The 44,066-nt window shown below is 41.2% G+C and carries 39 protein-coding genes and 3 pseudogenes (1 of these 42 only partly in view); 36 read left to right on the forward strand and 6 right to left on the reverse strand.

Annotated features, from left to right (window positions below):
* The 18 genes and pseudogenes from V7137_RS09020 to corA form a co-directional block, all read left to right on the forward strand.
* On the forward strand, positions 1–92 hold the final stretch of the coding sequence (locus tag V7137_RS09020) for a sugar phosphate isomerase/epimerase family protein (RefSeq protein WP_438825616.1). It extends 679 nt beyond the left edge of the window; the window shows 92 of its 771 coding nt (coding positions 680–771); its start codon lies beyond the left edge, outside the window; it ends in the stop codon at positions 90–92.
* The gene (locus tag V7137_RS09025; protein ID WP_335697774.1) at positions 16–1,104 is read left to right on the forward strand and encodes a Gfo/Idh/MocA family protein; all 1,089 of its coding nucleotides are present in this window, start codon (positions 16–18) and stop codon (positions 1,102–1,104) included. The genes V7137_RS09020 and V7137_RS09025 overlap by 77 nt, the downstream gene beginning before the upstream one ends.
* Positions 1,105–1,131: 27 nt before the next feature.
* Positions 1,132–2,172 (forward strand): Gfo/Idh/MocA family protein, encoded by a 1,041-nt coding sequence (locus tag V7137_RS09030; protein ID WP_335697775.1) that lies wholly within the window; start codon positions 1,132–1,134, stop codon positions 2,170–2,172.
* Positions 2,172–3,140 carry a sugar phosphate isomerase/epimerase family protein gene (locus tag V7137_RS09035; protein ID WP_335697776.1) on the forward strand — a complete coding sequence of 323 codons (969 nt, stop codon included), beginning with the start codon at positions 2,172–2,174 and terminating at the stop codon, positions 3,138–3,140. The genes V7137_RS09030 and V7137_RS09035 overlap by 1 nt, the downstream gene beginning before the upstream one ends.
* 235 nt (positions 3,141–3,375) lie before the next feature.
* Positions 3,376–3,717, forward strand: a complete 342-nt coding sequence (locus V7137_RS09040) for a cupin domain-containing protein (RefSeq protein ID WP_335697777.1) — start codon at positions 3,376–3,378, stop codon at positions 3,715–3,717.
* Between the two features lie 11 nt (positions 3,718–3,728).
* On the forward strand, positions 3,729–4,742 hold the full coding sequence (locus V7137_RS09045; RefSeq protein WP_335697778.1) for a Gfo/Idh/MocA family protein: 1,014 nt from the start codon (positions 3,729–3,731) through the stop codon (positions 4,740–4,742).
* A gap of 74 nt (positions 4,743–4,816) precedes the next feature.
* Positions 4,817–4,951: pseudogene (locus tag V7137_RS09050) on the forward strand (UTRA domain-containing protein); the annotation flags it as partial.
* A gap of 417 nt (positions 4,952–5,368) precedes the next feature.
* A complete protein-coding gene (locus V7137_RS09055) occupies positions 5,369–6,088 on the forward strand; it encodes a FadR/GntR family transcriptional regulator (protein WP_335697779.1) in 720 nt (239 codons plus the stop codon).
* A gap of 109 nt (positions 6,089–6,197) precedes the next feature.
* Complete coding sequence (locus tag V7137_RS09060; RefSeq protein ID WP_335697780.1) at positions 6,198–7,760, forward strand: ABC transporter substrate-binding protein; 1,563 nt, start codon at positions 6,198–6,200, stop codon at positions 7,758–7,760.
* A 35-nt stretch (positions 7,761–7,795) separates the two neighbouring features.
* The gene (locus tag V7137_RS09065) at positions 7,796–8,749 is read left to right on the forward strand and encodes an ABC transporter permease (protein ID WP_335697781.1); all 954 of its coding nucleotides are present in this window, start codon (positions 7,796–7,798) and stop codon (positions 8,747–8,749) included.
* Positions 8,749–9,579 (forward strand): ABC transporter permease, encoded by an 831-nt coding sequence (locus V7137_RS09070; RefSeq protein ID WP_026564194.1) that lies wholly within the window; start codon positions 8,749–8,751, stop codon positions 9,577–9,579. Before V7137_RS09065 ends, V7137_RS09070 begins: the two co-directional genes overlap by 1 nt.
* 18 nt (positions 9,580–9,597) lie before the next feature.
* A complete protein-coding gene (locus tag V7137_RS09075) occupies positions 9,598–10,572 on the forward strand; it encodes an ABC transporter ATP-binding protein (RefSeq protein WP_335697782.1) in 975 nt (324 codons plus the stop codon).
* The gene (locus V7137_RS09080) at positions 10,566–11,576 is read left to right on the forward strand and encodes an ABC transporter ATP-binding protein (protein ID WP_335697807.1); all 1,011 of its coding nucleotides are present in this window, start codon (positions 10,566–10,568) and stop codon (positions 11,574–11,576) included. The genes V7137_RS09075 and V7137_RS09080 overlap by 7 nt, the downstream gene beginning before the upstream one ends.
* Before the next feature lie 37 nt (positions 11,577–11,613).
* A complete protein-coding gene (locus V7137_RS09085; protein ID WP_335697783.1) occupies positions 11,614–13,224 on the forward strand; it encodes a gamma-glutamyltransferase family protein in 1,611 nt (536 codons plus the stop codon).
* Positions 13,225–13,246: 22 nt separating this feature from the next.
* Positions 13,247–13,819 carry a chromate transporter gene (locus V7137_RS09090; RefSeq protein WP_335697808.1) on the forward strand — a complete coding sequence of 191 codons (573 nt, stop codon included), beginning with the start codon at positions 13,247–13,249 and terminating at the stop codon, positions 13,817–13,819.
* The gene (locus V7137_RS09095; protein ID WP_335697809.1) at positions 13,819–14,346 is read left to right on the forward strand and encodes a chromate transporter; all 528 of its coding nucleotides are present in this window, start codon (positions 13,819–13,821) and stop codon (positions 14,344–14,346) included. The genes V7137_RS09090 and V7137_RS09095 overlap by 1 nt, the downstream gene beginning before the upstream one ends.
* Before the next feature lie 466 nt (positions 14,347–14,812).
* A pseudogene (locus V7137_RS30655) lies at positions 14,813–14,938 on the forward strand (hypothetical protein); the annotation flags it as partial.
* 155 nt (positions 14,939–15,093) lie between these two features.
* Positions 15,094–16,037 (forward strand): annotated as a pseudogene (gene corA / locus V7137_RS09100) (magnesium/cobalt transporter CorA).
* Positions 16,038–16,174: 137 nt separating this feature from the next.
* Here corA and V7137_RS09105 read toward each other — a convergent pair.
* Positions 16,175–17,956, reverse strand: coding sequence for a hypothetical protein (locus V7137_RS09105; RefSeq protein ID WP_335697785.1), 1,782 nt, complete (start codon positions 17,954–17,956; stop codon positions 16,175–16,177).
* 241 nt (positions 17,957–18,197) lie between these two features.
* Between V7137_RS09105 and V7137_RS09110 the strand changes: the two genes are divergently transcribed.
* Positions 18,198–19,199 (forward strand): LacI family DNA-binding transcriptional regulator, encoded by a 1,002-nt coding sequence (locus V7137_RS09110; protein WP_335697786.1) that lies wholly within the window; start codon positions 18,198–18,200, stop codon positions 19,197–19,199.
* A gap of 110 nt (positions 19,200–19,309) precedes the next feature.
* Here V7137_RS09110 and V7137_RS09115 read toward each other — a convergent pair whose 3' ends face one another.
* From V7137_RS09115 to V7137_RS09125, 3 genes are all read right to left on the reverse strand, one after another.
* On the reverse strand, positions 19,310–20,215 hold the full coding sequence (locus V7137_RS09115) for an aminoglycoside phosphotransferase family protein (protein ID WP_335697787.1): 906 nt from the start codon (positions 20,213–20,215) through the stop codon (positions 19,310–19,312).
* A gap of 78 nt (positions 20,216–20,293) precedes the next feature.
* Complete coding sequence (locus V7137_RS09120) at positions 20,294–20,815, reverse strand: AAA family ATPase (RefSeq protein WP_335697788.1); 522 nt, start codon at positions 20,813–20,815, stop codon at positions 20,294–20,296.
* A complete protein-coding gene (locus V7137_RS09125; protein ID WP_335697789.1) occupies positions 20,812–21,843 on the reverse strand; it encodes a LacI family DNA-binding transcriptional regulator in 1,032 nt (343 codons plus the stop codon). The genes V7137_RS09120 and V7137_RS09125 overlap by 4 nt, the downstream gene beginning before the upstream one ends.
* 467 nt (positions 21,844–22,310) lie before the next feature.
* Here V7137_RS09125 and V7137_RS09130 point away from each other — a divergent pair, with 467 nt between their 5' ends.
* The 12 genes from V7137_RS09130 (at position 22,311) to V7137_RS09185 (ending at position 36,720) form a co-directional block, all read left to right on the forward strand.
* On the forward strand, positions 22,311–23,630 hold the full coding sequence (locus V7137_RS09130) for an ABC transporter substrate-binding protein (RefSeq protein WP_335697810.1): 1,320 nt from the start codon (positions 22,311–22,313) through the stop codon (positions 23,628–23,630).
* Complete coding sequence (locus tag V7137_RS09135) at positions 23,630–24,508, forward strand: carbohydrate ABC transporter permease (RefSeq protein ID WP_335697790.1); 879 nt, start codon at positions 23,630–23,632, stop codon at positions 24,506–24,508. Before V7137_RS09130 ends, V7137_RS09135 begins: the two co-directional genes overlap by 1 nt.
* Entirely contained in the window at positions 24,495–25,325 is an 831-nt protein-coding gene (locus tag V7137_RS09140) for a carbohydrate ABC transporter permease (protein WP_335697791.1), read from the forward strand. The genes V7137_RS09135 and V7137_RS09140 overlap by 14 nt, the downstream gene beginning before the upstream one ends.
* Positions 25,326–25,345: 20 nt before the next feature.
* Positions 25,346–26,962, forward strand: coding sequence for a glycoside hydrolase family 13 protein (locus V7137_RS09145; protein WP_335697792.1), 1,617 nt, complete (start codon positions 25,346–25,348; stop codon positions 26,960–26,962).
* Positions 26,940–27,890: an MTP-1 family protein gene (locus V7137_RS09150; RefSeq protein ID WP_335697794.1), complete on the forward strand. Its 951-nt coding sequence runs from the start codon at positions 26,940–26,942 to the stop codon at positions 27,888–27,890. Before V7137_RS09145 ends, V7137_RS09150 begins: the two co-directional genes overlap by 23 nt.
* A gap of 21 nt (positions 27,891–27,911) precedes the next feature.
* Complete coding sequence (locus tag V7137_RS09155; RefSeq protein WP_335697795.1) at positions 27,912–28,976, forward strand: BtaManbiosPhlase; 1,065 nt, start codon at positions 27,912–27,914, stop codon at positions 28,974–28,976.
* Between the two features lie 125 nt (positions 28,977–29,101).
* Positions 29,102–31,624 (forward strand): beta-mannosidase, encoded by a 2,523-nt coding sequence (locus tag V7137_RS09160; RefSeq protein ID WP_335697796.1) that lies wholly within the window; start codon positions 29,102–29,104, stop codon positions 31,622–31,624.
* Positions 31,621–32,613, forward strand: a complete 993-nt coding sequence (locus V7137_RS09165; RefSeq protein WP_335697797.1) for a zinc-dependent alcohol dehydrogenase family protein — start codon at positions 31,621–31,623, stop codon at positions 32,611–32,613. Before V7137_RS09160 ends, V7137_RS09165 begins: the two co-directional genes overlap by 4 nt.
* 60 nt (positions 32,614–32,673) lie before the next feature.
* Positions 32,674–33,903, forward strand: coding sequence for an MFS transporter (locus tag V7137_RS09170; RefSeq protein ID WP_335697798.1), 1,230 nt, complete (start codon positions 32,674–32,676; stop codon positions 33,901–33,903).
* A gap of 26 nt (positions 33,904–33,929) precedes the next feature.
* The gene (locus V7137_RS09175) at positions 33,930–34,802 is read left to right on the forward strand and encodes an ROK family protein (protein WP_335697799.1); all 873 of its coding nucleotides are present in this window, start codon (positions 33,930–33,932) and stop codon (positions 34,800–34,802) included.
* Positions 34,803–34,822: 20 nt separating this feature from the next.
* Entirely contained in the window at positions 34,823–35,770 is a 948-nt protein-coding gene (gene manA, locus V7137_RS09180; protein WP_335697811.1) for a mannose-6-phosphate isomerase, class I, read from the forward strand.
* Positions 35,771–35,964: 194 nt separating this feature from the next.
* Positions 35,965–36,720: an IclR family transcriptional regulator gene (locus V7137_RS09185; RefSeq protein WP_335697800.1), complete on the forward strand. Its 756-nt coding sequence runs from the start codon at positions 35,965–35,967 to the stop codon at positions 36,718–36,720.
* 172 nt (positions 36,721–36,892) lie between these two features.
* Here the strand turns inward: V7137_RS09185 and V7137_RS09190 are convergent, their stop codons facing one another.
* Both V7137_RS09190 and pxpB read right to left on the reverse strand, forming a co-directional pair.
* On the reverse strand, positions 36,893–37,888 hold the full coding sequence (locus tag V7137_RS09190; protein WP_335697801.1) for a biotin-dependent carboxyltransferase family protein: 996 nt from the start codon (positions 37,886–37,888) through the stop codon (positions 36,893–36,895).
* Entirely contained in the window at positions 37,885–38,619 is a 735-nt protein-coding gene (gene pxpB, locus V7137_RS09195; RefSeq protein WP_335697802.1) for a 5-oxoprolinase subunit PxpB, read from the reverse strand. Before pxpB ends, V7137_RS09190 begins: the two co-directional genes overlap by 4 nt.
* A gap of 267 nt (positions 38,620–38,886) precedes the next feature.
* Here pxpB and V7137_RS09200 point away from each other — a divergent pair, with 267 nt between their 5' ends.
* From V7137_RS09200 to V7137_RS09220, 5 genes are all read left to right on the forward strand, one after another.
* Positions 38,887–39,672, forward strand: a complete 786-nt coding sequence (locus tag V7137_RS09200; protein ID WP_335697803.1) for a LamB/YcsF family protein — start codon at positions 38,887–38,889, stop codon at positions 39,670–39,672.
* Positions 39,659–40,897 carry an NRAMP family divalent metal transporter gene (locus V7137_RS09205; protein ID WP_335697804.1) on the forward strand — a complete coding sequence of 413 codons (1,239 nt, stop codon included), beginning with the start codon at positions 39,659–39,661 and terminating at the stop codon, positions 40,895–40,897. Before V7137_RS09200 ends, V7137_RS09205 begins: the two co-directional genes overlap by 14 nt.
* A gap of 33 nt (positions 40,898–40,930) precedes the next feature.
* Entirely contained in the window at positions 40,931–41,722 is a 792-nt protein-coding gene (locus V7137_RS09210) for a putative hydro-lyase (RefSeq protein ID WP_335697805.1), read from the forward strand.
* Positions 41,723–41,890: 168 nt separating this feature from the next.
* A complete protein-coding gene (locus V7137_RS09215) occupies positions 41,891–42,787 on the forward strand; it encodes a DMT family transporter (protein ID WP_335697812.1) in 897 nt (298 codons plus the stop codon).
* Positions 42,788–42,946: 159 nt separating this feature from the next.
* Positions 42,947–43,750: a prohibitin family protein gene (locus V7137_RS09220; RefSeq protein ID WP_335697806.1), complete on the forward strand. Its 804-nt coding sequence runs from the start codon at positions 42,947–42,949 to the stop codon at positions 43,748–43,750.
* Positions 43,751–44,066 lie beyond the last annotated feature (316 nt).

Genomic DNA, 44,066 nt, shown 5'->3' on the forward strand with positions numbered 1-44,066 from the left:
AAGGGGGATTTGAACATGGCATTGAATGTTGGCCTTATTGGCTGCGGAAACATAAGCGGTATTTATTTAGAAAACAGCCGTCGCTTTCCTGAGTTCAATATCATTGCTTGCGCAGATTTGGACACGACAAAAGCAGAAGAAGCTACTGCAAAATACAATATTGAACATGTGTTTACCGTGGATGAAATGCTGACTTCGCCGGACATCGATATTATTTTAAATTTAACGGTTCCTCACGCTCATGCAACGGTAGCACTGCAGGCTATTGAACAAAAGAAGCATGTGTATTCAGAAAAGCCGCTTGCCATTTCATTTGAAGATGGAAAACGGATTGTGGATGCAGCGCGTCTAAACAAAGTTACAGTCGGTTCGGCGCCTGACACTTTTTTAGGTGGAAGCATTCAGCTTGCAGCACAATTAATTGAAGATGGTGCCATAGGCAAACCAATTGGTGCGTCAGCGTTTATGTTGGCACTTGGCCCTGAATCATGGCATCCCAATCCTGAATTTTTTTATCATGAGGGCGGCGGTCCTATGTACGATATGGGTCCGTATTATCTTACTGCTCTCATAAGCTTAATGGGTCCTGTTAGACGAATTGCTGGTTCAGCCCGAATTACATTCCCTGAGCGCACGATTACGAGTCCGACAAAATACGGAGAAAAAATTACCGTTCAAGTACCAACGCATGTGTCCGGAATTCTTGATTTTGAAAGCGGTGCCACCGCTACCATTACGACAAGCTTTGATGTAACGGCTGCACGAACGCCATTCATTGAAATATATGGAGAAAACGGAACCATCAGCCTGCCGGATCCGAATCAATTTAATCTTCCACTTTTAGTCAAAAGACACAATGAAGAAGAGTGGAAAGAAATGAAGCCTGCAGGAGACGATTTCGATAATTTACGTGGTATCGGACTTGCAGATATGGCAAAAGCAATCGAATTAGGAAGCCTGCCACGGGCAAATGGTGATGTAGCATTGCATGTACTCGAAATTATGCACGGCATTCACCGATCTTCTGAACAGGGAAGCCATTATATGATGGAAAGCACATGCAACAGGCCGCCTATATTAAATAAGGAACACATTTCACAATAATGAGAAAAGATGGGGAGGAACATGAAAATGAGTAAAGTAAAAGTAGGAATTATCGGGTGTGGAAGTATTGCACAATATCGTCATTTGCCGGAATATAAGGCAAATAAAAAAGTAGAGATTGTTGCAGTGTGTGATATTGTCGCAGAACGTGCGGAGAAAATGGCTGAAGAGTACGGTGCCAAAGCATTTACCAATTATAAGGAAGTATTGAAGCTGGCTGACATTGATGCGATCAGCGTCTGTCTGCCAAACTACCTGCACGCACCTGTATCCATTGATGCATTGAATGCAGGAAAACATGTTCTTTGCGAAAAGCCAATGGCTACTTCAAAAGAAGAAGCGGAAGCGATGATTGAAGCAGCAAAAGAAAATGATAAAAAGCTTATGATTGCACATAACCAACGTTTCGTTACTTCTCATCAAAAAGCGAAAGAAATTATTGACAATGGCAAGCTAGGTAAAATCTACAGCTTTAAAACCACGTTCGGCCATCCTGGTCCTGAAGGGTGGAGTATAGATGGAGCAGGAAGCTGGTTCTTTAATAAAGAGAAGGCCTTTATCGGGGCAATGGGTGACCTTGGAGTTCATAAAGCAGATTTAATGCGCTATTTACTTGGTGAGTTTTCCGAAGTAGGAGCATTCATTGAAACCAATGCGAAGCAAAACACTGATGTGGATGACAACGCTGTTTGTATTTTACGTACGGAGAGCGGCATCATTGGAACGCTTGCTGCAAGCTGGGCTTATGTGTCAGGTGGAGATAATTCGACGATTATTTACGGTGAAAAAGGTACCCTTCGTTTAGAAGCAGATCCGGAATACTCACTGATTGAAGAATATCGCGATGGAAGCGTCGTTTATCATAAGCTCGATAAAATCCAGACTAATGAGGAAGGCGGGCAGACTAGCTCGCATGTCATCAACCATTTTGTTGAATGCATTATAGAAAATAATGAACCACTTATTAGTGGTGAAGAGGGAATGAAATCACTTCAGATTATTTTAGCAGCACTTGAGTCACAAGAAACGAGACGAATTGTTTCCTTAAAGAAGGAAGTGTTTGCGTAATGAAATTAGGCGTCTTTACCGTTTTATTTGCCAATAAATCTTTTGAAGAAATGCTTGATCATGTGAAAGCTTCTGGACTGGACGCAGTGGAAATCGGTACCGGCTGCTATCCGGGCAACGCCCATTGCCCTCTCGATGAGCTATTAGAAGATGAACAAAAACAACAGGCCTATTTAAAAGCAGTCACTAATCGTGGTTTGACGATCAGTGCCTTTAGCTGTCATGGAAACCCGCTTACGCCAGACAAAGCGTTTGCGGAAGAATCGGATTCTGTTCTGCGAAAAACGATTAAACTGGCGTCTCTACTCGGTGTACCCGTTGTCAATGCATTTTCCGGTACAGCAGGCGACAGCGATGAAGCAAAGCAACCGAACTGGCCTGTTGTTCCATGGCCGCTAGAGTACGGTGATATATTGACATGGCAATGGGAAAATAAATTAATTCCATACTGGAAAGAAATTGGGGAGTTAGCCGAGCAGCACAATGTGAAAATCGGTCTTGAGTTGCACGGAGGATTCCTCGTTCATACACCTTATACGATGTTAAAACTACGCGAAGCGACTTGTGATGCGATCGGTGCTAACTTAGACCCAAGTCATATGTGGTGGCAAGGAATTGATCCGGTTGCGGCGATTAAAATTCTAGGTAAAGCCGGAGCGATTCATCACTTTCATGCAAAAGATACGTATATCGATCAAGATAACGTCAATATGTACGGATTAACAGACATGCAGCCTTACGGAAATGTACAGACACGTGCATGGACATTCCGAAGTGTCGGCTGTGGGCATAGCCTGCAAGAGTGGTCCGATATGATGAGTGCGCTCCGTACGTATAACTATGACTATGTTGTCAGCATCGAGCATGAGGATGCATTGATGTCAATTGACGAAGGTTTTTCACGTGCTGTGAAAAACTTAAACGAAGTCTTGATCCGCGATACAGCGGGAAATATGTGGTGGGCATAAGAAGTAATAAAAGATGGTACAAAGGATTATTGAGTATGTCCCCCAATAAAGAAATCTAGAAATAACTTCGTCAGAAGAAGTTTTGGTTTGGAATTATTAGCTATGAATCTATTAGCAACTTTCATTTTAAGGAAGTTGCTAATAGAAGAGATACAATTGAAGTCAGATGTTGCAGCATATTCTTTAAGTAAATTGTTATCTGTAGACCGATGTGAAAATGAAGGAGGCAGCCGATATGCCAGTAATTCATGATGGGGATCAGGCTATTTATCCAGAATGGAGCGAAATAAACCATTACGGAGTGAATCATTTAAACGTTGGAGATGAAGTCGAATTACATTATCACGATTGCAATGAATATTGGATTATTATTAGCGGTAAAGGAATTTGCACGACTGAAGGTAATACATATGAAATAGGCCCCGGCGATCTAGTCCTTACGAAAGAAGGAGATGAGCATTCTTTAATTGTGACGGAGGAAATGCAGGCAGTATATATTTACGGAGTGTTGCCACCTGGAGGAAGAATGGAGCATTTATATCGTTCTGCTGAAGAAAGGTCAATGAACCAACTCTAGGAGGGAAATAGATGAAACTTATTCAAGTGGGGCTTGGAGCTCATGGAAGATATGTTGGCAGCCAATTTGTCGTTCCATCTGCTGATTTCGAATATGCTGGATTGGTTGATATCGACCCAAAATGCTTGAGGGAAGCAGCTGAGTTATTTGAAGTTCAAAAAAATCTATTGTACACCGATTACAAGCAGGCGTTTCAGGAACTTCAAGCTGATGCAGTACTTATCGAAGCAATGTCGCCTGCTCATTACGATGTTTGTAAAGCAGCGCTAAATCACAATCTTCATGTCCTTATAGAAAAACCATTTGTATTAAATATGGATGAAGCAACAGAACTAGTAGAATTGGCTTCACAAAAAAACTTAAAATTAATGATCAACCAAAATTACCGCTATAATTCCAATGTACTTACCTTAAAAAAGGTGATACAGGACAGAAGTTTGGGAAAGCCAGTGTTCGTTAACTCCCAATTCTATTATAACCATACCGGTAAACCCTATCAACGTGAGATGGAAGACTACATGCTACTAGAAATGGCAGTACATCACATTGATATGATGCGTTATTTATTTGATTGTAATGTCATGAGTGTACAAGGGAAAACATGGAACATGCCAGAAAGTGGTTATAAGGGAGATCCGAACGTCCATGCAGTATATGAAATGGAATCGGGAATGCCTGTTTTCTATCTAGGTAGCTTGCTTTCTAAAGGTAATCAAACCCCATGGGAGGGTATATGGAGAATTCAATGTGAAGAAGGGTCAATTCATCTTGACAATCTAGGAAAAGGATATGGGGTCTATTTGGTAGATTCCAGTGAATCAATAACGAAAATACCGAATCTTGTTCCGGACTTAGAAGACATTCATGGTGTCCTGAGAGAATTTGCTGACTCTATTCGTGAGAACAGGGAGCCACAAAATTCAGGAAGGGATAACCTTCACACGTTGGCAACACTTTTTGCAACAGGCAAATCCTCTAGGGAAGGAAAAACCACTTTCCTTCAAAGTTATTCAATCAAAAACTGACAGTAAGCCCCCTGCAAGGTAATGGTTTTAAAGAATTAACTTACTGATAGCAAAGTGCTCGGAATGTTGAGGCAGAAATGCTAAAAATTGAAGAGGGTTCTCCGTGTCTGATGTTAAAACGAATTACGTTTGAACAAGCAGAAATTATTGAATATACGGTTTCCATTGCTAGAGGAGATAAATTTACTTATACAGTTGAGCTAAAATAAATACCTCTGGTATTTTTTTTAGCTCAACTGGTAATGACGACACGAATAGTTCGAAATAGGAAAAATATGGAATTATTAAAGTCAAATGAATTTGAGCGAAAGAATTACGGTGCTGGCCATACAGCGAAAGAAATAGCCAACCTTTACTTTAATGTTCTCCTAATATAAAACTGTATTTGGCATAGAGTGTAATAATATGTTCTATAGTGGTTTCAAGGTTACCATCAGCATATCACCAGACCCCATTATCTTATCGTATACAATAAAATAATAATCTGAAAATTAAGTATTATTTTAACATTGACAATAATGAAAACATGGGGTAAAATCAAACCAACCCATCAGACAGGTGAGACATGTAAGACGCATAAGACAAGTTAGATACATAGGATAAGTAGAACGAATGGGGTGCTGAGCATGTCGAAAAAAGTCAGTAGTATTGTAACTGAATATATATTGGAAGAAATTAAGAAGGGTACGTTTAAAGTAGGTGATAAACTGCATTCGGAGCGGGAGCTGATGGAAACCTTAAAGGTAGGCAGATCATCTGTGAGGGAAGCCTTAAATAGTCTGGTGGATATGCAGGTCTTGGAGAAGCGAATGGGGATTGGCGTATTTGTCAAAAAAACGGATTTTAGCGACATGGTTCACACGCATGTTGTGTCTGCACTTCTTGATCCGAAAAATTCCCGAGAACTCATGGAGTTTCGTTTGATGCTTGAAGTGGAAATTTGCGGGAAAGCAGCGGAAGTTGCAAAAGGAGAGGACTTTGCTCAAATGGAGCAATCCCTGGAAATGATGAAGAGAGCGATCCAATTGAATTTACCTATTCTGGATGCGGATCAAAAATTTCACCAGGCTATTGTCCATGCAACAAGAAATCAGGTTTTGATGAAAGTCTATGAATCTATTACTGATTTTCTTACCTCCGCCAAAAGAGAGATGCTTTTGATCTCGGATAAGCTTTCCACTATTCAATTCCACGAGAAAATTTATCAGGCGATCAAAGATCATAATGTCGAGTTAGCGAGACAAATGATGAGGGAACATTTGTATGACGTAGCCCTTCGATATGAAAAGCTGCATGAAAAATGGGAGAAAGAAGAACAGCAGCGGGAGAAAACAGAACAACAATAACAACTCAAAGGTAACAATTTTTTTTGGTTCGAAATTTCAGAAAATAAATATTATTCAGATTTAAATAGTGTTCAACAATTAATATTAATTATAAATGGGGGTTGAAAGTATGTTAAGTAAAAAGGCTCGATTTACATTTGCAACAGCTATTATCGGATCGATGATCGCCATGACCGGATGCAGTGGTGGGAATCAATCTGCATCGACTGGAAATTCTGCTCAAAAGCCTGCTGCTTCCACACCTGCTGGCAAAAAAGTGATTAACATCAGTCTTAAAGCGGATCCGCCAAGCTTAGATCCCAGCCAATCCAATGCTCTAGTCGATCGCCAAGTTCAAAACAGCATCTATGATAAGCTCTTTGACCTGGACAAGGATGGAAAAATTGTACCTGTCCTAGTCGATTCCTATGAGGTTTCTCCGGATGGAAAGGTGTATACCTTTAAATTAAAGACTGGAATCAAGTTTCATGACGGTACTGAATTTAATGCAGAAGCTGTAAAGTTCAACATCGAGCGTGATAAAGCAGACAATTCTCGTCGTAAGAATGAAATGAGTTTTGTACAAAAAGTAGATGTTGTCGATCCGCAAACGGTGAAGGTTGAACTATCTGAACCATTCTCTCCGTTTATTTCGATTCTTACCGATCGTTCAGGCATGATGGTATCTCCTGAAGCGGTGAAGAAATATGGTGATGATTTCTTGAATCATCCTGTAGGAACCGGTGCCTATGTTTTCGTGGAACATATTAATGGCGACCATGTTACGTTGAAAAAGAATGAAAACTATTGGAATGGTAAAGTCAAAATTGATGAATTGAATTACAAAGTGTTTACGAACGGTACAGCAGCGGTTCAAAACCTAAAATCCGGTCAACTTGATTTCATAGATGAAGTTCCGACTAAGGAAATTAAAGGATTGGATAATAATCCGAATGCAAAAGTGGTTGCTGAAGCCGGAATGGCTTACCAAGGGTTCTACCTGAACACCAAACAAGAGCCATTCACCAATAAGTACCTTCGCCAAGCAGTAAATAAGGCAGTTGACCGTGATGCTTTCATCAAGGTTGTCCTTGACGGCTATGGAGCACCTGCAAACTCTCCGTTCGCACCAGGTAACCTGGCATATGGCGATTCAGATAAAGTGGAAAAGCCAAATAAACAAGAAATTAAGGACTTGCTAGCCAAGGGCGGAAAGCCAGATGGATTCAGCTTTAAATTACAAATCGGCACCTCACCTGTCAATGAACAGTTCGGAGCTGTTATTCAGAATATGTTAAAGCCTTACGGAATCAAGGTAGAACTAGAAAAGATCGAGTTTGGAACGATGTTGGAAAATGGGGCTAATCATAAATTCCAAGCTCTTCAACTCGGATGGTCAGGACGTCCCGACCCAGATCAAAGTTTCTTCGATTTCGTTGTAACCGGTCAGCCAAACAACTATGCAGCTATATCAAACCCAGACTTGGACAATCTGGCTAAGCAAGCTCGAGTTGAATTGGATCCAGCCAAGCGTAAGGTCATTTATGATCAAGCGATGGAAATTGTCCATGATGAATCTGAATACGTGCACATTTACCATGATTTCAACCGTTTTGGAGTCTCTAAGAAGGTTACTGGCTTTGAATATATACCAGACGGCATCATCCATACACAAAAATTAGACAAGAAATAGCATCCTTTTGAAAACACAATGAGGAGGAGAAGGACATGAAATTTCTCGTTAGGCGTTTGCTGTTGACCATTCCGATTCTCTTCCTAGTGTCGGTTCTGACCTTTTCTCTGATCCATTTGATCCCGGGTGATCCAGCCCGGGTCATTCTTGGTCAAGAGGCGACACCAGAAGCCTATCAATCACTTCGGGCAGAATTAGGATTGGATAAGCCTATTGTTGTTCAGTACTTTACCTGGGTCGGGCATGTTTTGACAGGAAATCTGGGAATCTCGATCACGGATCGGGTTCCAGTCACCGAACTGATTTCCCAACGATTGCCTGCAACGGTTGAATTAACGATTGGTACCTTTGTGGTCGCATTACTGATTGCTTTTCCTGCCGGTATCCTTGCTGCCGTTAGAAGAGGAACTGCCCTTGACTATACCAGTACATTTGTTGCCTTGGGCGGGATGAGTATCCCCAGCTTTTGGCTGGCGATGATGTTTATTATTTATTTTTCCGTTAAGTTAGGCTGGCTTCCGGCCTCCGGTTATGTTCCGATTTCAGATAATCCAGCACAGAATTTACTGGCGATGATCTTACCTTGTTTGGCCACAGGTCTTCGGGAATCGGCGGTTCTGATGAGAATGCTTCGCTCTTCTTTGCTCGAAGTAGTCAATATGGATTTTGTCCGTACCGCTAAAGCGAAAGGGCTAAATGAAGTGAAGACCATTTTAGGACATGTGCTCCGCAATGCCATGATTCCGGTTGTGACTACCTCCGGATTGATGATTGCCGGACTTCTTGGCGGATTGGTTATTACCGAATCGATTTTCTCCATTCCGGGCTTTGGCCGACTCATCGTAGAATCCGTTTTTAAACGTGATTATGTAACCGTACAGGGAGCTATCTTAGTATCGGCCGTATTGGTTGTTGGTGTAAATCTAGTCGTAGATTTGCTTTATGCCGTGATCGATCCTCGAATCAAAGCGGGCAAGGGGGCTTCATAATGAAGACATTCAAAAAGTTTTTGCGGACAGGATTAGGTGTTTTCGGTGGGGTTATTATTCTATCTTTGATTCTTATGGCTATTTTTGCCCATCAATTGGCCCCTTTTGATCCGAACGCCCAAGACTATAATGCTATTCTTTTGCCGCCAGGCGGGGAACATTTTTTTGGAACGGATGATTTAGGAAGGGATATCTTCTCCCGAGTCGTTTATGGAGCACAAATTTCGATTAAAGCAGCGTTATTATCTGTAGGCATTGCTATCCTCATTGGTGTTCCGATTGGACTTCTTGCCGGATACTTTGGCGGATTTTGGGATGAATGGGTGGTTATGCGTTCCGTTGATGCGATGCAGGCTTTCCCTTTCCTTATCTTGGCACTGGCCATTGCCGCCGTGTTGGGAAATGGATTTGGAAATGCGATGATCGCCATAGGTATTGGGTTTGCCCCCGCTTTTATCCGGATTACACGCGGACAAGTGCTGCAGCTTCGCAATATGGAATATATTCATGCGGCGAAAGCGACAGGCGTCAAAGATCTTCGCATTATTTTCAGTCATATCCTGCCGAATGCCCTTAATCCGATTATCATTCAATCCACTCTGGCTATGGCATCAGGAATTCTAGCAGAAGCCTCCTTATCCTATTTGGGATTAGGCGTGCAGCCGCCGACTCCCTCATGGGGAAGTATGCTGAACCAGGCCCAAACCATCATGACCGAGTCACCCTATGCGACTATTTTTCCTGGTATGGCCATCTTTTTGGTTGTTCTCGGATTTAATCTGCTAGGCGATGGATTACAGCAAACCTTGGACCCAAGAATTCGTAAATAATCGAAAGGAGAGGTGAACATGAGTGCCATCTTGGAGGTCAAGAATCTGAAAACAAAGTTTAAAACAGACATGGGCACCGTTGCGGTTGTCGATGGTGTAGATTTTTCCATAAAGCCGGGTGAAACGCTAGGTGTGGTTGGGGAATCCGGGTGCGGTAAAAGTGTGACTAGCCTTTCTGTTATGCGGCTTCTGCCGTCCAATGCCAGCAATGAAGGGAGCATAACCTTCCAAGGAAAGGAACTGATCTCCCTTCCGGAGAAGCAGATGCAGCAAGTTCGGGGAAATGATATCGCGATGATTTTCCAGGAACCGATGACCTCCCTCAATCCGTTACATACGGTAGGAAAGCAAATCGAAGAGGCCATTATTCTTCATATGAACATTTCCAAGCAAGAGGCCAAAGTACGGGCGATTACGATGCTAAAGGCGGTTGGAATGCCCAGAGCGGAAGAGATTTATGGGGAACATCCCCATCAGCTGTCAGGTGGAATGCGCCAGCGGGTGATGATTGCCATGGCGATGGCGTGTGATCCCAAATTGATTATTGCCGATGAACCAACCACGGCCCTTGATGTAACGATTCAGGCGCAAATCTTAGACTTAATGCGAGATTTAAAAGAAAAAACAGGAACTTCCATCATGCTCATTACCCACGATTTAGGGGTTGTCGCCGAAATGTGCGATCGCGTGATCGTCATGTACGCCGGCCAAGTAGTTGAGGAGACTGACGTTGAGACTTTGTTTGAAAAACCGAAGCATCCCTATACGATAGGGCTGATGGATTCTATTCCATCCTATGAGGATGAGAAGGAATATCTGAATACCATTCCCGGATCGGTTCCGCTTCCGTATGAGATGCCGAAAGGGTGCCGGTTTGCTCCCCGTTGCAGCTTTGCGAAGGAGATCTGTCATCAACAGGCACCAAAGCTGAAGGAAATTGAAAGCCAGCATAAATGCCGCTGTTGGCTTGTTACGGAGGAGGATGCATCATGAAGCCCATTTTGGAAATCAAAGGGTTAAAAAAACACTTTCCGATCAAAACGGGATTTTTCAATAAAGTAACCGGTGATGTACGAGCCGTCGATGGGGTAGATTTTCAAGTCATGCCAGGTGAGACCTTAGGGATTGTCGGGGAATCGGGCTGTGGAAAATCGACAACCGGACGGACGATTCTGCGGTTATTGGATCCTTCTGCTGGGGAAGTGTTGTTCAATGGTAAGGATCTGGCGAAACTGTCCAAGGAAGAAATGCGCCAGATGCGCAAGGATATTCAAATGGTCTTTCAGGATCCCTACGCTTCTCTCAATCCACGTAAAACGATTAGGCAGATTTTGCTTGAGCCGCTGAAAGTACATGGGATTGGTTCATCCCGCGGAGAACGGATGAAAAGAGTAGAGGAAATTATCGAAGTGGTAGGGCTTCGGAAAGAGCATTTAGATCGTCATCCACATGATTTTTCGGGTGGCCAGCGCCAGCGGATTGGGATTGCACGCGCCCTCATCCTTAAACCGAAGGTGATTATTGCGGATGAACCAGTTTCTGCTCTTGATGTTTCCATCCAATCACAAGTCTTAAATCTATTAAAGGATTTGAAGAAGGAGTTTAATCTTACGCTCATCTTCATTTCTCACGATCTATCCGTGGTCAGGCACTTATGTGATCGGATTGCCGTGATGTATTTGGGGCGTGTGGTGGAGATTGCCGAAAAAAAGCAGCTCTTCACCAACCCAATCCATCCCTATACGAGAGCTTTATTATCGGCAGTGCCGATTGCCAATCCGAAAGCGAAGCGGGAGCGGGTCATCCTAAAAGGGGATTTGCCAAGTCCGGCTAATCCGCCGTCAGGATGCACCTTCCATCCTCGTTGTCCGGTCGCGAATGAAAGCTGTAAAACGAACATTCCCATTCTCCAAGACATTGATAGCGGACATCAGGTTTCCTGTCATCTCTTTACGGAGGGGAAGTTAAAAGAAACCAAAGAAGAAATGATAGGTTAAATCATACAAATGCTAGAGACTGGGGAGGTAACAAAACATGAATTTTGATGCCATGCATCATCCTTATACATCACAACGAAATGTAGTGTATGCCAAGAATGGAATGGTTGCTACGTCGCAGCCTTTGGCTGCACAAGCGGGGTTAGATATTTTGAAAAAAGGCGGAAATGCGATTGATGCCGCCATTGCCACAGCTGCTTGTTTGACAGTAGTAGAGCCTACCTCGAACGGAATTGGCGGGGACGCTTTTGCACTTGTTTGGACAAAAGGACAGTTACACGGACTCAATTCAAGTGGTCCAGCACCAATGAATATCTCCATTGAGAAGGTAAAAGAAGATGGACACGAAAAGATGCCAAAGTACGGCTGGGTGCCGGTTACGGTCCCAGGTGCTCCGGCAGCTTGGGTAGAATTATCAAAACGTTTTGGCCGCCTGCCACTGCTAGAAGTGATGAAGCCAGCCATTGACTATGCGGCAAACGGCTTTCCTGTTTCTCCTACGCTCGGCCGCTTTTGGAAAAGGGCATTTGAACAATACAAACAAAATTGTACAGGGGCCGAGTTCGAAGCTTGGTTTGAGACCTTTGCACCAAAGGGACGAGCACCTGAAGTCGGAGAAATGTGGTCTTCTCTTGACCACGCTGACACACTAGAACAAATCGCAAGAACAAGCGGAGAAAGTTTTTACAAAGGGGCTATTGCAGAAAAAATCGCCGCAGCTTCTGAAGTTCACGGAGGCTATTTAACCAAAGATGATTTGACAGCCTTTCAACCTGAGTGGGTTGATCCGATTAAGGTAAACTATCGCGGCTATGATGTTTGGGAAATCCCGCCAAACGGGCAAGGTATTGTAGCTCTAATGGCTCTGAACATCCTCAAAGGATTTGATTTTACAGCAAAAGAAGCAACAGACACCTACCACAAACAAATCGAGGCCATGAAGCTTGCTTTTAGTTGCGGCAAGCAATACATTACAGACCCTAAGCATATGGGTGTAACGGCAGAAGAGCTATTAAGTACTTCGTATGGCCAGCAGCGTCAAGCGCTGATTGGAAATGAAGCGGGCACGCCAGCTCCAGGTGTACCGCCGCGCGGAGGAACCGTGTACCTGGCGACAGCTGACGGCGAGGGCAATATGGTATCGTTTATCCAAAGTAATTACATGGGCTTTGGTTCTGGAATTGTCGTACCAGGAACAGGAATTGCCATGCAAAACCGAGGACATGATTTCAGCCTTGATCCTACCAACTACAACTGCCTTAAAGGTGGTAAGAAAACGTACCATACGATCATTCCAGGATTTTTAACGAAGGATGATCAAGCTGTTGGACCATTCGGTGTCATGGGTGGATACATGCAGCCGCAAGGGCATGTTCAAGTCATTATGAATACGATCGATTTTCACTTACATCCTCAAGCAGCTTTAGATGCCCCAAGATGGCAATGGAAGAATGGAAAAACAGTCGAAGTAGAAAAATCATTCCCATTCCATATTGCAGAGGAATTAGGACGAAAAGGTCATGACATTCAAGTATTGGTAGACTCAGGCTCGTTTGGCCGCGGTCAAATTATTTGGCGAGATCCGGAAACAGGTGTATTGATGGGTGGCACAGAATCAAGGACAGATGGGGCCATTGCCAGTTGGTAATCCACAGAAAAGGATTGATTCTATGAAACAACGAGACATTTTTATCGCATTTTTTCGCAGCAGTTTGCTTGGATATGGCGGGGGACCGACAACGATTCCTCTCGTTCAAAAAGAGGTAGTAGAAAGGTTTAAATGGATGAACAATGAGGAATTTGGCGATGTGTTGGCCATTGCCAATACATTGCCCGGCCCTATCGCAACCAAGATGGCAGGCTATATCGGATTTCGTATTGGCGGCGTAATTGGAATGATAAATGCCATCTTTGCCACCATTTTACCTACGATCGTTTTAATGATTATTTTGCTTAGTACCTTAATTGAGTTCAAAGATTTGAAATGGGTTCAAGGCATGACAAAGGCAGTTGTACCGGTAGTAGCCGTGATGCTTGGAGTCTTAACGTGGGAATTCGTCCAGAGTTCGATTAAAGGACTCAAATGGTTTTTTACTACCTTGCACATTATTGTCGCCTTAGTCCTAATCGAATTCTTCGGTATTCATCCCGGCTTTGTCATCGGAGCTCTTTTAGTTTTTGCTGTCGTAAAACCTACTCATACATCTGTGAAAAGGAGCGAGCAGAAGGGATTATCCATATGATGATTTATTTGCATATCTTTTGGGCCTTTTTCCTTACGAATATTTTAGGGTATGGCGGAGGCCCAGCAACCATTCCTCTTATTCAAAAAGAAGTGGTAGAGCACTATCATTGGTTAACTACACAAGAATTTAATGAAGCTTTAGCCATGGGAAATGCCCTGCCTGGACCGATTGCCACCAAGATGGCCGGCTACATTGGGTTTCAAGTAGGCGGCTATTTTGGCTCATTGCTGGCCGTATTTGCAACGGTGACTCCGTCGCTAATTCTCATGCTTACTCTAATGGGTCTTCTTTATAAGTTTAGGAAGTCTCCGCAAGTCAAACGGATGACACTTTACGTCAAACCCACCATTGCGGTGCTTCTAGGAGTGATGACCTTTCAATCATTCTATGAATCTTACTTCCAAATCGGAATAGGGCACATTCTATTCTTAGGAATAGGCAGTTATTTACTAATGGAAAAAGTGAAAGTACACCCCGGATTGATAGTATTTGCTTCACTCATATACGGGGCGATCAATTTGTAAGACCAGGGGGGCAGTTCCTCTGGTTTTTTGTTTGTTGTTTGAAGAAAGACCAGGGGGCGGTTCTTGTGGTAGGAACTAACATTCTTCTTTGACCATGAGAACCTTCCCTTTGTTTTTAATTATTATGAGAACTGAAATGCTGCTGTTAAGTCAGAATAATCTGTTTGAAATATTTACATCCTATTTTTTGTTCTATAATATGTATGATTGCAAGAACTTTTTTTGGATGTCCTTTTCTAAGGTGTCGGCAGACTAACTATTAAATGAAGGGTCGCCATTTTTCACACCCCCGATCCATCGTCTATTATCTACTATCCTTTGTCCAATTGGATAAAAGCTTTGGGTATAGATATAAGTATTATGAATCTTTATGATTTTTATGTGCTTGCTGCTATTTTAAGGGATAAGTTTAATACCGATTTAACAAGGTAGATAATTCTTAAAAAGAGACTTAAAGAGCAGTGGGAAAACTACCTTATCATGGAAACTCGAAAAACAATATTCTGCACTAAGACTAACTCCTGATGAATGGCATATTCGCTTATTTGGACATGATATGGAGAATAAAGACCACTATGCTAGACACGACTAAATAGAAAGTCTCCTTTGGGATGAGGCACCTAGAGTGTTAGTTCTGGGTGTTGATTTTTGTCAAAAATAATTATTATTTGATATGCTGAAAATAGAGAGTTAAAAAGAGATCGTGCAAATTAGAAAGGCTGAAATCAATAAAGGTGAGGTTTATGAATGATTTTTACCTATGCTATTACACAAGATAACCAGTTGATAAAAGATGTAAAGATGGAGGAATTAAGGTCAGATCGATTCAAATTTTATTGGGTGGATTTTGAGGAACCAACTAATGAGGAAACAAAGTTGTTAAGTGAATTTTTCCACTTTCATCCCTTGGCGATTGATGATTGCCTGCATTTTATCCAGCGCCCCAATATGAATTATTATGATGGCGTCCTTTTCTTTATTTTACATTCATTAAGTAAAACCATAAGGTGCGAGGAGATAGATGTTTTTGTAGGAGAAAACTACGTCGTGTCTTTTCATAATGAGAAGGATCAGGCGATAGACATAGTTAAGCAAAAATTATCTGCAAGTAAAGAAATGGAAAAAGTGGGACCGTTATATGTTCTTCATAGCATTATTGATGAATTAGTTGATTGCTATTTTCCAATTTTGCATCAAATTGAGGATAAACTAAATGAATATGAAGAGAAGGAAGCAAGCAGCAAAAAAATCATCGAAGAGGTTTATGAGATTCGCAGAGATCTGATTCGTTTGCGGAAAACGATCATTCCGATGAGAGATTTGTTATACCGAATGATAAACTCTAAGCGGATTCAGGACACAAAACAAATTCACCATTATTTTTCCGATATATATGATCACATGCTGAAGTTAACGGATATGATTGCTAATAATCAAGACGTTACTTCGGATATGAGGGAGAATTACATGTCCATTCAATCCAATCGAATGAACTCCATTATGATGACACTTACCGTTATAACAACCATTTTTATGCCACTCACATTTATTGTGGGAGTGTACGGAATGAATTTTGATCATATGCCAGAGTTACATTGGAAATACGGCTATTTTTTCATTCTAGGGGTTATGGNNTCGTAACTGTAATGATTTTATGGTTTTACAAAAAAGGCTGGTTATTTAAAAAATAACCAACAACCAATGAAGAATGTTTATGAAGTTGTTAAAAAATATATCTCTACGATGCAAAGAAAATAGTCTAGTAAAACTAAGCAAACACCCTTGTCCAAGAAGTAGACAAGGGTATTTGTTTTAAGAAGAATTTAGGTTATTTATTTTTTTGCAGGAGCTTTAATTCATTCTTCCCTTTTACTAAATTCCGTTCCAGTTTATAGGTTTTCCCATTTCCCTTGGCAAATGTGGCGTATTCAACAACTGGTTGAAGGGCTAGATTATCTACCAATAACGCTTCACTGCTGTTCGATTTTAGCGTAAGAGTAACATTATGCTTGTTTGTATCGAGGTCAATTGGTTTAGTTAATTTTACAAGCGTTAAATAATTAGAGTCTGGAGAGTCGGATACCGGGATTGAACGGATCAGACGATCATCCACTCGAACTTCCAAATTCATTGCTTCTTTCGAATTTTTTCGCTCTAGAGCTGCGTAAAGAAGGTATTCGCCTTTTTTCTTAGGTTCAACTTCTAATTTGATACTATCATTCTCAGTTAGTTTAACTACTTTTCCGCTGTAAAGTGCATCACCAGTCCATGGACTAGCGGGAGTGATGATTTCCGGCGTTCCTTCTTGTGCTTTGAACCCTTCTGCTTCATAAACCTCTGTCGTGTGCCTTTCGGTTGTTTTCACATGGAGCATACTCTTTGCTTGTGGAATCACTTGCACAGCCTGGATAGCTAGTAAGGCTTCAATCGTTGATTCTGCACCGGAGTTCCTGTTCACTTTTCCAGTCACGCCGTTTAATCCGTCGTAACCTCTTCCAGTTTTTGAATCGTACATCACAAAGTTTGCATCATTGTTACCAGTGAACCAGGAAGCTGTGATACCAGCATATTGGGCATATTTTTTCTGATGGGATGCTTTATACAATTCTGCAAATGCCTGAGTAAGCATATTGACTCCATAAGCAATTTGTTCATCTTTAGCTGCGGTAGGTGCCATTTCTTTGATCATTCCAGACACAAGGAGATGACTAAACCATTGATCTGCTTCTTGTTTAGCAGAATCAATCCATTCTTTTTTCTTCAATACTGCTCCGGCTTTAGCAAGAGCGAAAGATTGGCCGCTGCCCCATGCATGCCAGAGAGTAGGGGAGCCTTCCCAATCTAAATGAGCGCCAAAAGGATACTGATCGGCTGAACCGAATTGATATTCTTCGAGTCCGCGTCCGACTTTAAGCATGGAATCCTTGATTACGGGAAGGGGCTTGACGCTATAATATTCTGCTAAACCTAGTAAACTGTTAGACATAGCATCAAATCCACCGATCCAGGCAGGGATTTTGTAGCCATGAATCTCAAGGTATTCACCATACTTCGTGTTCACTTTGCGTTGTAGGGCATCATTGGCTAGTAAAAAGCTTTTCTCCAATTCTTTTGCATAAGCAGGGTCTGCTTTCGAGAATACTTTATATCCATGGCCGAGTGCCCACATACCTCGAGCTGCCCACCAGTCAAAAGACTTTTTGCTAGTAGAGCCATCGGTATTGATGGAAAAATCACGATTAATAAAGTTATAAAATTCTCCGTCTGCAGTTTGCATATGCATGACAAAGTTTAATGCTTTTTTTGCTTTGTCCAGCGATTCCTTATTGCCAGTTTGTTCATAATGATTTAAATAAACTATCGCTGCCCGGGCTACATCGTCAACGCAGGCAATTCCTTCTCCAGATGCATCCACCCAGTTGTAATCGGGAAATTCCGAATAAATATGGGTTATTAACATCTCCTTACCGTCGATGGTGACTTCTTCATTCAAAAAATCAAGGTGATTAAGATTAACCTCAACCTTTTCGGTTTCCATGGCTTTAGTTCCTGTTGGAACAGACAAGCTAAATACAAGAAGTACAGCTAGAATCATTTGAATTAATTTCATAATATCCCCCTTTATGATAATTGTCTGTAAGCGCTATCAAGATGTGGGTTTATTTTATCATTTGTCACGTGATTTTTCAATTTACTTTATCGTTTTGTCAATTAAATGAGTCGAAAGTAATGTTAATAATTTGTATGATAATTACTGTTATTAAGGAATACTAATAAAAACATCTCTACTTGACAATTACTTGACAAAATTAGTACCATATAAAAAAGCGAAACAAAATGGGAGGGTTACAATGAGGAAACCCACGATGCAACGGATTGCTGATCAGCTTGGAATCTCAAAGAACTCTGTGTCTCTGGCATTAACGGGGCGGGCAGGTGTAAGTGAAGAATTACGGGAGAAGGTGTTGGACACAGCACTGGAAATTGGGTACCCGATGGAAAAGCTGAAAACGAAAACCTCTATGAAGTCTGCTCACATGATCGGATTAATTGCTAGAGAGGAAATATTTGCTGAGAACACCTTTTTTGGTGTGATTAATTTACATATTGAAAAGGAAATCAAAAGCAGAGAAGGTCATTTATTGCTTCATGCAGTGGATAAGGAAAGTGAAGAAAACTTAATATTGCCTTCTTTTGTAACTGAAAAAAAGGTAGATGGACTCCTGATATTATCGCATCTTCGAAAGGAGTTCATTCAAGCGATCATTCAATCGGGTATACCAGTTGTTTTGGTCGATCACCATGATCCTAATCTGAATGTGGATTCTGTTTTGACGGATAACAGAAAGGGAGCTTATCTAGCCACTAAACAATTGATAACTAAAGGAGCGAGATCGGTTGGCTTTATCGGAGAAATAGCAAAGTCACCGAGCTATCGTGAAAGGTTTGAAGGCTTTCGTGATGCGATGGAGGAAGAGGGGCTTTCTGTTGAAAGTCAGTGGATAAACCACCATGTAAATGAGCAGGAGTCTTTGGTGAATGCCTATATCCAGTCATTACACTTGTTGCCAGATGCCTGGTTTTGCGCAAATGACCATATTGGTTTTTTAATTACTCGAAGCTTGGATAAACTTGGGGTTCGCGTACCTGAGCAATGTTCTGTCTGTGGTTTTGACGATTCTATTTATGCAACACTGTCTTTACCTCAGCTTTCTACGATTGCGATAAACAAAGAGAATTTTGCAAATCGCTCGGTGGTACAGCTCTATCGACGAATCGAAAATATGGAAAAACCGTTTGAGAAGATATTGCTTACTACCGAATTGGTAGAAAGGAACACGACTAAACTATAAAACGGATAGTGGAATTTTTTGGGATTCACGGTGATCTTGTCTGATTACCGTGAATCCCCCCTTTTTGTCTTTTATGAAAAGCAACAACTTTTCAGTAAAGAAACTTCAAATCATACGCCTTCCTTGTAATCAGCGAGAACTTCATCAATTAGGCGGCGGGCGACACTAGCGAACACGGGGTTGCTGGTTTGGTAGTATGGAAGGGCAATCAGTCCTACTGACAATGCCCAGCCACGCCCGCGTGCCCAGGTTGCGTCGTCAACTGATTGTGCTTTACGCAACATTTCCCGGCTTTCGACGGAAAGCAAATTCCATGCGAACATCCAGTCATTTGCGGGATCTCCCACGCCAAGGCCCCCGAAGTCGATGACTGCACTGAGTCGCCCTTGTTCGACAAGCAGGTTCCCAGCAAGGAGATCTCCGTGGATCCAGACGGGCGGTCCGTCCCACACGGGTGTCTGGAGAGCTGCTTCCCACGCTAAGGTTGCTGCATCGGTATCAATCGTGTTGTGCAGATTAGCAATTGCTTCGCGGACGCCGGCGTCTCGCATGGCAAGTGGCAGGCCGCGTCCGAAGTTGTGATCCCCTGGGGGCGGACCGCCGGCGGGATTGATCCGCTGCAGGGCAGTTACAAATTCAGCCAGTTCAGTCCCAGCTTGGTATGGATTGTCAATGTGCCCCATAATTGCGTTCTCACCCTTGATCCATCGATACACGGACCAGCGCCAAGGGTAACCCTCGGCAGGCAACCCAAACGCGAGCGGTTCAGGGATGGTAAGCGGTAGGTGCGGGGCAAGGATCGGAAGCCACCGCTGCTCCTTCTCCACCTGCTTTATAGCCCAATCGCCACGGGGTAATCGCACGAACATATCCTCACCAAGTCTATAGATAGCGTTCTCCGTCCCGGAGGAGTTGAACGGTTCAAGGGAAAGGTTTGTCCATTGCGGAAATTGCCCGGAAATCAACCGTTTCACGAGAGATAGGTTGATTTCTGGTGCATGATATGAATTGGTCATGAAGGAACCTCCTAATGAATGCGTTTCTAAAAAACATATATATAAAGCATGTTTTTATCAGAAAGCGGCGTAAAACGTTTATTTAGAAATATCTAAATCAAAATGAGAAGAATTCATAATATCCTTTAAAACTTCAGCCGGATTTTTATGAGTGGTGTCGTAAAGATGTTTCGTATTTGCTGGTGAATTCTGAAGTTGATTTAGCAAGAATAAGGAGCGGTCAATTAAAAATTGATCTCCACGCTTATTTAAACGTTCTATTAACTTGTTCTCATCTGCTCGTAAGACAACATACTTAATCTTTAAATTTAGATATGAAAAATGCTTGCAGAACCACTTTAACTCATCTTCCACAACAATATCGATAATCACATTGTAATCATGTTGAATCAATGTTTGCGTTACGGAAAGTATGTTTTTCCACATGATGACTAAATTTTCTTCCCAAGGTGGTGCAGAGCCTTCCTCATACATGGAGAGGAAGTCATCTCCTTTAATTAGGGCACTTTTCTTTACGCTTCGTGCTAGTTCTTTTGCAAGAGTGGATTTGCCCACTCCACAAGGTCCAGAAATAATATAAATGGTTTTCAAATGGTTCACTCCGATGATGATTGTTTTTTCTTAGCAGTGGACTCTCTTATGATTAATTTGGTTGGTAACAGGATTTCCTGGATCGGTTCTTCTTTGTTTTCCATTCTCCAACAAAGTTGTTCGACTGCCTTTTTACCGTAATAATTTAAATCGATATCCATTGTTGTAATCATAGGGGTTGCAATTTGTGACAATTGCCCATTATCAAAGCTGCATACAGAGGCATCTTCGGGTACTTTGAAACCTCTTTGCTGTAAAATGGATGTAACTAGGAAACCTTGACCGTCATTCACACAAAACCATGCTGAAGGCATGTCTTGAAGGCCGTTAAGAAATAAATGGATATCATGCTGATTTTCCTGTGTGTTAGTTAATATGAAATCTTCATTAGGGTTTATCCCGTATCTTTTTAAAGCTAGCAGGTATCCTTCTAATCTTTCTTGATAGCTAGGAGAAATGTCCACATTACCTACAAACGCTATTTCGCTATGCCCTAATTGAATTAAATGTTCTACAGCAGTGTAGGCTCCGAACCGATTATTTGTCAGGATCGAATCAGCCTCTAGGTACGGTTCATGATGATCAATTAAAACAGTAGGGATACCAGTATTTATTATCGTAGAAATATAATCGGTACTGATATGAGATAGGATTAAAATGCCATCAATTTCGTGATTAGTTAATAAGGAAGGCAGCGTTAAATTATTTTTTGCTTCGCTATCAATCGATTCAATAAACAAATTCATCCCGCGAGCTCTAAGCTCTTTTTCAACACTTAAGTAAATTTCACCAAAAAAGCTTTTAAGTGAAAAAGCATAATCAGAAGCAATTAGAGCGATGTTTTTTAGTGTCTTTTTTTCAACTTGCTTTTGATTCCTACTATTAGAATAGGAATAACCTAATTCATCAGCAGTATTTTGTACAAGCCTTCGGGTATCTTCACTAACTCCCGGCTTTCCAGATAATGCTTGGGAAACGGAGTTTTTCGAGATATTTAACCGATCCGCTATATCCTGCATGGTCACTTTTTTTTCCATTTCTTTGTTCTCCCTTAATCTATATCTTAATAATAAAGTTTCATTGTTTGTAATTATATTGTAACGTTACAAACGAGTAATTACAAGAGTGGTGTAGATGACAAATGTGGTAAGTAATTTACTTTTAACTTTGGAATTCTAGTAATTAATGTTTGACATCATGAAAGTAAGGTGTAATAATTACATTTGTAAGGTAAGTAATAACGTTATTAAATAATTATTTTTAATTTTGTAATTCTATCATTGCTGTTGAGAAATGAGGGATTTCGGTTAAATAGTCTATTTTTGACTGTGATTACAACTATTATACTTTTTTTAAAAGCTCAATGATAGCGCTGTCAAATTAGGTAAATGCATCATGGGATAAAAGTAAAAAAATGAGTGTTTTACATGTTGTTTAGGGAATTACTATTTTTATAGCAAGTGTTTGGATTAGATATTAAACAATGGAGGAATATAAGATGAAAATGAAAAAAGTAGCGTCAATCTTATTTGCAGCTTCTCTTACTGTTTCTGGTCTTGCTGCCTGTTCTACAGGTAACAACAAAGAGCAAGAAACAGGAAAAAAAGATGGAGTAACAACAATTGAATTCTGGGCTGCTCCAAACCCAACACAGCAAGTGTATTGGAAGGAAGTAGCGGCAGAGTTTACTAAGGAAAATCCGAAAATCAAAGTTAATGTTAGTCCGATGAAAGAAAGCCCTACATCAGAAGCGAGTATCCAATCTGCGATTGCTGGTAAAAGCGCGCCGACCATGTCTGAAAATATTAACCGTGGGTTTGCCGCTCAATTATCTGAAAGTAAAGCGCTTGTACCTTTAGATACGTTAGACGGCTGGGATGATGTAAAGAAAAGCCGTAATATGACTGAAACAATGAAGGGCTGGGAATTTGCTGACGGTCACCAATACGTATTGCCAATTTACTCCAATGCCATGTTATTCGGCTGGAGATTAGACATCTTAAAAGAGCTTGGCTACAACGAGCCGCCAAAAACATATAGCGAAATGCTGGATGTGGCAAAGAAATTAAAAGCTAAATATCCTGATAAATATCTATGGGCAAAAGCAGACCTTGCCGATCCAACATCTTGGAAAAGATGGTTCGACTTCTTCATGTTATATGATGCAGCGTCAAACGGTAACAAGTTTGTGGAAGGAACGAAATTCACTGGCGATCAAAAAGCTGGCGAACAGGTTCTTGGTTTAATGGATGATCTTCGTAAATCCAATGCGTTATTAACAAGACAGGCTAAAGATCCGTTTGAAAGTGGTTTAGGAATTTTCGTGGATGTTGGTCCTTGGACTATCCCATACTGGGCTGACAAATTTCCGAATATGAAATTCAACGAAACTTATACATTAACACCACCACCTGTTCCAGATGGTATGGATACTAAAAATGTTAAAACATTTGCTGATACAAAAGGTCTAGTTATTTATGCTTCTGCAACGAAAGAACAACAAAAAGCAGCGATGGAATTCATGAAGTGGGTGTATTCAAAACCTGAAAACGATGTGAAATGGCTTGAAAAAACAAGCTTACCACCTGCTCGTGATGATTTAACAACGAACGATGCCTTTAAAGCGTTCTTTGACAAAAATCCAGCATTACAGCCATATGCAGCAGCCGTTCCAAATGGTATCCCGCCGATGGATAACTCAAAATACAATGATATTCAGACTTTAATTGGTCAACAGGCTTTCAATCCAGTGGTAAAAGGTGAGAAAAATCCGAAAACTGGATGGAAGGATATGCAACAAGCAATTGAGGGGGCTCTGAAATAATGAGCACAAAGCAAGGAAGGTTGGGCTGGCTGTTTGCCAGTCCTTATCTTTTATACGCGGTTGTTTTCTTTTTAATCCCACTGGTATGGTCACTGTTTTTATCAATGACCGATTGGAATTTAATTGCACCAACGTTTACGTTTGTTGGATTTGATAATTATATGGATGCTTTTAAGAGCCCGGGTGTCCAGAGTGCCTTTTTTGTATCCTTTAAATTTATGGCCGTATTTGTACCATTAGTTGTGGCATCTTCGATTATCGTTGCGTTAATCGTTCAAGGACTACCTAAATTTAAAGGATTGTTTCTAATTGGTTTTTTCCTTCCTTATTTAGCATCAGGCGTTGTTTCTTCCTTTATCGTTAAAGGGATTTTATCTTATAACAGTCCGGTGAATGAATTCTTAAGAGGTTCATTTGGCTTGGACATTAACTGGCTTGGAACACCTTTTGCTGCACTGTTTGTGGTTGCGATGATTATCGCTTGGAAATTCACCGGGTACTATGCCCTGATTTTAACGTCTGGTTTTGAGAGCATTGATAAGGAAGTTTATGAAGCAGCCAGTATTGATGGGGTAACAGGCTGGCAGCGTTTTTGGAAGATCACCTTTCCGCTTCTGTACCCGGCTTTGTTTACGGTATTAATCCTATCAATCGGTGTGACGTTTGGTATTTTCACAGAGGTTTACCAATTAACAGGCGGAGGACCAAATTTTGCCACTAATACATGGCAAATGGAGATTTTTACGAGAGCGTTCTCGAATCTTCAAGCTGGTTATGCTTCAGCGATTGCGATTATTGCCTCCGTCGTAACGTTTATTTCAATATTTATCATTCGAAAACTCTTAGAAATGTGGGGGAAACGAAATGGGTGGAGCTAAGAAAAACGGATTATTGTTTCGTTACCTAATTGCCGTTGTTCTCTTACTGATAATGATCTTTCCGTACATTTATATGGTGCTTAATTCTTTTGCTGTATGGGATCAAGTAGATACGAAGCTTATCCCAACCGAGTACAGCTTGAAATCCTATCACTGGCTGTTAGCCGGAGGAGAAGCAGTTATTCCAAGGCCATGGCTTAATGCGTTTTTTAACAGTTTTATCGTTTCAAGTGCATCCACCTTTTTAATGATGGTAACTGGGGTAATGGTTGCTTATGCATTAGCGAAAATGCCCTTTAAAGGAAGAGACATAGTTAATAACGTGATTTTATTTCAAATGTTTTTCCCAGCGATTATTTTATTGATTCCTACATTCCTTGTGATTCAAAGACTCGGCATGTATGACTCTTATTGGGGAATGATTCTGCCAAAAGCCCTTAGCTTATGGGCAGTATTTATGTATACAAACTTCTTTAAGGCGATACCCGACACCTTTATTGAAGCGGCAAAATTGGACGGTGCGAGTGATTTACAAATCATGTTTAAAATTGTCCTGCCCATGTCGAAATCGATCACGACTGTTATCTTCCTATTCTTGTTTATGGAAAGATGGACAGAGTTGTTATGGGATATGTTAGTGGCGAAGAGCGATAATATGCTTACTTTGAACGTGCTTTTATCACAAATGTTTGGTCCATACGGCGGATATCCAGGGCCGATGTACGCAGCAGCAGTGTTATTAACACTTCCGATCATTATTATCTTCTTACTATTCGCGAAAAAGTTCCAAGAAGGAATGCAATTTACACTTAAGTAATTAATAGGAGTTCTAACACTATGGTGAAATGGTGGAAACAATCAACTTTTTATGAAATCTATATGCCTAGTTTTAAAGATGGAAATGGTGATGGAATCGGTGACTTTGCTGGGATTACCTCCAAACTAGATTATTTAAAAGAACTAGGGATTGATGGACTGTGGCTAACTCCGTTTTATCCATCGCCAAAGGTTGATAACGGGTATGATATTTCCGATTATTATGGGATCGATGCGGATTATGGAACGATGGCGGATTTTGAAACGTTTATTCATGAGGCACATCAACGTGGAATCAGGGTGATTGCTGATCTTGTTTTGAATCACACTTCTTCTGAACACCAATGGTTCCAAGAATCAAAGTCTTCCAAGGATCATCCGAAGCGTGATTGGTACATTTGGAGGGACGAGCCGAACAATTGGGAATCCTTCTTTGGAGGCACGGCATGGGAATATGACGCAGAGACGCATCAGTATTATTACCACGCCTTTGCGAAAGAACAGGTCGATTTAAATTGGGCCAATCCTGAAGTGAAACAGGCCATGTTTGATGTGATGAAATTTTGGCTCGAAAAGGGAGTCGATGGTTTCCGGCTTGATGTCATCAACTTCTTAAAGGTAAATGATTCATTTCAGGACAATCCATATGATTTGGAGAAAAAGGAACAAATTCATTTATACGATAAAGACCAAGAAGGAATTATAGCGATTATTGAGGAAATTGCTGAGTTTGTTCATCAGTATCCGGATAAATTTCTTGTTGGTGAGGTTGGTTCCGAGGAATTGGATATCCTTAAGCAATATTCTGGGCTCAACAAATTAGATGTGGTGTTTAATTTTAATATCGGTAGTATGGGTGAGTTTGATAGGGATAGGCTCTTTCAGCATTTTGTGGAAACAGAGAAAACCTATGATTCAGCGCAAATTCCAACATTATTCTTTTCTAGTCATGATATGTCCAGACATATTTCAAGATTTGGCGGCGATGAAGATCGTGCCAAACTGGTGGCTACTTTGATGCTGACAGCCAAGGGTGTTCCGTTCATCTATTTTGGCGATGAAATCGGGATGAGAGATTGGATTACAGATGACCTATCGAAAATGAAAGATGTTCAAGGAATCATGGGCTATCAGCTCGCATTACAAGCGGGTAAGTCACCTGAAGAATCCCTAGTTGTTGCGAATGAAAAATCGCGTGATAAGTCACGTACCCCGATGCAATGGAATGCACATGCCAATGTCGGTTTTTCAGAGGGGAAGCCATGGATTACTGTTCCTGAGAATGCCTACAAAGTTACTGTTGAAGACCAGATAAATGATCCAGACTCGATGCTTTCTTTTTATAAAAAATTGCTGAAGCTGCGAAAAGAACATTCATCTCTACAGTTCGGAAATTATGAATTTTTACGGAATGAAGATGGAATGATCTATTTCGTCAGAACGGATTCAGTTGAAAAAATATTAGTAGTTTTGAATTTCACTGATCAACAAAAAACGCTTGAAGTAGAAGCTAATATGACATTGTTACTTTCGACAAAGCGAACAAGATTGGATTGTGAAGTCGTCTTAACAATTTTAGCGAATGAAGCAATGATCCTAAAGGGGGAAATAGGAAATGACCTTGTTAAAGAAAGGTAATGCTCAAACATGTGAACAGCTTTTAGAGGAATATACTTCAAAAACACAACCAACTAATCCTGACAAAATTGTATTCGCGGGTATTGGGGAAAATGATGTCTATAATATTAGCGCACCGTTTGAGGATGAGGGAGAGCTTGTCATTGCCGGACGCGTGGAATCACGTGACAGTGAACACTCCAATGTATACTTCTTTGTCGAAAGAAACGGCGAGTGGGTACCAAGAGAAAATGCGCCAGTCCTGGAATTGCAAGATCCTTTCTTTACTCGAATCGCGGGAGAGCTAGTATTGGGTGGTGTCCAAATTTTCCCTCACCCAACGAATGAAGGACAACTTGGCTGGAGAACAGTTTTTTATAAAGGTCCATCGATTGCAGGCTTACAAGAATTTGCAAAAGGTCCAGACGGGATGAAAGACCTCAGGCTTGTTGAATTAAAAGATGGGAGCATTGGGGTATTAACAAGACCTCAGGGTGAAAAAGGCGGAAGAGGAAAAATTGGCTGGACTCGGATCTCTTCATTATCTGAACTGACTATTGATGTCGTCAACGAAGCGCCTTTACTTCAAGGGCAGTTCATTGAGGAAGAATGGGGCGGAGCGAACGAACCGCATCTTTTAGCAAATGGTCTTGTTGGAGTATTGGGGCATGTTGCCTCCTTTGATGGTGAAGGAAACCGCCACTATTACCCAATGGTATTTGCCCTTAATCCGGAAACAGGTGAATTTTCTGATATGGAGTTAATCGCAACAAGAAGTCAGTTCCTTCCTGGTCCTACGAAGCGTCCAGACTTAGTAGATGTCGTCTTTAGTGGTGGGTTAGTTCGAAAACCCGATGGCACAGCTGATATTTATGCAGGAATTAGTGATGCGGAAGCTCAAAAAATTACCATCGTCGATCCGTTTTTACAATACGAGCGGTTAATCTGATACAACAAAGGAGTCAATAAAATGAATGTATATAGATATGAAGAGAACCCTCTAGTCACTCCAGCAGATGTGAAACCACATCGAGCTGATTTTGAAGTTATTGGTGCTTTTAATGCAGGTGTTACAACCTATGAAGATGAAATTATCATGCTTCTTCGTGTAGCAGAACGACCAATTAGTGAAGACCCGAATATTGTTAAATCGCCAATTTATAATCCTGAAACAAACGAACTAGAGATTTTAGAATTCCGTTTAGATGATCCTACGTATGACTTCTCTGATCCACGTGTGATTCGAAAAAGCGGAGATGTACATTCATGGGACTATTTAACATCTATAGCATACTTGCGGATTGCAAGAAGCAAAGATGGTGGTCATCATTTCACGATTGATGAGAATCCGTTAGTTTACCCATCTAATGAGTTAGAAACATTTGGGATAGAGGATCCAAGGATTACTAAAATTGAAGATACTTATTATATCTATTTTAGTGCTGTTTCACCTGTTGGTGTGGGAGAATCGATGGTTTCCACAAAGGACTTCGTAACTACTGAACATCATGGGATGATTTTTGCACCGGAAAATAAAGATGTCTTAATTTTCCCTGAAAAAATAAATGGAAAATATTACGCGATCCACCGACCTGTTCCGAAAAGTGTAGGGGAGCCAGAAATGTGGATTGCTGAATCAACTAACCTCCTGCATTGGGGTAATCACAAGCATTTACTAGGTTTACGTGATGGCATGTGGGATAGCGCTCGTATGGGCGGAGGGGCTGTTCCGTTTAAGACAGAAAAAGGCTGGCTGGAGCTTTATCATGGTGCAACTGAGGATCACCGCTATTGTATGGGAGCCGTTCTCCTAGATTTAGAAAATCCAACAAAGGTTATTGCTCGTTCAAACCAACCGATTTTAGAGCCTGAAGCAGACTATGAAGTGGAAGGGTTCTTTGGGAATGTAGTCTTTTCATGTGGTGCTGTTGTTGAAGGTGATGTAGTTAAAATGTTCTACGGTGTTGCTGATACATCAATGGCATGTGCGGAATTAAGCTTAAAAGAAATCTTGGATTCATTGACTTATCTATAATTTGAAAAAATAAGTGCCAAAATCGCGAGACTGATTTTGGCCTTTTTACTATGTTTTAAGCTTATATAGGCTTCACAAGTAGAACTGATATATCGTAAGCATTTTTAAATGGCAGGTGACGTACTATGAAAATGAATGATAACTGGAAAATAAAACATTTTGATGTAGGGGCTGCACGTGATCTTGAGGTCGCTGCTCCTGAATATATTGATTACTTCTGGATGACAGCATCAGTACCTGGTGATGTGCATTCAACACTGATTGACCGAAACCTGATTGAGGATCCATTTTACGGACACAATGATTTGAAATGTCAGTGGGTAGAGGAAAAGGTTTGGTGGTATCGCAATACTTTTGAGTTCAACGATGAGGTTAGTAAAGACCATCGCTATGAGTTGATTTTTGAAGGTTTGGACACATTTGCTACGGTTTATTTAAATGGTGTGGAGCTGGGTTCAACGGAGAATATGTATATTAGTCACAGCTTTGAGGTTGCACGTGAGTTGAAGCAAGGGAAAAATGTTTTGGCGGTGAAATTTGATCCAGTCCATGTTCATGTGAAAGACAAGGTTCAATATTATTGGTCTGGATTTAGCAAGAAAAGAATCTGGACGAGGAAAGCCCAAAGTCATTATGGCTGGGACTGGGGGCCGCGCTTAGTTGCTGCAGGGATTTGGAAGGAAGTTCATTTAGAGAAGAGAACTTTTGCCAAAATCGACTCTGTATTTGCTAAAACAAAATCTATTTCTCCTGACAAAGCAATTGTCGAGGTCGAAGTGGAAATAGCGTCATTTAGAAAAGATAGAGATTATGTGGTAGATATAAACCTTTCCTATGGTGAAGAGAATTATTCAACCAAGGTAAAAGTAGAACGTAAAAAAGCAACAGTTGTATTGGAAGTGGAAAATCCAAAGCTATGGTGGACACATGACATTGGCACACCCCATCTTTATCAACTAAAGGTTGAATTGCTTGCGGATGATGTGAAAGTGGATGACCACCAAGAAGACTTTGGGATTAGAACCATTGAGGTACTGCGTAAGGATGAAGAGGGTAATCATTGTTTTACCTTTGTTTTAAATGGTGAAAAGGTGTTTGCTAAAGGGGCCAATTGGATTCCGATCGATAGCTTCATCGGAGCCGTTCCAGATTCTCGTTACAGGCACTTAATCAAGATGTCCAAAGATGCGAATATGAATATGCTTCGTGTTTGGGGCGGCGGTATCTATGAAAAAGAGGTTTTTTATGACGAGTGTAATCGGCTTGGCATTTTAGTCTGGCAGGATTTCATGTTTTCATGTGCGCTCTATCCTGATTACAACAAGAACTTTATGGCCAACGTCAAAGATGAAATCATTCATGTCGTCAAACGGCTGCGTAATCATCCTTGCTTGGCACTTTGGTGTGGAAACAATGAGAATGATTGGCTGTATGAAGCATTGTTTGCATCAGGTGAAATCACTCATCCTTTTTACGGTGAAAAAATCTATCATGAATTAATGCCTGAATTACTTGAAGAACTCGACCCAACTCGTTTGTTTTGGCCAAGCTCGCCATTTGGTGGAAATGATCATAACTCAAGGGAAGAGGGAGACACGCATAATTGGCAGGTTTGGCACGGGAATATTGAGCCTAGAACGTTTGGTGAGCCACAAACAGTGAATTACAGTGTCGAAGGGCTGTCATTTAAAAATTTTAAAAATGATACGACACTCTTTGCGAGCGAATTTGGCATGCATGCTTCTTCTAATCGCTATACATTAGAACGAAATATCCCGAAGGATCAATTTTACTGGGGAAGCGAAGAAATGGCCTATCGCAATAAAGATATCCATCATCCAAAAGGAATTTTGCTGATGGAAGGTTATACAGGAGTTCCAAAGGATTTAGATGAGTACATTTCCTATTCAATGTTAACGCAAGCAGAAGGTTTGAAGTATGGAATCGAACATTACAGGCGCAATAAACCACATACAAGCGGTGCGTTATTTTGGCAGTTAAATGACTGCTGGCCGGGGACAAGCTGGTCAGTTATCGACTATTATTTATTGCCTAAGGCTTCCTATCATTATGCAAGAAAGTTCTATAGTCCAGTTCTATTAACGCTAGCTCATGAACCAGGTAAAGATATGTCTATTTGGGTGGTAAATGACCGGTTGGAGACCTATGAGGATGAAATTGAACTGGCCGTTTATCAATTTAATGGCGAAAAAGTATTTTCAAAGCAATGGACGGTTTTGGTGCAAGCCAATGTTTCGCAGCAAGTAGATGTTGTTTTAGAACAGGAAGCCCTTAGTGGTCTGCAGCCAGAAGAGGCCGTTATCGTCATTCGCTCAAAAAGTAATAAAACCGATGAAAACTTCTACTATTTCCGCGATCAAAGGGACTTGAGATTGGAAGAGTCTGAAGTAACTGTTTCGATTGACCGTGAGAAAAATGAGTTAACTGTTTCCACGAATATGCTCGCGCGAATGGTCACCATTGAAATGGATATAGAGCAGCTTGTAATCGAGGATAATTTCTTTGATTTACTGCCAAATGAGAGCAGAACGATTAAGGTCGGACAGGCTGAGGGGAAAGACGTTCCTTGGGAAACTTTACGAGTGAAGGCGATTAATAGTGTGAAAACAGAGGGGAGATTCGAATGAAAGCGGCGGTTTTGCAAGGTACAAAGCAAATAGAGGTAATGGATTGGAACTATCGTTCACCATCACCCAAAGAGGTCATTGTAAAGGTAAAAAGCTGTGGAATTTGCGGTACGGATCAGCATATTTATCATGGTCATCCCGGTTCAGCTGAAGTCCAGCCGCCAATTGTCCTCGGGCATGAATTGGCAGGTGAAGTAGTGGAAGTCGGTGCAGAAGTATCAACCCTTCAAAAAGGGGACCGTGTTTCCATTGATCCGAACATCTATTGCGGGACATGTGAGTATTGCCGGAGCAACCGGGCTCATTTATGTAATTATCTTCAGGCGGTAGGAGTAACAAGGGATGGCGGTATGGGCGAGTATTGTGTTGTACCCGATGCCAATTGTTACAAGCTCCCAGACCAAATGACTTTTGAAGAGGCTGCGCTGGTTGAACCTTTAGGCTGTGTTTTACATGGTTTTAAAAAGGTTCAGTTGTCACCCTTAAGTAAGGTACTCATTATTGGCGGCGGCTTTATTGGACAATTGTTTTTGCAATTGGTGAAACAACAATATGTTGATTCTATCATTGTAAGTGAACCTGCTGAGAACAAAAGAGAGCTTCTTTATAAGCTGGGTGCTGATGAAGTGATCCATCCAATGAATGCGTCTAAGCTAGAGGCAGATGTTGTGATTGAATGTGTGGGCAGAGCGGATAGTATGGAATTGGCAGTTAAATCAGCAGCAAAGGGCGGTCAAGTGTTACTTTTTGGAGTAGCAGCGCCTGATACTGTTATTTCTGTGTCACCATTTGAAATTTTTTCAAAAGAACTTACCATAAAGGGTTCATTCGTGAACCCTTATACTCATGAAGAAGCTATTTCACTTATTGCTAAAAAAGTGGTGAATGTCGAGTCGCTCATATCTCATCGTTTTACTGTCGAAGAGCTGCCAGAAGCAATGGCAGACTTTCCTAATCTTAAAGTTTCAAAAGCGATTATTAACCACTAGTCTAGTTGTAGGAGTTGTCGATCCTTCAAGGCCGACTCTTCTGCAAAAGGAGATCAAAGAATGCTTCAAATTTTTAAGTCTTTTTCTACGGAATTAAAGTTTTATTTACTGATGAATGCCTTATTTTCCTTTGGCGGCGTTTTGTCTGGTGTTTTTCAAAGTGTTTTCTTATGGAAATTGGATAAAACCTATTCATTGCTAGCTTATTATAGCTTGTACTGGTCGATCGCGATCATCTTTTGTTTTGGCCTTTGCGGGTGGCTGGCTAGGAAAACGAGCCCGATGATTACGATGCGTTTAGGATTTGTCTTTTATCTGATTACCTATTTAATTATGCTTATATTTCATGACACATTAAGTGATCATATCATGTTGTTAGGATTTTCAACTGGATTGGCAATGAGCTTGTATTATGTCGGCATGCATTTGGCCGTATTAGACTTAACAACCAATGATAATCGGGATCAATTTTTATATGTACAAGGAATTCTATTTACCATTGGAGGTGTGCTCGGTCCGGTTCTGTCAGGGATCATCATCTCGCAATTAGAAGGTATGCTGGGTTATTATGTCGTTTTTATTGGAACCTGTGTATTCTTTTTTCTATCCTTTTTAACGTCTCTAAAAGTGAAGGGAAAGCCAATTACAACAAAAAGTTATTTTTGGGATGTCATCAAGAATCCATCACAGGAATGGAAAAAGATGTATAAGGTAATGTTTGCTGATGGGATTGTATCAGGCGTGTACGGAACCTTCTTGGTCACGATGATTACCTTCAAAGTAGCTGGTGGAGAATTGAGTTTAGGAGTTTATAATATGGCTGCTGAACTTGTGGCTATTGCTACATTCTATCTACTTGCTAAGTTCTCTAATCCGAACTATCGTCTCGCCATTTATGCGATCGGATCGGTAAGTATATTTTTGAGTTCTGTATTGTTATCCGTCCTTCCTGTCCTCCTATCATTGATTATATTTGGAATTGTGTCGCCATTAGCACAAAATATGGTTATCACCTCGATGAGTGCCATGATTTATGAAGCGATTGAAAAGGACCCCGAGTACAAGGTAAAGCGCTTGGACTATATTATTATTCGAGAAATCCCACTCGGTGTTGGAAGAATCATCGGAGTATTTTTGTTTTTAGCGATGAGAAAATACTTTGATTTTGACCTGCTTTTACCTGTCTCGTTTAGTCTTTTCCCGATTATCTATGTCATCATGATTCCAACCCTATATTTTATTTGGAGAAAATCAAAAAAGGGATCTGTGCTTAGTTCTAATGAAATGTAGAAATTCTTATTTGGAGGTATTTATGTATGTTGGGTGCAATTGAAGCAGGCGGGACAAAGTTTGTTTGTGCTGTTGGCGATGAAAAGGGTAATATTGTAGAACGTATTCAGATTCCAACAACAGTACCGGCGGAAACGATGCCAAATGTGGTTGAATTTTTCAATCAATATCCTATAAAAGCAATTGGTGTGGGTTCGTTCGGTCCCATTGATGTGAATCCGGAAAGTGCTACATTCGGTAATATTACTTCTACGCCGAAGCCAGGGTGGAGGGATTATCCGTTTGTCCAATCATTAAGAGATGCATTTTCAGTACCCATTGGGTTTAATACAGATGTAAATGCAGCAGCATTGGGAGAGGTTACCTTTGGTGCGGCAAAAGGTTTGGATAGCTGCTTGTACATTACAGTTGGTACTGGAATTGGGGCAGGAGCAATTGTTCAAGGGAAGCTTCTTCAAGGACTTTCACACCCTGAAATGGGGCATATTCTTGTGAGACGGCATCCAAATGACGAGTTTCGAGGGAAGTGCCCCTATCACCACGATTGCTTAGAAGGTCTAGCGGCTGGTCCTGCCATTGAAGAGCGCTGGGGAGCAAAAGGAGATCAGCTTGTTGATCGAATGGAAGTTTGGGACCTAGAAGGATACTATATTGCCCAAGCCCTGATGCAATATGTACTGATTCTTTCGCCGAAAAAAATCATCCTTGGCGGGGGAGTGATGAATCAAAAGCAGGTGTTTACTTCTATTTATAAGTATTTGCAGGAATTTTTAAATGAGTATGTGGTATTGCCAGAACTTGCTGGATATATTGTAAGTCCTGGTTTAGGTGATCATGCGGGAATTACTGGCTCGCTCATGCTTGCTCATCAAGCATATCAAGAGGAAAATCAACGATAAACGTACGCCTGGAGGTAATCATTATGCAACCATTGTTTTTAAGACCAGTTTTTAAAGAGCGAATTTGGGGCGGTACCGCCTTACAAACAGAATTTGGGTACAACATTCCAAATGATCAAACAGGAGAATGCTGGGCGATTTCCGCACATCCCAATGGGCCATCTATTGTGGAAAACGGTCCATATGCGGGTATGGCATTGGACGATTTATACCGTAAACATCCCGAGCTTTTTGGAAACCCGAAGGAAGAGGTTTTTCCACTTTTGACGAAAATATTAGATGCGAACATGGATTTATCCGTCCAGGTCCATCCTGAGGATTCTTATGCGAAGGTTCATGAAAATGGGGATCTTGGTAAAACCGAATGCTGGTATATCCTCGATTGTAAAGAAGGAGCCGACATGATCTTCGGCCATAATGCGAAAACAAAAGAAGAATTAATCGAGCAAATTAATGATGGGAAATGGAACGAGCTGCTGCGTAGAGTCAAAATCAAGCCAGGCGACTTTTTCTATGTTCCAAGCGGAACCATCCATGCTTTATGTGAAGGAACGCTAGTTTTAGAAACGCAGCAAAGCTCTGACACAACCTACCGCGTGTATGATTACGACCGTCGAGATGCGGAAGGGAATTTGCGCGAACTGCATTTAGAAAAAGCAATTGATGTGACAACAGTGCCTCATCAAAATGCTGGGGTTGCTCCTAAAGTCCAGGAAGCTGAAAATGTAACGATTACAACGTTTGTGGAGTCAGACTTTTTCTCCGTTTACAAATGGGAGGTTAGCGGAACTGCTGCTTTCTCATTTAAGGATCAATATTTGCTGCTCAGCGTCATTAAGGGAGAGGGAGCACTTCTTCATAATGGTCAGCCATATGGATTGAAGAAGGGTTCTCATCTGATCATCCCTGTGGGATTTGGCGAATTTGAAGTAGACGGGAATTGTGAATTGATCGTTTCGCATACTTGAATATCTACATTGGCTAATAATAAAGCGTAAAGATTCCGTGATCAGGGTCTTTACGCTTTTTTTATTAAGTAGTTCATGTTTGAATGTCTGAGTTTATCGTGTAGAATTATTTTTATATGGGATACTTTAGGCGTATTTTAGCGCCATAATCTCGCTATACTGTGGAATGGTGTTTGAGAAGGAGATTACAATTTATGCACAACAAAAACAAAACAGTTGTCCGTTCGATGGATGTATTAAATCTATTTATAGAGCATACCGAATTATCATTTCAAGAAATTATTAATCTATCGGGGATTCCCAAAACTTCAGTCTATCGAATGCTCGTGTCGTTAGAGGAAATGGGGTTCGTTGAAAAAGGAAGTGATTCTAAGTACAGACTTGGACTCTTGTTTCTCAAATTTGGCCATCTGGTTTTGGCAAGGATTGATATACGTCAGATTGCCTATCCATTTATGAATGAATTACATAATGATATTAAGGAAGCAATTAACTTGATTGTTAGAGAAGGGAATGAAGCTATCTATATCGAGAAAATTGACACAAAACAAAAGGTCCGTCTGTATACTGCGATTGGAAGGAAAAGTCCCCTTTATGCTGGGGCATGTTCACGTGCGATCTTGTCCTTTTTACCTGATTCGGAAGTGCAAGAATATCTCGAATCAACTGAGCTCAAAACGTTTGCGCAAGGTACAATTACTGACAAAGAGAGAATTTTTGAGACGATAAAACAGGCGAGAGTAGATGGATTTACAATCAGCCATTCTGAATTGGAAAACCATACCTCTGCCATTGCCGCACCCATTTTTAATCACAAAGGTGAAGTGATTGCGGGCATAAGTATCGCAGGTATCGAAGCAAATTATCAGGGTGAGAACATTGAGAACTATGCGAAGAAAGTGAAAAAAGTTGCAGAGGAAATATCCATGCGTTTAGGCTATACGAAATAAAAAGAACGGGGCGGTCTCTGCATCAACACTGTTTGATGTAGCGATCGCCCCGTTATTATGATTTGAAGCTACATATTATACTTCTTGTTTTACCATGTACGTTTCAAGGTATTTCATGTGAATCCGCCGTTTAAAAAGATGTCAGATCGTTTCCTTCATCTGCCCATGTCCTCTATTCATAAAGCGCTTTAAAGCGAATGCCCAACGCTAACTTACGGAGCATCTGCTCTTGCATGATTAGTTCTAATTCTGCTTCTTCAAGTGAAACTTCCTTGAATTCAATGGTACAGTTGGGTTGCATCTGTGCCAAACAAGGTAGATCGATGGAAATGACTTGACCGATTTTAGGATATCCTCCTGTCGTTTGTCGATCAACCATTAAAATAATCGGTTGTCCGTTTGAAGGTACTTGAATGGTCCCGTACGTAACCCCTTCTGATAACAACTCAAACCTCTCTGATAAGTGGAGTGATTCGCCTTCCAACCGATAGCCCATCCGATCCGCCTGAGTTGTTAAGGTATAGCGGTTTGAAAAAAACGTTTGTTGACTAGAGGTGTCGAAACGCTCGAACTCAGCCCCTCGTAAAACTCTAATCGTTTGTGTTTTATTGAATGAAATAAATTCTGTATGGTTGACTGACCATGTAAAATGAGTAGTCATTCGTTCTAGCTGATGAACGAATGCCCGACTGAGTCTATTGAAGGTTCCGCTTTCAAACACATCCCCTTTTTGTAATGCTCTGCCGTGAAGCCCTCCAATAGCTGCACGAAGATAAGTGCTTTTACTTCCCATAACTTCGGGAACATCTATTCCGCCAGCGAATGCCACGTACGCCCTGCATCCATTAATGGCGGATTTAAATTTTAAAATAGAACCTTTACGAATCAGGATTGGCCGCCACATCGGTGCTTCTTTTCCGTCAATAGTAGGCTGTAAATCACCGCCTGTAATCGCAACTAACTTATTAGTTTCAAATTCGAGGGTTGTCCCAAAAAGTGTAATTTCAAGTGCGCCTTCTCCTTCGTTATTTCCAACGAGTAAATTTGCCACTCTAAGAGAAATGGGATCCATTGCTCCACTTACGAGTACCCCAAATTTTTGTGAACCGAATCTCCCTAAATCTTGAATCGTAGTCAATAATCCAGGATGAAGCACTTTTATGCTCATTGTTTCATCTCCTTATAGGCAACATACTCTTCATGAGTAATCGGTACATATCGAATTTTATCTCCAGACTGTAACATCGTTGGCGGTGAAAGTTCTGGAAGAAACAAATCAAGCGGGGTGCGGCCGATAATTTGCCATCCTCCCGGTGTTTCCAGCGGGTAGATGCCTGTTTGTTTACCAGCAATTCCAACAGAACCCGGTGTGATGGCTAGGCGGGGTGAATCCTTACGTGGTGTTGCAATTCTTTCGTCCATTCCCCCCATGAACGGAAACCCTGGCGCAAAGCCAATCATATAAACTAAGTAATCATTTGACGAATGAATTTGAATTACTTTTTCAACAGAAAGTCCGTGATACGTTGCTACATACTCTAAATCTGGACCATACTCTCCTCCGTACAAGACTGGGATGGTTATTAATCGTTGTTCGGGTTTTTCACTCGTTCCTAATTTATCTAGTAACGCCAAAATGAAAGTGCTTACTTTTCTATAAGGACTTGATGCTTCTTTGTCAGGGGTGGACAAATAGACGGCAACAGGATTGTAATAAATTGTCAAGCTATTATAAGACGGTACAGATTCAATCAAACCTATAAACGGCTTTTTTTCCAATAAGTTGGATAGATTTTTCACTTTTTCATGGATGGTGGGGCTTATTCCATCGCCTAATTGAATCACAAGCGCAGAATCCCCTAAAGGCCGTATATTAATATTATTTTTCTGATGGGCCATTATAAACAGCTCCTCGAAGTTTCGAATTTCGGTAACTAAGTTCTGTTAAACGGATAATACAATTATTATAGTTTATTCAAATTTAAATACAAGTCTAGAAATATGGAATATTATGATATTTATAATTTTCATATAATTATATTCAATTGAAAATATTTATGCTAGAATTGGTTTAAGTTTCAAAACTAAAGTTCCGAATTTCGAAACTAAATAAAGATGAAAGCGCTTTTTGCAATGTGGACGAGTGATCAGATGGAGGGGAGAAAAATGTTTCAAGTGGATTTGAATTGTGATTTAGGGGAGAGTTTTGGCCGTTACAAGCTTGGGGAACAGGAAGAAATTTTGAAATACGTTACTTCTGCAAATATTGCTTGCGGTTTTCATAGCGGAGATCCAAGTGTGATGAGAGAAACGGTGAAGATGGCAATTTCCAATGGTGTAAAAATTGGAGCCCATCCTAGTTTGCCAGATTTAAACGGATTCGGGCGAAGGGAAATGGCCATTACACCTCAAGAAGGATATGACATGGTCGTGTACCAAATTGGGGCATTGCAAGGGTTTTTAATGACGTTCAATGAAAAAATGCAGCATGTAAAACCCCATGGTGCTTTGTACAATATGGCTGCAAAGGATCCAAAACTTGCTGAAGCAATTGCACAAGCGGTTTATGACATTTCCCCATCATTGATATTATTCGGCCTTTCCGGCAGTGAATTGACAAAAGCAGGCGAGAAGATCGGTTTACGAACTGCACATGAGGTATTTGCAGATCGCACGTATCAAGCGGACGGGTCTTTGACTTCGCGCTCACAAATGGATGCGATGATTACAGATCAAGAACAATCTGTCGCGCAAATTGTGAAAATGGTGACGAAAGGAAAAGTAGTTTCCCAGCAAAAAACAGAAGTTTTGCTGCGTGCAGATACGATTTGTATTCACGGTGATGGTGCACATGCACTACCCTTTGCAAAATATATTAACGAAACGTTAGAAAAGAATAATATTACTGTAAATGCAATCAGCAACTGGGAGGTTTACTATGGAAAATCCTAAATTTGATGCTACACAAAAACAAGTCAACGTTTCGGGGAAAAAGAAGGTAAGTAGAAGTGTCTTACTCGGTGCGGCCTTTTTAATGGCCACTTCCTCGATTGGACCTGGATTTTTGACACAAACGACTGTATTTACACAGCAATTGGCTGCAAGCTTTGCATTTGTTATTTTAATTTCATTATTATTAGACATCTTTTCGCAAATGAACATTTGGCGAATCATTGCTGTTTCAGGGTTGCGTGGACAAGAAATTGCCAACAAAGTGTTCCCTGGACTCGGAGTTGTTTTGGCAGTACTTATCGTCATGGGCGGTTTAGCGTTTAATATCGGAAACGTAGCTGGTGCTGGATTGGGTCTGAATGCCATGCTTGGATGGGACCCCATTACAGGTGCAGTGATTAGTGCACTGTTAGCAATCTTTATTTTTGTCGTAAAAGAAGCAGGTAAAGCGATGGACAAATTCGCGCAAATCGCAGGGCTAGTTATGATCCTCCTCATGCTGTACGTTGCATTTACGACAGCACCGCCGGTTGGAGAGGCGATTGTGAATACGTTTATGCCGGAAAAGATTAGCATGTTTGCTATCGTTACGCTTGTTGGAGGTACGGTAGGAGGGTATATTACGTTTGCAGGCGGACACCGTCTATTAGACGCGGGTATCAAAGGTGTTGAAGCTTTGCCAGCAGTTACAAAAAGCTCTGTTACAGGGATTCTCGTTACCGGTATTATGCGTGTGGCATTATTCTTGGCTGTTCTTGGGGTTGTAACAAAAGGATTAGCGATTGATCCAGCAAATCCGCCAGCTTCGGTGTTCAAACTAGCTGCAGGTGACGTCGGTTATCGTATGTTTGGTGTAATCATGTGGGCTGCGGCGGTAACATCTGTTGTAGGGGCGGCATATACGTCGGTTTCATTTATCCGCACGTTTCATCCAACCATTGAGAAATACCAAAATTGGGTCATTATTGCATTTATCATTATTTCAACCGCGACATTTGCCATTGTTGGAAGGCCAGTAACGATCTTGATTATCGTTGGAGCATTGAATGCACTTATTTTGCCACTAGGTTTAGGAACATTATTAGTTGCCGCATACAAGAAAAGTATCGTTGGTGAGTACAAGCATCCGCTATGGTTGACGATTCCCGGTGGATTTGTTGTTGTGGTCATGGGGTATTTGAGTGTAGTGACATTGATTGAACAATTACCTTTGATTTTTAAGTAATTTTATAAGATTGCTGATTTAGGAGGGATCATTATGGGGAACTATGCAACGTTGGAGCCGCAAAAAATAAGAGAGCTGATTCGGAAGCAAGAGATTACAGGACCGACTGCAGGAATGTCAAAAGGAAATACACAAGCGAACTTGGTTATCTTAAAAAAAGAGCATGCCTTTGACTTTTTGCTGTTTTGTCAACGGAATCCGAAGCCATGTCCTTTATTGGATGTGACGGAGCCTGGCTCGTTTGTTCCTGCTTTGATTGCCAAAGATGCAGATATCCGTAAAGATATCCCGAAATATCGTATATACAGAGATGGTGTTTTTACAGAGGAAGTCGCAGATATTACCGAGTATTGGGAAGACGACATGGTTGGCTTTTTAATCGGTTGCAGTTTTACATTTGAAACACCACTCCTTGAGAGCGGTATTCCGGTCAGACATATCGAGGAAAACTGTAACGTACCGATGTACAAAACGAATATTAAGTGCAAAAAAGCCGGCATGTTTGAAGGGCCGACAGTGGTTAGTATGCGGCCAATGACACCGGAGGATGCCATCCGTGCAATTCAGATTACGTCTCGTTTTCCTGCCGTACACGGTGCGCCAATCCATATCGGAAATCCAAGCGAAATAGGCATCATGGATATTTCAAAACCTGATTTTGGAGATGCTGTGTCTTTGAAACAAGGGGAGATCCCGGTATTTTGGGCCTGTGGGGTAACTCCTCAAGCAGTTGCGATGGAAAGTAAGCCTTCTATCATGATTACTCATGCACCAGGATGTATGTTCATTAGTGATATAAAAGATGAAGCTTTCAGTGTGTTATGAAACGTATATTCTATTGAAAATAGACTAAATATTTTATAGTAAATTAGAAGAAACTGCGATAAGCAGAGTCTGCAAGTATTTTACTAGAGTGAGGCGATGCATCAGTGCGTCGTCTCTTTGAACTTTGCGGTGACGATTTCGACCTGCTTGTTTGTCGTTGAAAAGGGGATGGAGAATATGTCTACAAAATCGATGGCTGCGCTTTTCGTGCTCATTTTGATCTGGGGCGCCAGCTGGCCGATCAATAAATTAGCTGTACCTTATTCACCGCCATTGCTTTATGCAGGACTGCGTTCAATTTTAGGCGGAATCTTGTTGACACTCATTATTTGGAAGACGCGGAAGGCGATAAATTGGCGGAATAACTGGCAGAAGTACTTTATAGCGGCTTTCTTTAACTCAATCCTTTTTTTCGGGCTTCAGACGTTAGGTTTGCTCTATTTACCGGGTGGATTGTTTTCAGTTCTTGTTTATTTTCAGCCGATTTTACTTGGCCTTTTCGCTTGGCTGTTCCTAGGTGAACATTTATCGCCAATCCAAATCATTGGTTTGTTGCTCGGATTTGTTGGGATAGCAGTCGTTAGTGTGGATGGTTTGACCGTTCATGTCTCAGCAATCGGGGTTACATTCGGGCTACTAACAGCGGTAAGTTGGGCGTTAGGTGTTATCTACGTAAAGAAAGTAAGCAAAGAAGTGGATGCATTTTGGATGGTGGCGATTCAATGTGTCATTGGAGGCATTTTCCTCATATGTACCGGAACCGTGTTTGAAAGCTGGTCTGCAATCGAATGGAATCGATATTACGTATTGGGGCTCTGTTTTGGTGCGACCATTGGCATACCCTATGCATACATCCTTTACTACAAGCTTGTCAATGCTGGTGAGGCAAGCAAAGTTGGTTCATATACGTTTCTCATTCCTATTGTTGCTGTTCTCCTCGGAGTCCTTTTCTTGGGGGAAACGGTGACCTATACACTGATTGTCGGGATGCTATTTGTTGCCACAAGCATTCATTTTGTGAACTTCCAGTATAAACCTAAATACAAAAGGATGGGGAAGAATTAGGGTTCGCGTGTATAAATGACGGCTAGAAATGTGAAGATAGTTGGCGCCAGGCGAGGGGAACCAACCAACTAGGTCTTCTAACAAGGGGTCTGATCACTTTTTTACTCTGTATAAATTGATACCTATTTTCATAAGGTTATCTAAAGGGGAGTGATCAGAATGAACTATACGAAACCTATAATAAGCGGTTTAATTGCCCTTGTTATTATCGTGATTGCCTTTTTCTCTGGTACTACCGTGGATTCTGGATATCGAGGGGTTCTTTTGCAATTAGGGGCTGTTAAACCGACGATTTTAACGGAAGGATTTCATTTTAAGATTCCATTTATTCAAACCGTTCAACCGATTGAAGTCCGGGTCCAAAAAGAAGAAAGTTCGCAGACAGCTGCCTCAAAGGACCTGCAAATGGTCACAGCGATGGTGGCGGTTAACTATTCTGCTGATCCGGAAGCGGTGAATAAGCTCTATCAAGAAATCGGCTTGGATTATCGTACCCGAATCGTTGACCCTGCGATTGCAGAATCACTAAAGGCGATCACCGCGCAGTACACGGCAGAAGAATTAATATCGAAACGGCCGGAAGTATCGGCGAAGGTGAAAGATATGCTGGCAAGTAAATTAACAAAATATTATATGATTCTAGAAGATATTAATATCAAAGAATTTGCCTTTAGTGAGGAATTCAATAAAGCAATTGAATCGAAGCAAACCGCTGAACAAAATGCATTACGAGCAAAAAGAGATCTTGAACGAGTCAAAATCGAAGCCGAGCAAAAGGTTGCCCAAGCAGGAGCAGAGGCCGAAGCTTTACGTTTGAAAAAACAAGAAGTAACCGAGGAATTGATCCAATTAAAGCAAATTGAAGTCCAAGAAAAAGCCCTCGAAAAATGGGATGGCCACCTGCCAAGCGTCACAGGCGGAGCCACACCTTTTATAGATGTTGAGGGGCTTTCGAAAAAATAGGAGGGACTTCAGGGCGGACATAATTGCCTGTATTTTAGAATTTACCTATTCTGATGTGAAAAGTTCTTAATGCATACTTAGTTCGTTCTCTTGAGAGCGAGCTGAGTATGCTTTTTTTGTCCAGTACTGTATCTCTTTGGCTATTAGGTGAAGGACACCGCTTCCCAAGGAAAAATCACATGCATCAGAGCAGTTTTTTGACCATCGGAAGCTCACGAAAGACAAAACCCAGCACCCGAGGAGAATTTTGTCCATCGTACCGCTCCCGAAAGACAAAACCCCAGCACCAGAGGAGAATTTTGTCCATCGTACCGCT

Origin of the sequence: Neobacillus drentensis (assembly GCF_036962765.1) — a bacterium.
Taxonomy (GTDB): Bacteria; Bacillota; Bacilli; order Bacillales; family Cytobacillaceae; genus Neobacillus; species Neobacillus drentensis_C.

Coding starts and splice junctions, on each gene's coding strand:
- V7137_RS09055 (WP_335697779.1), top strand. CDS start 5,369: ATGTCGAAAAAAGTCAGTAGTATTGTAACTGAATATATATTGGAAGAA.
- V7137_RS09165 (WP_335697797.1), top strand. CDS start 31,621: ATGAAAGCGGCGGTTTTGCAAGGTACAAAGCAAATAGAGGTAATGGAT.
- V7137_RS09190 (WP_335697801.1), bottom strand. CDS start 37,888: ATGAGCATAAAAGTGCTTCATCCTGGATTATTGACTACGATTCAAGAT.
- V7137_RS09175 (WP_335697799.1), top strand. CDS start 33,930: ATGTTGGGTGCAATTGAAGCAGGCGGGACAAAGTTTGTTTGTGCTGTT.
- V7137_RS09110 (WP_335697786.1), top strand. CDS start 18,198: ATGAGGAAACCCACGATGCAACGGATTGCTGATCAGCTTGGAATCTCA.
- V7137_RS09090 (WP_335697808.1), top strand. CDS start 13,247: ATGAAACAACGAGACATTTTTATCGCATTTTTTCGCAGCAGTTTGCTT.
- V7137_RS09045 (WP_335697778.1), top strand. CDS start 3,729: ATGAAACTTATTCAAGTGGGGCTTGGAGCTCATGGAAGATATGTTGGC.
- V7137_RS09130 (WP_335697810.1), top strand. CDS start 22,311: ATGAAAAAAGTAGCGTCAATCTTATTTGCAGCTTCTCTTACTGTTTCT.
- V7137_RS09075 (WP_335697782.1), top strand. CDS start 9,598: ATGAGTGCCATCTTGGAGGTCAAGAATCTGAAAACAAAGTTTAAAACA.
- V7137_RS09200 (WP_335697803.1), top strand. CDS start 38,887: ATGTTTCAAGTGGATTTGAATTGTGATTTAGGGGAGAGTTTTGGCCGT.
- V7137_RS09155 (WP_335697795.1), top strand. CDS start 27,912: ATGAATGTATATAGATATGAAGAGAACCCTCTAGTCACTCCAGCAGAT.
- V7137_RS09105 (WP_335697785.1), bottom strand. CDS start 17,956: ATGAAATTAATTCAAATGATTCTAGCTGTACTTCTTGTATTTAGCTTG.
- V7137_RS09220 (WP_335697806.1), top strand. CDS start 42,947: ATGAACTATACGAAACCTATAATAAGCGGTTTAATTGCCCTTGTTATT.
- V7137_RS09170 (WP_335697798.1), top strand. CDS start 32,674: ATGCTTCAAATTTTTAAGTCTTTTTCTACGGAATTAAAGTTTTATTTA.
- V7137_RS09150 (WP_335697794.1), top strand. CDS start 26,940: ATGACCTTGTTAAAGAAAGGTAATGCTCAAACATGTGAACAGCTTTTA.
- V7137_RS09070 (WP_026564194.1), top strand. CDS start 8,749: ATGAAGACATTCAAAAAGTTTTTGCGGACAGGATTAGGTGTTTTCGGT.
- V7137_RS09185 (WP_335697800.1), top strand. CDS start 35,965: ATGCACAACAAAAACAAAACAGTTGTCCGTTCGATGGATGTATTAAAT.
- V7137_RS09095 (WP_335697809.1), top strand. CDS start 13,819: ATGATTTATTTGCATATCTTTTGGGCCTTTTTCCTTACGAATATTTTA.
- V7137_RS09135 (WP_335697790.1), top strand. CDS start 23,630: ATGAGCACAAAGCAAGGAAGGTTGGGCTGGCTGTTTGCCAGTCCTTAT.
- V7137_RS09030 (WP_335697775.1), top strand. CDS start 1,132: ATGAGTAAAGTAAAAGTAGGAATTATCGGGTGTGGAAGTATTGCACAA.
- V7137_RS09140 (WP_335697791.1), top strand. CDS start 24,495: ATGGGTGGAGCTAAGAAAAACGGATTATTGTTTCGTTACCTAATTGCC.
- V7137_RS09145 (WP_335697792.1), top strand. CDS start 25,346: ATGGTGAAATGGTGGAAACAATCAACTTTTTATGAAATCTATATGCCT.
- V7137_RS09065 (WP_335697781.1), top strand. CDS start 7,796: ATGAAATTTCTCGTTAGGCGTTTGCTGTTGACCATTCCGATTCTCTTC.
- V7137_RS09060 (WP_335697780.1), top strand. CDS start 6,198: ATGTTAAGTAAAAAGGCTCGATTTACATTTGCAACAGCTATTATCGGA.
- V7137_RS09125 (WP_335697789.1), bottom strand. CDS start 21,843: ATGGAAAAAAAAGTGACCATGCAGGATATAGCGGATCGGTTAAATATC.
- V7137_RS09215 (WP_335697812.1), top strand. CDS start 41,891: ATGGAGAATATGTCTACAAAATCGATGGCTGCGCTTTTCGTGCTCATT.
- pxpB (WP_335697802.1), bottom strand. CDS start 38,619: ATGGCCCATCAGAAAAATAATATTAATATACGGCCTTTAGGGGATTCT.
- V7137_RS09035 (WP_335697776.1), top strand. CDS start 2,172: ATGAAATTAGGCGTCTTTACCGTTTTATTTGCCAATAAATCTTTTGAA.
- V7137_RS09040 (WP_335697777.1), top strand. CDS start 3,376: ATGCCAGTAATTCATGATGGGGATCAGGCTATTTATCCAGAATGGAGC.
- V7137_RS09205 (WP_335697804.1), top strand. CDS start 39,659: ATGGAAAATCCTAAATTTGATGCTACACAAAAACAAGTCAACGTTTCG.
- V7137_RS09160 (WP_335697796.1), top strand. CDS start 29,102: ATGAAAATGAATGATAACTGGAAAATAAAACATTTTGATGTAGGGGCT.
- V7137_RS09085 (WP_335697783.1), top strand. CDS start 11,614: ATGAATTTTGATGCCATGCATCATCCTTATACATCACAACGAAATGTA.
- V7137_RS09025 (WP_335697774.1), top strand. CDS start 16: ATGGCATTGAATGTTGGCCTTATTGGCTGCGGAAACATAAGCGGTATT.
- V7137_RS09210 (WP_335697805.1), top strand. CDS start 40,931: ATGGGGAACTATGCAACGTTGGAGCCGCAAAAAATAAGAGAGCTGATT.
- V7137_RS09115 (WP_335697787.1), bottom strand. CDS start 20,215: ATGACCAATTCATATCATGCACCAGAAATCAACCTATCTCTCGTGAAA.